General features: G+C 65.7%; 59 protein-coding genes (1 of these 59 running past the window's edge). 33 read left to right on the forward strand and 26 right to left on the reverse strand.

Annotated features, from left to right (window positions below; genetic code table 11):
* On the reverse strand, window positions 1-255 hold a 255-nt coding region (locus tag R2676_RS03690; RefSeq protein ID WP_316887225.1), incomplete at its 3' end, for a transposase.
* 548 nt (window positions 256-803) lie between these two features.
* Here R2676_RS03690 and R2676_RS03695 point away from each other — a divergent pair.
* The 3 genes from R2676_RS03695 to R2676_RS03705 are packed head-to-tail and all read left to right on the forward strand — an operon-like array spanning window position 804 to window position 1,850.
* Window positions 804-1,220, forward strand: coding sequence for a MarR family winged helix-turn-helix transcriptional regulator (locus R2676_RS03695; RefSeq protein WP_027679670.1), 417 nt, complete (start codon window positions 804-806; stop codon window positions 1,218-1,220).
* Between the two features lie 55 nt (window positions 1,221-1,275).
* Complete coding sequence (locus R2676_RS03700) at window positions 1,276-1,668, forward strand: tautomerase family protein (RefSeq protein WP_206273814.1); 393 nt, start codon at window positions 1,276-1,278, stop codon at window positions 1,666-1,668.
* A gap of 47 nt (window positions 1,669-1,715) precedes the next feature.
* On the forward strand, window positions 1,716-1,850 hold the full coding sequence (locus R2676_RS03705; RefSeq protein WP_004632518.1) for a hypothetical protein: 135 nt from the start codon (window positions 1,716-1,718) through the stop codon (window positions 1,848-1,850).
* Between the two features lie 4 nt (window positions 1,851-1,854).
* Here R2676_RS03705 and R2676_RS03710 read toward each other — a convergent pair whose 3' ends face one another.
* The gene (locus R2676_RS03710; RefSeq protein ID WP_206273988.1) at window positions 1,855-2,874 is read right to left on the reverse strand and encodes a GlxA family transcriptional regulator; all 1,020 of its coding nucleotides are present in this window, start codon (window positions 2,872-2,874) and stop codon (window positions 1,855-1,857) included.
* Window positions 2,875-2,962: 88 nt separating this feature from the next.
* On the opposite strand from R2676_RS03710, the gene R2676_RS03715 reads away from it, so the two are divergent.
* From R2676_RS03715 to R2676_RS03730, 4 genes are all read left to right on the forward strand, one after another.
* Window positions 2,963-4,105: an acyl-CoA dehydrogenase family protein gene (locus R2676_RS03715; RefSeq protein ID WP_206273815.1), complete on the forward strand. Its 1,143-nt coding sequence runs from the start codon at window positions 2,963-2,965 to the stop codon at window positions 4,103-4,105.
* A gap of 27 nt (window positions 4,106-4,132) precedes the next feature.
* Complete coding sequence (locus tag R2676_RS03720; RefSeq protein ID WP_206273816.1) at window positions 4,133-5,338, forward strand: acetyl-CoA C-acetyltransferase; 1,206 nt, start codon at window positions 4,133-4,135, stop codon at window positions 5,336-5,338.
* 13 nt (window positions 5,339-5,351) lie between these two features.
* Entirely contained in the window at window positions 5,352-7,478 is a 2,127-nt protein-coding gene (locus R2676_RS03725) for a 3-hydroxyacyl-CoA dehydrogenase NAD-binding domain-containing protein (protein ID WP_206273817.1), read from the forward strand.
* Between the two features lie 258 nt (window positions 7,479-7,736).
* Complete coding sequence (locus tag R2676_RS03730; RefSeq protein ID WP_316856926.1) at window positions 7,737-10,406, forward strand: bifunctional diguanylate cyclase/phosphodiesterase; 2,670 nt, start codon at window positions 7,737-7,739, stop codon at window positions 10,404-10,406.
* 70 nt (window positions 10,407-10,476) lie between these two features.
* On the opposite strand, the gene R2676_RS03735 is transcribed toward R2676_RS03730, so the two are convergent.
* The 9 genes from R2676_RS03735 to R2676_RS03775 all read right to left on the reverse strand — a co-directional run bounded on the left by R2676_RS03735 (window position 10,477) and on the right by R2676_RS03775 (window position 20,971).
* On the reverse strand, window positions 10,477-11,592 hold the full coding sequence (locus R2676_RS03735; RefSeq protein ID WP_316856925.1) for a diguanylate cyclase domain-containing protein: 1,116 nt from the start codon (window positions 11,590-11,592) through the stop codon (window positions 10,477-10,479).
* A gap of 49 nt (window positions 11,593-11,641) precedes the next feature.
* Window positions 11,642-12,646 (reverse strand): chemotaxis response regulator protein-glutamate methylesterase, encoded by a 1,005-nt coding sequence (gene cheB, locus R2676_RS03740; protein ID WP_206273818.1) that lies wholly within the window; start codon window positions 12,644-12,646, stop codon window positions 11,642-11,644.
* Window positions 12,643-14,973, reverse strand: a complete 2,331-nt coding sequence (locus R2676_RS03745; protein WP_206273819.1) for a hybrid sensor histidine kinase/response regulator — start codon at window positions 14,971-14,973, stop codon at window positions 12,643-12,645. Before R2676_RS03745 ends, cheB begins: the two co-directional genes overlap by 4 nt.
* Window positions 14,970-15,671 carry a chemotaxis protein CheW gene (locus R2676_RS03750; protein WP_206273820.1) on the reverse strand — a complete coding sequence of 234 codons (702 nt, stop codon included), beginning with the start codon at window positions 15,669-15,671 and terminating at the stop codon, window positions 14,970-14,972. Before R2676_RS03750 ends, R2676_RS03745 begins: the two co-directional genes overlap by 4 nt.
* Window positions 15,652-17,106, reverse strand: coding sequence for a CheR family methyltransferase (locus R2676_RS03755; RefSeq protein ID WP_206273821.1), 1,455 nt, complete (start codon window positions 17,104-17,106; stop codon window positions 15,652-15,654). The genes R2676_RS03750 and R2676_RS03755 overlap by 20 nt, the downstream gene beginning before the upstream one ends.
* Window positions 17,107-17,111: 5 nt before the next feature.
* Window positions 17,112-17,576, reverse strand: coding sequence for a chemotaxis protein CheW (locus R2676_RS03760; RefSeq protein WP_206273822.1), 465 nt, complete (start codon window positions 17,574-17,576; stop codon window positions 17,112-17,114).
* 48 nt (window positions 17,577-17,624) lie between these two features.
* Window positions 17,625-19,301 (reverse strand): methyl-accepting chemotaxis protein, encoded by a 1,677-nt coding sequence (locus tag R2676_RS03765; protein WP_316856923.1) that lies wholly within the window; start codon window positions 19,299-19,301, stop codon window positions 17,625-17,627.
* 229 nt (window positions 19,302-19,530) lie between these two features.
* A complete protein-coding gene (locus R2676_RS03770) occupies window positions 19,531-20,346 on the reverse strand; it encodes an anti-sigma factor family protein (protein WP_206273824.1) in 816 nt (271 codons plus the stop codon).
* Entirely contained in the window at window positions 20,336-20,971 is a 636-nt protein-coding gene (locus tag R2676_RS03775) for an RNA polymerase sigma factor (RefSeq protein ID WP_206273992.1), read from the reverse strand. The genes R2676_RS03770 and R2676_RS03775 overlap by 11 nt, the downstream gene beginning before the upstream one ends.
* Window positions 20,972-21,191: 220 nt before the next feature.
* Between R2676_RS03775 and R2676_RS03780 the strand changes: the two genes are divergently transcribed.
* Window positions 21,192-22,151, forward strand: a complete 960-nt coding sequence (locus tag R2676_RS03780; RefSeq protein WP_206273825.1) for a metallophosphoesterase family protein — start codon at window positions 21,192-21,194, stop codon at window positions 22,149-22,151.
* A 1-nt stretch (window position 22,152) separates the two neighbouring features.
* A complete protein-coding gene (locus R2676_RS03785) occupies window positions 22,153-22,530 on the forward strand; it encodes a cupredoxin domain-containing protein (protein ID WP_206273826.1) in 378 nt (125 codons plus the stop codon).
* 70 nt (window positions 22,531-22,600) lie between these two features.
* On the opposite strand, the gene R2676_RS03790 is transcribed toward R2676_RS03785, so the two are convergent.
* Both R2676_RS03790 and R2676_RS03795 read right to left on the reverse strand, forming a co-directional pair.
* Window positions 22,601-23,119 (reverse strand): SRPBCC family protein, encoded by a 519-nt coding sequence (locus R2676_RS03790; RefSeq protein ID WP_206273827.1) that lies wholly within the window; start codon window positions 23,117-23,119, stop codon window positions 22,601-22,603.
* A complete protein-coding gene (locus R2676_RS03795; protein WP_104609985.1) occupies window positions 23,109-23,453 on the reverse strand; it encodes an ArsR/SmtB family transcription factor in 345 nt (114 codons plus the stop codon). The genes R2676_RS03790 and R2676_RS03795 overlap by 11 nt, the downstream gene beginning before the upstream one ends.
* Window positions 23,454-23,589: 136 nt before the next feature.
* Here R2676_RS03795 and R2676_RS03800 point away from each other — a divergent pair, with 136 nt between their 5' ends.
* Together R2676_RS03800 and R2676_RS03805 are read left to right on the forward strand one after the other, a co-directional pair.
* A complete protein-coding gene (locus R2676_RS03800; protein WP_206273993.1) occupies window positions 23,590-24,186 on the forward strand; it encodes a J domain-containing protein in 597 nt (198 codons plus the stop codon).
* Between the two features lie 149 nt (window positions 24,187-24,335).
* Complete coding sequence (locus tag R2676_RS03805; RefSeq protein WP_206273828.1) at window positions 24,336-25,214, forward strand: PhzF family phenazine biosynthesis protein; 879 nt, start codon at window positions 24,336-24,338, stop codon at window positions 25,212-25,214.
* Window positions 25,215-25,558: 344 nt separating this feature from the next.
* On the opposite strand, the gene R2676_RS03810 is transcribed toward R2676_RS03805, so the two are convergent.
* A complete protein-coding gene (locus R2676_RS03810; protein ID WP_027679648.1) occupies window positions 25,559-26,464 on the reverse strand; it encodes a LysR substrate-binding domain-containing protein in 906 nt (301 codons plus the stop codon).
* Between the two features lie 165 nt (window positions 26,465-26,629).
* Between R2676_RS03810 and mdcA the strand changes: the two genes are divergently transcribed.
* From mdcA to mdcE, 5 genes are read left to right on the forward strand one after another with little or no spacing between them, the layout of a single operon-like run.
* Complete coding sequence (mdcA, locus tag R2676_RS03815) at window positions 26,630-28,318, forward strand: malonate decarboxylase subunit alpha (RefSeq protein ID WP_045219155.1); 1,689 nt, start codon at window positions 26,630-26,632, stop codon at window positions 28,316-28,318.
* Window positions 28,318-29,247 carry a triphosphoribosyl-dephospho-CoA synthase gene (locus R2676_RS03820; RefSeq protein WP_206273829.1) on the forward strand — a complete coding sequence of 310 codons (930 nt, stop codon included), beginning with the start codon at window positions 28,318-28,320 and terminating at the stop codon, window positions 29,245-29,247. Before mdcA ends, R2676_RS03820 begins: the two co-directional genes overlap by 1 nt.
* Entirely contained in the window at window positions 29,234-29,539 is a 306-nt protein-coding gene (locus R2676_RS03825) for a malonate decarboxylase subunit delta (RefSeq protein WP_206273830.1), read from the forward strand. Before R2676_RS03820 ends, R2676_RS03825 begins: the two co-directional genes overlap by 14 nt.
* Window positions 29,540-29,548: 9 nt before the next feature.
* Window positions 29,549-30,394: a biotin-independent malonate decarboxylase subunit beta gene (locus R2676_RS03830; protein ID WP_206273831.1), complete on the forward strand. Its 846-nt coding sequence runs from the start codon at window positions 29,549-29,551 to the stop codon at window positions 30,392-30,394.
* Window positions 30,391-31,221, forward strand: coding sequence for a biotin-independent malonate decarboxylase subunit gamma (gene mdcE / locus R2676_RS03835; RefSeq protein ID WP_206273832.1), 831 nt, complete (start codon window positions 30,391-30,393; stop codon window positions 31,219-31,221). Before R2676_RS03830 ends, mdcE begins: the two co-directional genes overlap by 4 nt.
* Before the next feature lie 148 nt (window positions 31,222-31,369).
* On the opposite strand, the gene R2676_RS03840 is transcribed toward mdcE, so the two are convergent.
* Window positions 31,370-31,564 (reverse strand): hypothetical protein, encoded by a 195-nt coding sequence (locus R2676_RS03840; protein ID WP_316856919.1) that lies wholly within the window; start codon window positions 31,562-31,564, stop codon window positions 31,370-31,372.
* Window positions 31,565-31,589: 25 nt separating this feature from the next.
* Here R2676_RS03840 and madL point away from each other — a divergent pair, with 25 nt between their 5' ends.
* The 9 genes from madL (at window position 31,590) to R2676_RS03885 (ending at window position 38,710) form a co-directional block, all read left to right on the forward strand.
* Complete coding sequence (gene madL / locus R2676_RS03845) at window positions 31,590-31,997, forward strand: malonate transporter subunit MadL (RefSeq protein ID WP_027679642.1); 408 nt, start codon at window positions 31,590-31,592, stop codon at window positions 31,995-31,997.
* A gap of 11 nt (window positions 31,998-32,008) precedes the next feature.
* Window positions 32,009-32,773: a malonate transporter subunit MadM gene (madM, locus tag R2676_RS03850; RefSeq protein ID WP_009240185.1), complete on the forward strand. Its 765-nt coding sequence runs from the start codon at window positions 32,009-32,011 to the stop codon at window positions 32,771-32,773.
* A complete protein-coding gene (locus R2676_RS03855; RefSeq protein ID WP_316856918.1) occupies window positions 32,770-33,405 on the forward strand; it encodes a malonate decarboxylase holo-ACP synthase in 636 nt (211 codons plus the stop codon). Before madM ends, R2676_RS03855 begins: the two co-directional genes overlap by 4 nt.
* The gene (gene mdcH, locus R2676_RS03860; RefSeq protein ID WP_206273835.1) at window positions 33,402-34,337 is read left to right on the forward strand and encodes a malonate decarboxylase subunit epsilon; all 936 of its coding nucleotides are present in this window, start codon (window positions 33,402-33,404) and stop codon (window positions 34,335-34,337) included. Before R2676_RS03855 ends, mdcH begins: the two co-directional genes overlap by 4 nt.
* 181 nt (window positions 34,338-34,518) lie before the next feature.
* Window positions 34,519-35,265 carry a glutamine ABC transporter substrate-binding protein GlnH gene (gene glnH / locus R2676_RS03865; protein ID WP_206273836.1) on the forward strand — a complete coding sequence of 249 codons (747 nt, stop codon included), beginning with the start codon at window positions 34,519-34,521 and terminating at the stop codon, window positions 35,263-35,265.
* Between the two features lie 33 nt (window positions 35,266-35,298).
* A complete protein-coding gene (glnP, locus tag R2676_RS03870; protein ID WP_206273837.1) occupies window positions 35,299-35,955 on the forward strand; it encodes a glutamine ABC transporter permease GlnP in 657 nt (218 codons plus the stop codon).
* Window positions 35,952-36,692 carry a glutamine ABC transporter ATP-binding protein GlnQ gene (gene glnQ, locus R2676_RS03875; protein ID WP_206273838.1) on the forward strand — a complete coding sequence of 247 codons (741 nt, stop codon included), beginning with the start codon at window positions 35,952-35,954 and terminating at the stop codon, window positions 36,690-36,692. Before glnP ends, glnQ begins: the two co-directional genes overlap by 4 nt.
* 10 nt (window positions 36,693-36,702) lie before the next feature.
* Window positions 36,703-37,776, forward strand: a complete 1,074-nt coding sequence (locus R2676_RS03880; protein WP_206273839.1) for a C45 family autoproteolytic acyltransferase/hydolase — start codon at window positions 36,703-36,705, stop codon at window positions 37,774-37,776.
* A complete protein-coding gene (locus R2676_RS03885) occupies window positions 37,736-38,710 on the forward strand; it encodes a MurR/RpiR family transcriptional regulator (protein WP_206273840.1) in 975 nt (324 codons plus the stop codon). Before R2676_RS03880 ends, R2676_RS03885 begins: the two co-directional genes overlap by 41 nt.
* Window positions 38,711-38,752: 42 nt before the next feature.
* Here the strand turns inward: R2676_RS03885 and R2676_RS03890 are convergent, their stop codons facing one another.
* Window positions 38,753-40,348 carry a peptide chain release factor 3 gene (locus tag R2676_RS03890; protein WP_027679638.1) on the reverse strand — a complete coding sequence of 532 codons (1,596 nt, stop codon included), beginning with the start codon at window positions 40,346-40,348 and terminating at the stop codon, window positions 38,753-38,755.
* Window positions 40,349-40,720: 372 nt separating this feature from the next.
* Here R2676_RS03890 and R2676_RS03895 point away from each other — a divergent pair, with 372 nt between their 5' ends.
* Entirely contained in the window at window positions 40,721-40,948 is a 228-nt protein-coding gene (locus R2676_RS03895) for a hypothetical protein (protein WP_206273841.1), read from the forward strand.
* A 122-nt stretch (window positions 40,949-41,070) separates the two neighbouring features.
* On the forward strand, window positions 41,071-41,394 hold the full coding sequence (locus R2676_RS03900; RefSeq protein ID WP_102065640.1) for a hypothetical protein: 324 nt from the start codon (window positions 41,071-41,073) through the stop codon (window positions 41,392-41,394).
* A gap of 16 nt (window positions 41,395-41,410) precedes the next feature.
* Here the strand turns inward: R2676_RS03900 and R2676_RS03905 are convergent, their stop codons facing one another.
* From R2676_RS03905 to R2676_RS03920, 4 genes are all read right to left on the reverse strand, one after another.
* A complete protein-coding gene (locus tag R2676_RS03905) occupies window positions 41,411-42,424 on the reverse strand; it encodes a YihY/virulence factor BrkB family protein (RefSeq protein ID WP_206273842.1) in 1,014 nt (337 codons plus the stop codon).
* Window positions 42,425-42,544: 120 nt separating this feature from the next.
* Window positions 42,545-42,850 carry a hypothetical protein gene (locus R2676_RS03910; RefSeq protein ID WP_027679634.1) on the reverse strand — a complete coding sequence of 102 codons (306 nt, stop codon included), beginning with the start codon at window positions 42,848-42,850 and terminating at the stop codon, window positions 42,545-42,547.
* A gap of 69 nt (window positions 42,851-42,919) precedes the next feature.
* Entirely contained in the window at window positions 42,920-43,087 is a 168-nt protein-coding gene (locus tag R2676_RS03915) for a DUF1328 domain-containing protein (protein WP_004632450.1), read from the reverse strand.
* Between the two features lie 90 nt (window positions 43,088-43,177).
* The gene (locus tag R2676_RS03920; protein ID WP_206273843.1) at window positions 43,178-44,584 is read right to left on the reverse strand and encodes a sigma-54-dependent transcriptional regulator; all 1,407 of its coding nucleotides are present in this window, start codon (window positions 44,582-44,584) and stop codon (window positions 43,178-43,180) included.
* Window positions 44,585-45,120: 536 nt separating this feature from the next.
* Between R2676_RS03920 and R2676_RS03925 the strand changes: the two genes are divergently transcribed.
* Window positions 45,121-46,224, forward strand: coding sequence for a sigma-54 interaction domain-containing protein (locus R2676_RS03925; protein ID WP_102065644.1), 1,104 nt, complete (start codon window positions 45,121-45,123; stop codon window positions 46,222-46,224).
* Window positions 46,225-46,284: 60 nt separating this feature from the next.
* Here R2676_RS03925 and R2676_RS03930 read toward each other — a convergent pair whose 3' ends face one another.
* Together R2676_RS03930 and R2676_RS03935 are read right to left on the reverse strand one after the other, a co-directional pair.
* Window positions 46,285-46,431, reverse strand: a complete 147-nt coding sequence (locus tag R2676_RS03930; RefSeq protein WP_180815215.1) for a hypothetical protein — start codon at window positions 46,429-46,431, stop codon at window positions 46,285-46,287.
* Window positions 46,432-46,453: 22 nt separating this feature from the next.
* Complete coding sequence (locus R2676_RS03935; RefSeq protein WP_206273844.1) at window positions 46,454-46,852, reverse strand: hypothetical protein; 399 nt, start codon at window positions 46,850-46,852, stop codon at window positions 46,454-46,456.
* A 322-nt stretch (window positions 46,853-47,174) separates the two neighbouring features.
* Here R2676_RS03935 and R2676_RS03940 point away from each other — a divergent pair, with 322 nt between their 5' ends.
* From R2676_RS03940 to R2676_RS03950, 3 genes are read left to right on the forward strand one after another with little or no spacing between them, the layout of a single operon-like run.
* Entirely contained in the window at window positions 47,175-48,677 is a 1,503-nt protein-coding gene (locus tag R2676_RS03940) for an RNA polymerase factor sigma-54 (protein WP_206273845.1), read from the forward strand.
* A 5-nt stretch (window positions 48,678-48,682) separates the two neighbouring features.
* Entirely contained in the window at window positions 48,683-49,897 is a 1,215-nt protein-coding gene (locus R2676_RS03945) for a glycosyltransferase (protein ID WP_206273846.1), read from the forward strand.
* A gap of 20 nt (window positions 49,898-49,917) precedes the next feature.
* Window positions 49,918-50,712, forward strand: coding sequence for a DUF2334 domain-containing protein (locus R2676_RS03950; RefSeq protein WP_206273847.1), 795 nt, complete (start codon window positions 49,918-49,920; stop codon window positions 50,710-50,712).
* Window positions 50,713-50,721: 9 nt separating this feature from the next.
* On the opposite strand, the gene R2676_RS03955 is transcribed toward R2676_RS03950, so the two are convergent.
* Both R2676_RS03955 and R2676_RS03960 read right to left on the reverse strand, forming a co-directional pair.
* A complete protein-coding gene (locus R2676_RS03955; protein WP_027679628.1) occupies window positions 50,722-51,258 on the reverse strand; it encodes a phosphatase PAP2 family protein in 537 nt (178 codons plus the stop codon).
* Complete coding sequence (locus tag R2676_RS03960; RefSeq protein ID WP_206273848.1) at window positions 51,236-52,408, reverse strand: glycosyltransferase family 4 protein; 1,173 nt, start codon at window positions 52,406-52,408, stop codon at window positions 51,236-51,238. The genes R2676_RS03955 and R2676_RS03960 overlap by 23 nt, the downstream gene beginning before the upstream one ends.
* Between R2676_RS03960 and R2676_RS03965 the strand changes: the two genes are divergently transcribed.
* Together R2676_RS03965 and R2676_RS03970 are read left to right on the forward strand one after the other, a co-directional pair.
* Entirely contained in the window at window positions 52,407-52,826 is a 420-nt protein-coding gene (locus tag R2676_RS03965) for a hypothetical protein (RefSeq protein ID WP_316856916.1), read from the forward strand. The genes R2676_RS03960 and R2676_RS03965 overlap by 2 nt on opposite strands.
* A 19-nt stretch (window positions 52,827-52,845) precedes the next feature.
* Window positions 52,846-53,010, forward strand: coding sequence for a hypothetical protein (locus R2676_RS03970; RefSeq protein WP_206273850.1), 165 nt, complete (start codon window positions 52,846-52,848; stop codon window positions 53,008-53,010).
* A gap of 62 nt (window positions 53,011-53,072) precedes the next feature.
* Here the strand turns inward: R2676_RS03970 and R2676_RS03975 are convergent, their stop codons facing one another.
* Both R2676_RS03975 and R2676_RS03980 read right to left on the reverse strand, forming a co-directional pair.
* Window positions 53,073-54,329, reverse strand: coding sequence for an AI-2E family transporter (locus R2676_RS03975; RefSeq protein WP_206273851.1), 1,257 nt, complete (start codon window positions 54,327-54,329; stop codon window positions 53,073-53,075).
* Window positions 54,330-54,382: 53 nt separating this feature from the next.
* Window positions 54,383-54,914, reverse strand: the 3' portion of a protein-coding gene (locus R2676_RS03980; RefSeq protein WP_206273852.1) for a hybrid sensor histidine kinase/response regulator. It continues 1,886 nt past the right edge of the window; 532 of the gene's 2,418 nt are visible here — the last part of the coding sequence; its start codon lies off the right edge, out of view; it ends in the stop codon at window positions 54,383-54,385.

Below are 54,914 nucleotides of genomic sequence, written 5' to 3' on the forward strand. Positions count from 1 at the left end.
GATGTCGTTGTCCTCCTGCAGCCGCCGTACCTGCGCTTCGAGTTCGCGAATGCGTTGCTGCTCGGCCGTCAGCGGCTTACCTATCCCCGGGCCGCCCGCCTGTTCGGCTTCGTACTGCGCAACCCACCGCCTTACCGCTGTCTCGCCAAGGCTCAGGCTGCGGCACACCTCGCTCACCGAGCGGCCCTGGTCCTTGACCATGCGTGCGACTTCCAACTTGAAGCTCGCGTCAAACTGCCGTCTCTCTCTTGCCATTGCTTTTTCCTCGTCGTGGCTCATTGTCCGCCTATCGACTTGTCCGAGGAAATTGGACCACTACAGGCGACCCATTCCTTAAATTTCTGTAACCGTGCGGGGAAGGAGGCAAACTCGCTTCGCTCAGACAAGCCTCCTTCCTTTTTCCGCCCGCTTACAGAAATTCAAGGCGCCATCTAGGGCAGGGAAAGTCAAACGACAACAGCCAAACCGTCGGGGCACAAGCCCAAACGAAAAGGCCAACCTCACGACGGGTTGGCCTTTTTCTTTTGACGTTGAGCCCTAGATGGCGCCTTGGATTTTTGTTGCGGGAAGGATAAAGAGGGGAGGCTTGTCTGAGCGCAGCGAGTTTGCCTCCCCTCCCTTCCCGCGACACAAATCCAAGGGGAAGTCGCCATCTCGGGCGCGCCTTTCTTTTGCCTACTTTTCGTTGGCAAGACAAAGAAAAGTAGGTCGGTCCCGGCATGGAACGAAACAGAGGTGGACCCCCAACACACACAAAAAACAAGTTGCATATCTAACCATCATCCCCTACCATCCACCTCACCATGTTCGACCACTGCCTCTACTTCAACACCACCGCCCTGGCCCGCAAGCTCGACCGCGTCTGGGCAGACGCCTTTGCGCCGTTCGATCTCACGCCGCCGCAAGGCTTCATGCTCCGTGCGATCGTCGACCGCCCGGGCATGCTGCAAAGCGAGTTGTCGGAAGCCATGTCCGTCACGCGCCCCACGGCAACGCGCGCGCTGGATGGCCTGGAAAGCAAGGGCCTGATCGAACGTCGCAAGACGGAAGCCGACGGCCGCGAGACCGCCATTTTCCCGACGCCGGAAGCCGTCAAGATCGGTGCGGCGTTGAACGAGGCCAGCGGCGCCGTCACCGCAAGGTTGAAGCGCGTGCTGGGCAGTACCGAATTCACCGATACCGTGACGAAGATCCGAGGTGTGCGCTCTACCCTGACATGAGCGTCCATTTTTTTTGGCCATGTAGTTGCATTGCTAACTAATAGGAGAAAACATCATGCCCATCCTCAACGTCAAAGTCAGCGCCAAACGTTCTGCAGAAATGACGCAGAAGATCGCCAGCACCTTGCTGGAACTCACCTCCCGCATCCTGGGCAAGGACCCGAAGGTCACGGCCATTGCCATCGACTATGTCGACCCGGAAGACTGGATCGTCGGCGGGCAGACGCTGGCCGCACAAGGCAAGAACAGCGTCTATTTCGACATCAAGGTGACGGACGAAACGAATACCAAGGCGGAGAAGGCGCAGTACATCGCCGAGGCGTTCACGGCCTTTGCCGAGCTGCTCGGCAATCTGCACGAAGAGAGCTATATCTATGTGCAGGAGGTTCGCGCGGCAGCTTACGGCTACGGCGGCAAGACGCAGGAATACCGCTACCAGCACGCGTAAATGTGCCGGCCGCACCGCTCCCAACCCAACAACGATCAGGTGACATCATGAACCGCATGAGCGCTTTCTTCGCGGCCAGTTGGCTGGCCGCCGCGTTGCTGTACTTTGGCCAACATTCGCTGCCGCTGACCGCGCTCTCGGGTGTGGTGTTGCTGGCCGGCTTCGATCTGCTGCGTCCGTGAAGCTTCAGCGGGTGCGGTGCTGCGCCCGGTATTGCAGCGGACTGCAACCGCGGCCGGCAGAAAACGCCCGGCTCAGTGCGCTGACGCTGCCGTAGCCGCATTCATCGGCAATGTGATCGAGCGGCTGGCGGCCTGTTCGCAGCAGAAACGCGGCCAGTTCCAGCCGCAGCGTCGCCACGTAGCGCCGCAGGTTGCTGCCGGTGGCGGCGGCAAAGCGGCGCGTCAAGCTGCGCTCGCTCATCGCTGCCTGGGCCGCCAGCTCCGCCAGCGCTGGGGGCGCTGCCAGTTCCCGTTCGACGATGTCCTGGATGGCGAGCATGGCCGCATCGCCGTGGCGCTTGAACTGCGCCGTCCATACGGCCATGTGTTCGTATGACGGCAGCGATTGCGTGAGCGCCGTGCGCAGCATCCGCCGCGATGCGCCGGCCCCGCGGCAGTGATCGATGACGTACGCGCAGGCGTCCACGGCGGGGTTGATGCCGCTGACGGTGATGATGCGGCCATCCACCGCAAGCGGCCTGTCGGGCGTGTAATGCACGTCGGGAAAATGCCGTGCAAACCAGGCGCGCTCGCTCGCCAGCCCCGTCGCTCTACAACCATCCAGCAACCCAGCCTTGGCGAACAGCGGCGCCGCGTTCATGCCAACGACCAAGGCGCCAGCCTCATAGCGCCTGCGCAGCCACTCGGCGAGGCGCGCTTCTTCCGCATCCAACGTCGCCTCCGGGGCGAACTGTGCGGGCACGATCACGACGTCGTAGGGCACATCGGTCAACGCGGCGGTGGCGGGCACCGGCATATCGCCAAAGCTTCGGACGGCCGCCCCATCGGCCGACAACACATCGATGTCGAAGAGCCGGCTGCCCATCACATCCACGCTGCGCGCCTGCATGGTGCCCGCCACCAGCAACATCTCCTGGGTCAGAAACACGTAACCGGCAAACAGGCGCGGCGGCAGGAGGATGGCAATGTGCGCCCGCGTGTGCAAACCGGCGCGTTTGGAGGCAGCTTTCGGCTGGCGCTTCATATCAAGAAAGTGGCGATCCGGATCAACCGGAATTGTCGCGGCCTTGTTGAAATACGGCAACCCATCCGCCGCCCATTCTGGAGCCGCCATGATTGCCCGTATGCTGTTCGACGCTGAACACGACACCTTCCGTGAATCCGTCCGCCGCTTCATCGACGCCGAAGTCCTGCCCCACCACGAGCGCTGGGAAGACCAGGGCTACGTCGACCGCGCCATCTGGGAAAAGGCGGCTGCCGCCGGCTACCACTGCGCCAGCATGCCCGAGGCCTATGGCGGCGCCGGTGCCGACATCCGCTACAGCACGGTGCTGATTGAAGAGATTGCCCGCGCGGGCGCCACGGGCCTGGGCTTCGGCCTGCATTCGGAAATCGTCGCGCCGTATCTGCTGCACTACGGGAGCGAGGCCCTGAAACAGCACTACCTGCCCAAGCTGGCCAGCGCCGAGATGATCGGCGCGATTGCCATGACCGAACCCGGCGCGGGCTCCGACCTGCAAGGCGTGCGCACCACCGCCACGCGCAGCAGCGACGGCAGCCATTACGTGCTCAACGGATCAAAGATCTTCATCACCAACGGCTGGCACGCGGACGTGGTGATCGTCGTGGCGCGCACCACGCCGGAAGGCGGCGCCAAGGGCACGAGCCTCTTTGTCGTCGACACCAGCATGGACGGCTTCAGCAAGGGCAAGCGGCTGAAGAAGGTCGGCATGAAGGCGCAGGACACCGCCGAGCTGTTCTTCGACAACGTGCGCGTGCCTGCCGCCAACCTGCTCGGCGAGGAGCATCGCGGTTTTGCCTACCTGATGCAGGAACTGCCGTGGGAGCGCCTGCAGATCGCCATCGGCGCCATCGCTTCGGCCGAGGGCGCGCTCGAATGGACGCTGCGCTACGTGCGCGAGCGCCAGGCCTTCGGCAAATCCATCCTCGATTTTCAGACCGCGCGCCACGCGCTGGCAGAACTGAAAACCGAAGTGCAGATCGGCCGTGTGTTCGTCGACCAGTGCATCGCGCTCAAGCTGGCGGGCAAGCTCGATGCCACCACCGCATCGATGGCCAAGTACTGGACCACCGACCTGCAATTCAAGGTGATGGACCGCTGCGTGCAGCTGCACGGCGGCTACGGCTACATGTGGGAATACCCCATCGCCCGCGCGTGGGCCGATTCGCGCGTGCAGCAGATCTACGGCGGCACCAACGAGATCATGAAAGAGCTGATCGCCCGCACCCTTTAACGAGCACGACCTTCAGGACGCAACGCTATGGAAGCCTATATCTACGACGCCGTTCGCACCCCGCGCGGCAAGGGCAAGAAAGACGGCAGCCTGCACGGTGTCACGCCGCTGCGCCTGGCCGCAACCGCACTGCGCGCCATCCGCGATCGCAATCAGCTCGACACGGCATTGGTGGACGACGTCGTGCTCGGCTGTGTGGAACCCGTGGGCGAACAAGGCGCCTGCATCGGCCGCGTGGCGGTCCTGTCCGCCGGCTATGCCGAGACGACGGCCGGCGTGCAGATCAACCGCTTCTGCGCCTCGGGCCTGGAGGCCTGCAACATGGCCGCTGCGCAGGTGATGGCCGGGCAGAGCGACTTCGCCATCGGCGGCGGCGTGGAGAGCATGTCGCGCGTGCCGATGGGTGCCAGCGGCGGCGCATGGCCTGTGGACCCGGCCGCGGCCATCCCGCTGTACTTCGTGCCGCAAGGCGTGTCGGCCGACACCATCGCCACCAAGTGGGGCTACAGCCGCCATGACGTCGACGCCTACGCTGCCGAGAGCCACCGCCGCGCGCATGCGGCGAGCACCGCTGGTTGGTTCACAGGTTCGATCGTGCCGGTGCGCGACCAGAACGGCCTGACCATCCTCGACCGCGACGAGATGATCCGCCCGCAGACCACCGTCGACACACTCGCGCAGCTCAAACCCTCGTTTGCGGAATTGGGCGAGCAATACGGCTTTGACGCCGTGATCCGCCAGCGCTATCCCGAACTCGAACGCATCGAACACGTGCATCACGCGGGCAACAGCTCCGGCATCGTCGATGGCGCCGCAGCCGTGCTGATCGGCAGCCGCGAGGCCGGCAAGCGCGCCGGCCTCAAACCGCGTGCGCGCATCCGCGGCTTTGCGAGCATCGGCTCGGAGCCGTCGATCATGTTGACCGGCCCTTCGTACGCGGCCGAGAAGGCACTCAAGCGCGCCGGCATGTCGGCGGCCGACATCGACCTGTACGAACTGAACGAAGCCTTCGCCTCCGTCGTGCTGCGCTTCATGGAGGTGCTGGCCGTGCCGCATGACCGCATCAACGTCAACGGCGGGGCCATTGCGATGGGCCATCCGCTCGGCGCCACGGGCGCCATGATTCTCGGCACGCTGCTCGACGAGCTGGAACGGCGTGGCGCAAGCACGGGCCTGGCCACGCTGTGCGTCGGCGCCGGCATGGGCACCGCCACCATCATCGAACGCGTTTAAGGAGCGTGCTGACATGATCGACCTCACCATCGACACCGACGGCATCGCCACGCTCACGTGGAACCAGCCGGGCCGTGCACAGAACGTGCTCAACGGCGAAACCTGCGCCGCTTTCTTTGCCGCCATCGACCGCGTATGCGCCGATGCCAGCGTCAAGGGCATTCTCGTCACCTCCGCCAAGGCGGATTTCATTGCCGGCGGCGACCTCGAATGGCTGCAGGCCAGCGACGACGCCGCCACGTTGTTTGAACGCACGTGCGAACTGCACCGCATGCTGCGCAAGCTGGAAACGTGCGGCAAGCCGGTGGCCGCCGCGCTGCCGGGCTCGACGCTGGGCGGCGGGCTGGAGATTGCGCTCGCCTGCCACTACCGCGTGGCCGCCGACAACGCCCGCGCGCGCTTCGGCCTGCCCGAAGTCACGCTCGGCCTTTTGCCGGGCGGCGGCGGCACGCAGCGTCTGCCGCGCTTGATTGGCGTGCAGAAGGCGCTGCCGATGCTGCTTGAAGGCAAGCGCATCAAGGCGGCAGACGCGCTCAAGCTCGGCATTGTGGATGCGGTCGTCAATGCGGGCGACGAGGCCGATGCCGCGCGCACGTGGCTGCTGGGCGAAGGCCAGACCCGCGCGCAGCAACCGTGGGACATCAAGGGCTACAAGGTGCCCGGCGGCGGCATCGCCAGCCCGGCCGTGCAGCAGCTCTTCACGGCGGCCAACGCCATGCTGCGGCAGAAAACCTACGGCAACTATCCGGCCGCGGCGGGCATCCTGTCGTGCGTGTATGAAGGGCTCATCACCGATCTCGATACGGGCCTCCAGACCGAGGCGCGCTACTTCGTGCAGGCGGTGCTGTCGCCGGAGGCACGGGCGATGATCCGGACCCTGTTCTTCAGCCTGAACGCCGCCAACAAACTGGCCGCACGCCCCGCCGATGTGCCTGCGCGGCGCTACGCGAAGATCGGCGTGCTGGGCGCCGGCATGATGGGCGCCGGCATCGCCTACGTCACCGCCAAGGCAGGGTTGCCCGTCGTGCTGCTCGACACCACGCAGGAAGCCGCCGAACGCGGCAAGGACTATTCACGCAAGCTCGTCGAGAAACAGGTACAGCGCGGCCGTCTGCATGCCGACCAGGCCGAAGCGCTGCTCGCGCGCATCCAGCCGACCACGTCCTACGCCGACCTGGACGGCGCGGGGCTCGTCGTTGAAGCCGTGTTCGAGCAGCGCGACATCAAGGCCGACGTTACGCGCCAGGCCGAGGCCGTGCTGTCGCCCGATGCCATCTTCGCGTCCAACACATCGACGCTGCCGATTACCGGTCTGGCAGAAGCGAGCCAGCGCCCAGGCAATTTCATCGGGCTGCATTTCTTCTCGCCGGTCGACAAGATGCCGCTGGTGGAGGTGATCGTTGCCCGGCAGACCACGCGGGCCACGCTTGCGCAGGCGCTCGATTACGTCAAGGCCATCGGCATGACGCCCATCGTCGTCAATGACAGCCGCGGCTTTTATACGAGCCGCGTGTTTTCGACCTACGTGCTCGAAGGCCTGGCGATGCTCGCCGAAGGCGTGGCGCCTGCGCTGATCGAAAACGCCGGGCTGCTGGCCGGCATGCCGGTGGGGCCGCTTGCGTTGATCGACGAGGTTTCGAGCGAACTGATCCACAAGGTCAACCAGCAGACCCGCGCCGACCTGGGCGTTGCCTACATCGAGCGCCCGGGCGAAGCCGTGGCCGAGCGCATGGTCGCGCTGGGCCGCATCGGCCGCAAGGCGGGCCGCGGTTTCTACGACTATCCGGAAGGCGGCAAGAAGATGCTGTGGCCCGGGCTGGCGACCGAATACCCCAAGGCCGCCGCGCAGCCCGACGTGCAGACGCTGGTCGACCGCCTCATTACCGTGCAGGCCGTGGAAACGGCGCGATGCCTGGATGAACGCGTGGTGACCGATCCGCGCGATGCCGATGTGGGCGCGCTGCTCGGCTGGGGGTTTCCGGCATTCCGCGGTGGGCCGGTGTCCCACATCCAGCGGGTGGGCATCAGCGCATTTGTCGAGCAGTGCGATCGCCTGGCTGCACAGCACGGCCGCCGCTTCGCGCCGCCGGCCCTGCTGCGCGACATGGCAGACAAACACGCCGCGTTTTACGAACGCTAACCCCTGGCGCCGGGCGAACGCACGGCGTGCGGCGCAACGCTTTCTGCAGGCGTTGCGCCGCCCAAACAACGACCAAGGGTAAGTCCGGGCTCCGCCACCCCCCAGCAAACGATTGCGCTCCAGTTGACCAGCCTCGTCGGTCGGGTTCAGACACATGTGGTCCGCTCCGATATAGAGTGAGAGGCACATGACACGACCGACACCAGGCATGCCGCGCGCGCGCCTGAGACAACTGGACACGCAAACGCTGGAGTGCGGATGCCCGCAGAGCAATCGAAGGCCTCTTCCGGTAGCACGACCGACACCCCGCCTCGGCAAGGATGGCGGCGCGAACTGTTGTCGCCGCTCAACATCGGTGCCGCGGTGGCCCTGCTGTTCATCTGGTCGTTCACATTCCATCAGCTCACCCAGGAACGCGACCGGCTGACGCGCGATGCCCAGGCGCGCACGCAGGTCGAAGCGCAGGCGTTTGGCGAGTATTCGCTGGGCAGCGCGCGGCGCGTGTCGGAATTCCTGCTCGATCTGCGCGCAAGCTGGCTGGCGGGTCGCGAAGTGTTCGAGCAGGTGATTCACGAGCGGCAAGAAATTGTGCGCGACCTGACGTTCCAGGTGGCCGTGATCGACGAGAACGGGATGCTGCTCTATTCCAGCATCGGCCCCGTGACGGACCGCATCGACCTCAGCCAGCGCGAGCACTTTCGCGTGCACAAGGAATCGGGCGGCCGCGACGTGCTGTTCATCAGCGACCCGGTGCAGGGCAAGGTCTCGAAAAAGTGGTCGATCCAATTCACGCGGCCCATCCTCAAGGCTGGGCAGTTTGCCGGCGTGGTAGTCGTGTCGGTCAGCCCGGAACAGTTCGCCAGCTTTGCCAACACGCTCGCCATCGGCAAGGACGGCGCCGTCACGATCATCCGCGAGTCCGGCCAGGTCCTGGCCCGCGTGCCAAACCCCACCGCGGGCATTGAAAAGCCGCCGCGCCGCCGCCAGTTCAACCAACCGGGCGCGCTGGAAACGGGCAGCTACCGCGTGGTGTCGGGCACCGATGGCGTGGAGCGCATCATCGGCTATCACCATGTGCCCGAAGTGGGGCTGTACTTCCTGGTTGGCGAATCCGTGGCCTCGGTGCTGGCACCTTACGACGGCTATCGACGCACCGCGCTGGTCGAGGCGACTGCGTCCACGTTGCTGCTCGCGCTGCTGTATTTCACGCTCCGCCACCAGGGCGCCGAGCGCAGACGGCACCTTGAAGAGATGCGCCTGGCGTCCTTGGTGTATGCGTCGAGCAGCGAAGCGATGATGGTGACGACGCTCGACGGGCAGGTGGTCGACGTGAACCCGGCCTTTACCGTCACCACGGGCTATACGGCGCAGGAATTCAAGGGCCAATCCAGCGACGCCATCCGCTCCGAATGCAATGAGAGCAGCGTGATCGACGCCATGCGCGAGGGCGTCTCAAGCCGGGGTTCGTGGAGCGGCGAATATCTGATCCGCCGCAAGGACGGCAGCGAGTTCCCCGCGCTGCTCACCGTCGACACCTTTGCCGACAGCGCGCTGGGCGAGCCGCGCCGCGTTGCGCTCATCCACGACATGACGGAGAAGAAGCGCGCCGAAGAGGTCATCTGGCGGCAGGCCAACTTCGACACGCTGACCGAGTTGCCGAACCGGCACATGTTCTACAACCGCCTGCGCCAGGAAATCGCGCGAGCGCGTAACGCGTCGACGCAACTGGCGCTGCTGTTCATTGATCTGGACCGCTTCAAGGAAGTGAACGACACGCTCGGCCACGACCAGGGCGACGTCCTGCTCAAGGAAATCGCGCGACGCATCTCGGCCATCGTGCGCGGCACCGATACGGTCGCGCGGCTGGCGGGCGACGAATTCACCATCATCCTGCCCGACCTGCCCGATGCCGGAGCGGCCACGCCCATCATCCGCGCGCTGCTCGCACGCATTGCAGCGCCGCTGCAGCTGGGTGAAGAAAACGTGGAAGTGTCGGCCAGCATTGGCGTGGCGCTGTACCCGCGCGATGCCGACAGCGCGGAATCGTTGCTCGTGCGCGCAGACCAGGCCATGTTTGCGGCCAAGAGCGCGGGGCGCAATCAATGGGCCGTGTTTACCCCCGCATTGCAGCGCGCCGAACAGGAACGCCTGCGCGTGACCAGCGATTTGCGCGTGGCGCTCACGCAGGGCCAGCTTGCGGTGCACTATCAGCCGATCGTCGATCTGTTGACGGGCAAGGTGCGCAAGGCAGAGGCACTGATCCGCTGGACGCACCCCGTGCGGGGCGAGATCGATCCCGCGGATTTCATTCCGGTGGCCGAAGACAGCGGGCTGATCGTCGACATCGGCAAGTGGGTGCTGAACCAGGCGCTGGACCAGCTCGTGCAGTGGCATGCCACGCTCGACAACACGCTGCAGGTGTCGGTCAACAAATCGCCGCTGGAGTTTCGCGCGCACCAATCGAGCACCGAGTCCTGGCCGAAGGTGGTCGAGCGTCGAGGCCTTCCGCCGCACAGCCTGGTCGTTGAAATTACCGAAGGCTCGTTGATGGCCGACAGCGACGAGGTGGTCGAGCACTTGCACGAGTTCAGGCGCGCGGGTGTCGACATCGCACTCGACGATTTCGGCACGGGCTATTCGTCGCTGTCGTATCTCAAGCGCTTCGACATCAACTACATCAAGATCGACAAGTCCTTCGTCCGCAGCCTCGCACACGACCCGAAGGACATCGCGCTGTGCAGCGCCATCGTCAGCATGGCGCACGCGCTACACATCAAGGTGATTGCGGAGGGCATCGAAACCGAGGAGCAGAAGGCGATCCTGGTGGCGGCAGGTTGCGATTACGGCCAGGGCCACCTCTTCTGCCCGCCGGTGCCGCCCCCTGCGTTTGAAGCGTTTGTGCTCAACGGGCAGCTCGCGGAAACCTGAGCGGCGCGGGGCGGCGCGTTTCGACCATTCGCGGGCCGGCACCCCTCACATTCGCGGTCGTCCAGCACCGCTAGATACCGCGGGCCGCGCCTGCGCCTTCGCCAATCACCGCGCGGTTCTTGCCTTCGTGCTTGGCCTGATACAGCGCCAGGTCTGCGGCTTCGATGAGCGTGGTGGTCGGAACGTCGTGCACCGGCGTCACCACCGCGCCGCCGATACTGACCGTCACGTATCCGCCCGTGGACGAATGCATGTGCGGAACCTGCAGGGTCTCGATCGCGCTGCGGATCTTCTCGGCCAGCAGCGTCAAGCCCTCGGCGCTGTTGCCGGGCAGCACGACGGCAAATTCCTCGCCGCCGAAACGCGCCGCCAGATCCCCGGGTCGGCCCAAACACGCTTCCACCGTGCTGCCGATGCGCTTGAGCACCTCGTCTCCGGCCACGTGGCCGTAGGTGTCGTTATAGAGCTTGAAGTTGTCGACATCGATCATCAGAAACGAGAGCGTTGTGCCCTCGCGTGCGCCGCGCCGCCATTCCGCGCTCAGGTATTCGTCGAGGTAGCGGCGATTGGCAAGCCCTGTCAGGCCATCGGAATTCGTCAGCCGGCGCAACTCGAGATTGGCCTCCAGCAACTGCTGCTGCGACTGGCGCAACGCGCGGTAGGCCTCGTCGCGCTGCAGCAGGTTGACGAACGAGCGCGAGTGATAGCGGATACGCGCCAGCAGTTCGATGCGGTCCGGCAGCTTGACGAGGTAGTCGTTGGCACCGGCGGCAAACGCGGCGCTCTTGATGACCGGCTCTTCCTTGGTCGACAGCACGATGATGGGCACGTCGCGCAGCACGGGATTGGCACGGTAGTCGCGCACCAGCGTCAGGCCGTCGGTGCCGGGCATCACCAGGTCTTGCAGGATGACGGTGGGGCGGGTCTGGATGGCGGCGATCATCGCCTCGTCCGAGCGCGCGCAGTAGTGGAAATCGATGCGCTCTTCACCGGCCAGGGCCTGACGAATGGCCTCGGCCACGATGGCCTGATCGTCCACCAGCAGCACCATCACCGGAACATCGGCGGCGGCCGGCGTACGCAGCAGCGCGCGTGCGGCTTCCAGTGCCGCTTCCGCTGCGGGGATGGGCTTGGTTTCGTCCGGACCGTCCGGATCGTCCGGCATCTCGGTTGGGTGGTTGGTCATGTGATGCTCCCCGTTTCTGGTTATGTATGTGTGATGGCTCACGCGTGCTTCATGCGCGCGCGAGCGTGATGAGTTCGTCGGCGATGCGGCCAAGCGGCAGAATGGCGCGCGCCGCATCCAGCGCGGCCGCTGCCTTGGGCATGCCGTACACCGCGCTGGTCGCCGCGTCCTGCGCGATGGTGTGATAACCCTTGGCGCGCATGGCCTTGAGGCCGATGGCGCCGTCGCGGCCCATGCCCGTAAGCAGCACGCCGATGGCGTTGCCCCGCCAGTGCTCGACCACGCTGTGGAAGAACACATCCACCGACGGCCGATACGGCGTGCCGGCCGGCTCCGGCGTGTAGCCGAAGGTGCCGCCGGGCAGCACATGCATGTGGTCGTTGGTGGCTGCGAGCAGCACCTCGCCCGCACGCGGGCGGTCGCCTTCCGCGGCCACGCGCACCGTGAGCGCAGTCTGGCCGTTCAGCCATTCGGCCATCCCCGCTGCGAACGCCTGGTCAACGTGCTGGATCACGGCAATGCCCGCCGCAAAGTCGGCCGGCAGCTTGCCCAGCACGGTCGCCAGCGCCGTGGGCCCGCCGGCAGAAGCGCCGATGGCCACCAGCGGCACCGCGCCATCGCGCCCCGGTGTGCCCACACGCGGCCGCGGCGCAACGGGCTTTTCCAGCAGGCGGCCGATCTGGTCGATCTTGGTCAGCAACGGGTGGTTGGCATCGGCATCCGGGCCGCCCAGCGTGGGCGTATCCACGGCATCGAGCGCTCCAGCGCCCATCGCCTCGTACACGCGCCACGCGTTGGCGCCCACGCTGCTGGTCACCACCAGGATCGCGCACGGGTTGCGCGACGCCATGATGCGGCGCGTCGCTTCCACGCCGTCAAAGCGCGGCATGATCAGGTCCATCAGCACCACGTCAGGCGGTTGGGCGGCGCAAAACTCCACCGCCTGCGCCCCGTCGGTCGCTACCCACAGCACGCGGTGCTCGGGCCTGCGCGCGATCGTCCGACGCATGGCTTCCACCGCCAGCGGCATATCGTTGACGATGCCGATATTCATGTCCGCGCTTCTCCAATCAGGTCGCGCACTGCGTCGAGCAGCGCTTCATCGTGGAAACTGCCTTTGGCGAGGTAGTAATCCGCGCCGGCATCCAGGCCACGGCGGCGGTCTTCCTCGCGGTCCTTGTACGACACCACCATCACCGGCAGCGTTTTGAGCGCAGCGTCGCGCTTGATGAGCGTGACCAGCTCGATGCCGTCCATGCGCGGCATGTCGATGTCGGTGACGACAAGGTCGAAGTCGGCGCCGCGCAAGGCGTTCCAACCGTCCATGCCATCCACCGCCACGGTGACGGCATAGCCGCGCTTTTCCAGCAGCTTGCGCTCCAGCTCGCGCACCGTCAGCGAATCATCCACCACCAGCACGTGCTTGCGCTGCTGCACGGACACGCCCTGCGCGCGTTGCACCTTGTCGAGCTGGCCTCCGCGGACGAGCTTGTCGACCGAACGCAGCAGATCGTCCACATCGACGATCAGCACCGCGTCGCCGTTCTCCATCAATGCACCGGCGGCGATGTCGCGCACCTTGCCCAGCCGCGCATCCAGCGGCTGGACCACCAGCATGCGTTCACCCAGGAAGCGATCGACGGCAATGCCGTAGGTTTCGGCGCCTTCGCCGATGACCACCACCGGCACGCTGTCGCGCGCTTCGCCGGGCGGCTGCGTGCCGAGCAACTGATGCGCCGTCACCAGACCCACCGGGCGGCCTTCGAAGCTGAAATGCTGCTGCCCTTCGAGCATGTCGATCTCGGAGCGGGCCAGCTCGAGCGTGCGTCGCACGTAGGCCAGCGGAAACGCATAGGCCTCGCCGCCCACGTCCACCAGCAGGCTGCGGATGACGGACAGCGTGAGCGGCAACTGCAGCATGAAGCGCGTGCCGCGCCCCGGCTCGTTGTGGATGCGAACGGTGCCGCGTACCGCCTTGACCATCTCGTGCACGGCATCGAGCCCGACGCCGCGGCCGGACACATCCGTCACCTGCTCACGCATCGAGAAGCCGGGCAGCAGGAGGAAATCCAGCAACTCGTGATCCGACAGGCGGCTTGCGGTATCGGCATCGGACAGGCCGCGCCGCACCACGGCTGCACGCACCGCTTCCAGGTCGATGCCGGCGCCATCATCCGCCACGGTAATCAGCAGCTTGCCGGCGCTGTGCCGCGCTTCCAGCGTAATGGCGGCTTCCGCCGGCTTGCCCTGCGCCTCCCGGGCCTGCGGCGCTTCCACGCCATGGTCGACGGCGTTGCGCAGCAGGTGGCCCAGTGGGGCGTCGAGCATGTCGAGGATGTCGCGGTCGACCTGCGTGGCCTCGCCCACGATGTTGAAGCGCACCTGCTTGCCCAATGAGCGCGCGAGGTCGCGCACCACACGCGGATAGGCGTGCGTGGCATCTCCGAAGGGCCGCATCCGGCATTGCAGGGCCTCGTCGTACAACTGCTGCGCAAGATGCGTGCTGCGCCGGTCGAACCGATCCAGATCGTCGATATGCTCGGCGAGCGTCTGCTGCATGTCGCCGAGCATCTGGCGCACGTCGTTGAGTGCCGCATGCGTGTCGGCGTCGGCATGCCGGTCGAGCCGTTCGACCAGCGTTTCGTAGAGCGCATCGAGCGCCAGCGCGGCCGCGCGGTGGCTGCGTTTGACGCGCAGCATCGACTCACCGAACGGTTTGAGCCAGCGGGATTCGACCAGCGATTCGCCCGACAGGCTGAGCAGACGGTCGAGGTTGTCGGCACGCACGCGCAGCATGCGGTGCGGATCGCGCGTGGTGCCGATGGGCGCACGATGCGGTGCGGGCGCGACGGGCTCGGGCGCTGGCCCGGGCGGAGCCGACAAGGCGGCCACCTCGGCGTTCAACAACGCCATCGCAGCCTTCATCGTGGCGTCTTCTGCGGCCGCGTCAGGGTCGGCAAACGTTGTAGCGGCGGGCGCAGCGGCGGCACGCTCCGGCGCGGAAAACGCAGCCAGCACAGCCTCCACTTCGGCGCGCGGCAGCTGGCCTGCGATACCGGGCTGCCCGACGCGCAGCAACAGATCCGTGCCGCGCAACAGCACGTCGATATGCGCGGCGGTCAGCACGAGCGTGGCGCGCTGTGCTGCCACGAACCACTCCTCCATGCGGTGCGCCACGTCCACACCGTCCTGCAGGCCAACGATGCGCGCGGCGCCCTTGAGCGAATGTGCGGCGCGCATGCAGGCTTCCAGCGCCGCGGCATCGGTGGGCGCGCGCTCCAGCGTCAGCAGGCCGGTGGAAAGCACACGCGTCTGCGTCTGTGCCTCCTCGTGGAACAGAGCCAGCAGCGATTGGCGTCCCAGATCGTCATCCACGCTCATCGCAGGCTCCGGGCAATCGAATCGAACACGCGGTCGGTGTCGAGCAGGCCAATGGTGACATCGCGCCACGCCAGCACGCCGCGTGCGTGGGCCGTCGTGGCGTGCGTGAGTGTGGACGGCACCGGCAGCAGCGCAGTGGCCGGAAAGCGCAGCACGCCCTCCACCTCGTCCACAGGAAAGACGGCGGGCTCGTCGTTGTGCGCAGCCACGAGCAGCCGCGCATAGCCATTGCGCCCGGCGTACTTGCTGCCCGTGCGATCCAGCCCCAGCAGCTCGCCCAGCGACACCGCCACCGTGAGCGCCCCACGGATATTGACCAGCCCCAGCACCACCCGGTTACGCCGATGCGGCAACGTGTGGATGGCGCGCGGCGTATCGATCTGCCGCAGCGCCGCGGCCGGCAGCGCGAGCCATTCGTCTGCGATGCGGAAAACAAGCACGGCCAGCTCCGCGCCCGCGTACTCCAGCGCACGCAGCGGCACGGCCGTGCGATGCGCCTGTGCGGCAGCTTCCAGATCGGCGTCGCTCAGTGCGCGATCGAGCAGCGCCGCGGCCCCTTCTTCAAAGATGGGGCAATTCAGGCAGCGCGAATACTCGGCCAGGCGCGGGCAGGATTGATCGCCGCGCGTGCCGATGCGGTTCCAGCAGTCATCAACGAGCGTGGTGACGCCCGCGTGGTCATGGACGGCGTGCGCCATGCGTTCCTCGTGTGTGCTCCGGTGTTCCGGATTCGGATGATGCGGCAGGTGTCTTGCCCTGACGCGCCAGCGCGCGCTCCGCACGCAGCATCAGCTGGCGTGCAGCCACGGTATCGCCGGCCACGTCGAGCAGCGCGGCAAGATGGGTCAGCGCTTCGTAGTGGGCAGGTTCCAGGTACAGCGCCTTGCGGTAGAAATCGCCGGCATCAGCATGGCGGCCGCGCGCATCGGCAATCAGGCCGAGCAGGTAGAACGTATCGGCTTCGGGGGCGCGCAGGTTGGCGATCTCCAATGCCACGCGCTCGGCTTCGTCAAGATTGCCGGCGTCAGCCAACCGCCGCGCTTGCGCCACCGTGGGGGGCTCACCCAGCACGGCTTCAATCTCGGGAATGGTGGGCAGTACGGGGCGTGCCAACGGGTGCGCCACCGGGCCTGCCGCGAGGCTTGGCGCCGGCCTGGGTCGGGATGGGGCGGGCACGCGCGCCGCCACGGGCCGCACCGGCACCGACGGCAACGCCACGCCGGGCAGCCCGACCGCAGAAGCGGCGGGCTCTGGCGGCAATGGCAAACGGAACGGCAGCGGCGCCCGCGCGCCGGTCTCTCCCGCTGCGGTGCGCTGAAACGCAAACGCCAACGGAATCCGCGCTGAAGTCATGGCATGGCGCATCATCAGGCCGGTTTCAGCGGGGCCGACGAAGATCATGCCGTCCTCCGCCAGTTGCGAATCGAGCCGGCGAATCGCCTGGTCCTGCGCATCGCGGTGGAAGTAGATCAGCACGTTGCGGCAGAAGATGAAGTCGTAGCGCGTGTCGTCGGCCGGCGCGTCAGACAGATTGCCTTGCGCAAATCGCACCAGCCCACGCACGGTGTCGCTCAATTGCCAGCCGCCGGCGGCTTCAGTGAAATGCCGGTCGCGGAAGGTCAGCGGATGCCCACGGAAGGCATTGCGCCCGTACACCGCACGCCGGGCCTGTTCGATGGCGCGCGTGCTGATGTCGATCGCGTCGATGGTGAAGCGGGCGGGGTCGATGCCGGCATCGAGCAACGCCATCGCTGCGGAATACGGCTCTTCGCCGGTCGAGCATGGCGCGCTCAGGATGCGCAGGACGCGCATCGGCTCGCGCGCAAGTTTTTCGCCCACCACGCGGGCCAGCGTGACAAAGGCCTCGCGGTCTCGGAAGAACCACGTCTCGGGCACCACCAGCGCCTCGATCAGGGCCTGCCGTTCGTCGGGCGCGGTGTTCAAGCGCAGCCAGTACGCGTCGAGCGCTGCAGCGTCCACCGCGTCCACCGTGTGGGGCATGCCGCGCGCGGCCAGCATGGCGCGCGTGCGGTCCAGCACGGCGCGCTCCAGCGTGTTCGGGCCGAGGGACGGCGCGTCAATGCCGGTCTCATGTGAGAGCCAGGCTTCAAAGCGGGGGTCGACGGCCACCATGATGCTCAGCCGACGGCTGCCGGAAACAGCAGCGCACGCACGTGCGCGTCCAGCATCGCCTCGGTATCCACGCGTTGCACGAGACCATCGTCCAGGCTTGCCACGGGGCCGAGCCAGCGTGCGTTGGGCGTCGCGACACCGCTGTCGGCAAAGCGCGCATCGTCGATGCGGCGCGTGTGCGTTGCATGCTCGAGCATCAGGCCGAGGAGCGGTGCGTCGTCACCCCGGACCTCGGCTTCATAGCGCACCAGCGCCAGACGCGTGGAGCGCAGCGGCCGTGCCGCCCGGCCCAACGCAAGCTGCGGCAAGTCGATCACCGGCACAGGCGAGCCATGCCGCTCGATCACGCCCGCCACCCACGCAGGCGCACCGGGAATCGACTTGGTGGCGGCCAGCGGCAGCACTTCAGCAATCTGCGCCACATTCAGCGCATAGCGGTCGCCATCGAGTTGGAACAGGAGGTAAAGCATGGCGATTCTCGCTACGGCAAAAACACCTCAATGCGCACGCGCTTCCGATCAGGCTTCGATCTTGAAGCGCGACACGCCGGTACGAAGCTGGTTGGCCACCAGCGTCAGGTCGTCAATGGCCTGCGACGACTGGCGCAGCGATTCCGCCGTCTGCTGCGCGGCTTCCGACAGCTGCGACAGCGCCTGCGTAATCTGCTCGGCGCCGGTGGCCTGCGTCTGCATGCCTTCGTTCACCATCTGGAAGCGCGGTGCCAGCGTCTGCACTTCGGTAATGATCTGCGAGAGCTGCGTGCCGACCTGCTGCACGTCGCGCATGCCGCGCCGCACCTCTTCCGAGAACTTGTCCATGCCCATCACGCCGGCGGATACGGCCGATTGGATTTCCTTGACCGTCTGTTCGATGTCGTACGTGGCCACCGCCGTCTGGTCGGCCAGCCGGCGGATTTCCGTGGCGACCACCGCAAAGCCTCGGCCGTACTCGCCGGCCTTCTCGGCCTCGATGGCGGCGTTGAGCGACAGCAGGTTGGTTTGGTCGGCCACCTTGGTGATGGTGGAGACCACCTGGTTAATGTTGGTCGCTTTCTCGTTGAGGATGGCCAGCTTGGCGTTGACCGAACCGGCGGCCTCCATCACCCCGCGCATGGTGTCTTCCATGCGGGTCAGGCCGCTCTGGCTGGCGCCGGCCAGGCTGGCCGACTGCTCGGCCACGCTCGACACTTCGTTCATGGTGCGCAGCAGGTCGCGGGAGGTGGCAAAGATCTCGCGCGACGTGGCGCCGATCTCGGTGGTGGTCGCGGCTGTTTCGGCGGCGGTAGCCTGCTGCTCCTTGGAGGTGGCGGCAATCTCGGCCACGGACGTCGTCACCTGCAGCGAAGACTTCTGCGCTTGCGATACCAGGCTCGCCAGCTCTTCGGCCATGCGGTTGAAGCCTTCTTCCAGCGTGCCGAATTCATCGTTGCGGCGCAGGTCGAGCCGGCCAGACAGGTTGCCGGTGCGCATGTCGTCGTGCGCATCCACCACACGCGCCATCGGCACCGTGATGGCCTTGAACAGCGCATAGCCCAACACCAGCGCAGCAAGCAGCACCACGCCCAGCGCCACGGCCAGTGTGATCTCGGTGCTTTGCACGGACGCACGGATCTGGCGGGCCGACTCATCGGCCACGGCCCGGTTGTCGGCAACGAGCTTGTCGGCCAGCGCCGTGGCTTCCTCCCAGACCGGTACGGCGCGTCGGGCGACGGCCTGCGCTGCCGGCTTGGACGTACGGGCGAGCTGCATGGCCTCGTTAAACATCGGCAGGTACTGGTCGACGGCTGCCCGGTAGGCGCGGAAGCGCTGGCGGTCGTCGTCGCGGTAGATGGTGCTTTCGTAGTCGGTCGAATGCTTGTCGAGGTCACGCACGAGTTGTGCGGCGCGCTCGAAATCGCGATTGGCAAGCTCCGGGTCGACATCCACGAACAGCGCGCGCTCCAGCGTCGCGTGGCTGTTGCGCGTGGTCGCCCGCAGCGAGGTCGACAGATACAGCCCAGGCACGGAATCGCGCTCGAGGCTCAAGGCTTCCTGGTCGATTGCGCGCAGGCGGTTGTAGGAAACCACGGCCATGATCACCATCAGCACGAACAGCACGCCGAAGCTGAAGACGATGCGGTTGCCGAGGGAGAACCGGCCGCCGCGAAGCATGCCTGACAGGGTTGCGTTGCTGATGCGGGGCGTCGCAGAGACCATGTTTGAAACCTACAAGAAGCCAAAAGAGAAAACCGGGGGCGAGAAAGGCGCGGAAGCGGCGCAGAGCCGCCACACAGAACTGTCTGGAATGGTAAAGGAACGTATCGGTCACCGGAACCGAAACCTTTGTGATTTGGCGCGAATACGAGGGTAAGCCCGTGCCTCGTCAATATCAACGCGCGGCCCGTTGAGCACTGGCGCGCACCCTAAAGCCGTCCGGTGTCCAGACTCAGCCGCCGCGCACGGCCCGCGCAAACGCTTGCGCCACATCGGCAGACGCATCGGTGATGGCCCAGTAGCCCATGCCTGCGCTGCGCCAGACGACAAGCTGATAGCCGCGTTCGGTACGCACCGCCGGCTCGGTGTCGCTGCCGGCCTCGGGGCGTACATACAAGTCGACGGGATGCTGCGACGCGCGGTAGACCAGCACCGCTACGGGACGCCCGTCGATGTAATCGAGCCGTCCGCCGATCAGCGGGAAACCGCGTGCGGCAAGGTCGGTGACCGGCGGCGCGTAATCGATACGGCCGTTGAACCACGGCTTGACGGTATGACGATCCGATGACAGGACATCAGTCTCCCGCGCACCCAGCAGCGCCCGCACATGGCTGGCCGTGATGTCGTGCGCGGTGACCACCGCCGTATCTGGCCGCCCGACAAGGACGCCCACCCCAAGCGCCACCGCCGCCAGCGCGCCCGCCCCCAGGCCAAGCCCACGGGAGGGCGTGACCAGCCAGTGGGCCAGCCGCTGCCATGGCGAATCCGCCCTGTGCGGCGCGCGCGCGGCAGCGGGTTCGGGCCGCGCACCGGCTTCGGCCTGCACGGCGCGCAACACCCGCTCGTTCAAACCCGCGGGCGCCTTCATGTACAGCGCATGCGCACGCAGCCCCTGGCGCAGCGCACGCACCACGCCATCGTGGCGCGCCGCGATGTCGGTGCAAGCGGCACACGTGCCCAGATGCGTTTCCATGCGCAGGCTGTCGGCCGCACCGAGTTCGCCATCGGCGCGGGCGGCCAGCAGCGCGCGGATGTCGTCACAGTTCATGGCGGGCCTCCTTGGTGCTGTTTCCCATGCCGCCCGATGCGCGGATGGGTGTCACATTGGTGCGCGGTGGTGCGGTGTCTTCCGTCAATAGGCGTGCGAGCTGCTGCCGCGCACGTGCCAGCCGCGACATGACCGTGCCGATGGGCGCATCGACCACGGCGGCAATGTCGCGGTACGACAGGTCTTCCAGTTCGCGCAGCACAAGCACCTCGCGATACGGCACCGGCAATTGCGCCAGCGCGACATGGACGCGGCGCACATCGTCGATGCGGGCGAGCAGCGCGGCGGGGTCGACGCCGTAGCTGGCGCTGTCGTCGTGCGCCTGTCCTGCTGCTGCATCGTCGTCCCACGGCTGGGCTGGGGCCTGCTTGCGGCGCGCGCACTCCGAGAACCACGTGTTGCGCACGATGGCCAGCAGCCACGGGCGGCCATCGCCGCCGCGAAACCCGCCGAACAGCCGGAATGCGCGCAGGCAGGCTTCCTGGACGATGTCGTCGGCGTCTTGCGCGTCGCCCGAAAGCCAGCGCGCCAGGTTGTAGGCGGCATCGACATGCGGCAACACCGCCTGCGCAAAGCGCTGCGCATCGGTGGGCAGATCGGCCGTGGGGTCCGGCAAGTCGGGCAGGTCGGGCATGGCGGCCTGGAGGCGGTTGACCTCCGTATACCTGGGTGCAATCCAGTTTATTCCCGCCCCGAAGAAATTTTGTGAAAACGCGAATCTCGTGGAATACGCCGGCACGCCGGCCGGTATGACAGGCAGGACCGGCGCTTCCTCCATTTCCATTTCCAATTCCATCGCGCCGGGCCCGCTTCCCAAACTGAGCCTTCTATTGCAGGGGACACCCATGAGCAAGCAACCCGGACGACGCCAATTCCTGCAACTGGCCGCGGTCGGCGGTCTGGTGTACGCATCCGGCCTGCCCGGCTGGCAGGCGATGGCGGCCACCACGCGCGCCGCCGGCGCCAAGCCAGACGATTTCTATTTCGTGCAGTTATCCGACACGCACTGGGGCTTCAAGGGCGCGCCGAACCCGGATTCGCGAGGCACGCTGCCCAAGGCGATTGCGGCGGTGAATGCGCTGTCGCCAGCGCCGGATTTCGTTATCTTCACGGGCGACCTCAGCCACATCAGCGACGACCCTGCCGAGCGCCGCAAGCGGCTGGCCGAGTTTCGCGACATTGCCGCGCAGATCAAGGTGCCCGTGGTGCATTACATGCCGGGCGAGCACGACGCCTCGCTCGACAACGGCGAGGCCTATATCGAACTCTTCGGCCGCACGCATTATTCGTTCGATCACAAGGGTGTGCACTTCATCGCCATCGACAACGTGTCGGACCCGTCCGCGCGCGTGGGCGATGCACAGCTCGCGTGGCTGGCGGCTGATGTGCGCTCCGTGCCGGCGCACACGCCCATCGTCGTGTTCACGCACCGGCCGCTGTTCGATCTGTACCCGCAATGGGACTGGGCCACGCGCGATGGCCAGCAGGTCATCGACTTGCTGATGCCGCATCCCAACGTGACGGTGTTCTACGGCCACATCCACCAGGAGCATCACCACATGACCGGGCACATCGCGCACCACTCGGCGCGCTCGCTGATGTTCCCGCTGCCCGCACCGCCCGCGCCGGGCTCGCAGGCCAAACGCAACCCGATCCCTTGGGATGCCGCCGCACCGTATCGCGGCCTGGGCTGGCGCAGCATCGCGGAGCACGGCAAGCAGGACGCCGCCACCTGGGCGCTGGCCGAGCAGCCGATCCAACCCGCCAGCGAAGCCACTGCCACCAAGACCCCGGAGACCACCTGACATGCGCGCCCTCATCGCACACAACCCCAAGCGCCGCCTGGCGCTGCGTCAGTTCACCGTGCTCGCGGCCGGCGCGGCGCTCGCGTGCATTGCGCACGGCGAGGGCCCCGCGGTCATCCGCGTGCACGCGCGCAAGTTCACGTTCACGCCAGACAAGATCACGCTCAAGCGCGGCGTGCCGGTCGTGTTCGAACTGACCGGGCAGGACATCCTGATGGGTTTTTCGATTCCGGATTTCAACGTACGGGCCGATGTGGTGCCGGGGCAGACTGTGCGGCTGGCGCTCACACCCGACAAGACGGGCACGTTTGATTTCCTGTGCGACATCTTCTGCGGCTCGGGCCACGAGACGATGAATGGAACGCTGACCGTCACCTGAAGCGCAGCGCCGCATACTCAACGCAAAACGCCCCGAACAGGTCGGGGCGTTTTCATCTGCGAGCGCGGTCTTAGGCCAGCGCGTCGCGGTCGGCCAAGGTCAGCAGCAGTTCGTCGAGTCGCTCCAGGGTGGAGGTCATGCCGTCCTTCAACCCCATGTCGATGACCTTCTGCACGTCCTCCGGCGAGTTGTACAACACCACGGTCGTCACGAGGGTGCGTTCGTTTGCATCGGCAAAGGTGACATCCCAGCGGGCGCGAGGCAGATCAGGATTCACCGTGCCGGCTTCATCGGAAAAAGCATCAAGTGCCGCATAGCCGTCGATCGGATTGATCTTCTGATAGTCCAGGCGGCTCCAGAACGACTGTCCATCGGGGGTGATCATGGCGTAGTGCCAGTAGCCGCCCTCTTTGAATTCCATGTGCTTGGTCTTGGTGGTCAGCGGCTTGGGCGCAAACCACTGATCGAGCAGTTCGCGCTTCGTATGGCAATCCCACACAAGCTGGCGCTTCGCCGCGAACTCTCGCCTCACCGTGAGGCTGCTCTTTTGCATGTCGACCACGAAATCAAACCGAAGATCAGCCTTCATTGCCTTCTCCTTGGAGTTTCTCTAAGAGGTTGTCCAGATTGCGGTACCTGCTCGCCCAGATCGCGTGCTGTTGCTCAAACCAGCGCTCGGCGGCAGCCAGCTTCTTGCGCTCGAGCATGCACGTCCGGATTCGCCCGCTCTTTTCCGAGCGGACCAGCCCGACGCCTTCCAGCACCCGCATGTGCTTCATGAACGACGGCAGCGCCATGTCGAATGGCCCTGCCAGTTCACTGACCGTCGCGGGCCCTTCGCCGAGCCGTTGAATAACCGCCCTGCGCGTTGGGTCCGAAAGCGCGTGAAATACCGCGTCTAGCGCAATTCCATTGTTATCCATTTGGCTAACTATACGCTTGAGAATCCGTCGATGCAAGCGCGCTCAACGACGCGTGCCGATGCGCGACATTGGTCCGCAAAAGTGTCCACATACCCATGCTAGGATGACTTTCCCCCCGGCAGCCGCCACACCGCACATGACGACCATCTACGCGACCCTCGGCGTGCAGCCGGACGCGACCCTGGACGAAATCAAGCGCGCTTACCGCCGCGCCGCAATGAAGTGGCACCCCGATCGCAACCCCGGCCGCGAAGCCGAGGCCTATGCGGCGTTCCAGGAGATCCGCGAGGCCTACGCCATCCTCTCCGACGCTGAGCAGCGGCGCGTCTACGACGAGGTCTTTGCGCAGGAAATGCAGCGCTGGCAAGCGGAGCGTGATGCGCAGGAAGCACAGGAGCGCGAAGCGCAACGCGAGCGCGAACGCCTCGCGCAGGAACACTACGAAAAAATGGTGGCGATCGCGATGCGCTTTGCCGACGCCGGCCACAATCGCGACGTCCTGTTCGGCGTGCTGCTCGGCAGGGATTGCGATGCAGAACTCGCCGCGCGCATTGCCGACAGCGTGTGGGCCTTGCAGGAAGCACGGCGCTCACCCGAACCTGCAACGGAGGTGTCCGACGCGCAGCCAGCGCCGGCACCTGAAGACGCACCCGCTTCCAAACTCGACGAGTCTGCATCGCCGCGGCGTGCGTTCGAGTCGTTCTGGCAGGGGTTGTTTGGTCTGCGGCAATAGTTGTCGACGTTCCAGAGGGCAGGTAGAGAAAGCGATGCCGCGATGGTGCCGATCAATCGCCATGGAGGCTCGACGCCCGCGGCCAGATCGTTGAAAATCCGCGCCACCATTCAGGCTGTTGTTACGTGCCGTTGGCATGTGGAGAATCAATGCAAATCGATGTGCAGATCGTTAGCTCGTTGACTGACGGAGAAAGCGGAGGAAATCCGGCGGGTGTTGTGATTGACGCGGATGCGCTTGAAGTCGACCAGAAGCTGGAGGTTGCTCGGCAAGTCGGACTATCAGAAACAGCCTTCGTGTCGCAGTCCAGCATAGCGACGATCAAACTGGAGTTTTTCACGCCAACACGCCAGATTGCTCACTGCGGACACGCAACGATTGCCACCTTCTCGCTGCTGAGGAAGCTCGGTAGGGTCGCCGATGGGAAACTGTCAAAAGAAACGATCGATGGTTGTCGGACCATTCTTGTCGACTGCGACGTCATTTTGATGGGGCAGCAGGCTCCGGTGTATTACCCGATCCGGCGGGATTCCGATCTCGCTGCAAAAATCTCAAAATCGATTGGGATGCAACCGGCCCATATCTATGGCACGGCAGAGCCAACAGTCGTCAATACGGGCAATGGCTTCCTTATCGTTGCGTTACCCGACGAAGACTCGGTCGCCGCCGTCCGCCCAGATCAACGAGCTATCGAAGCAATTAGCGACGAACTCGACGTGATCGGCTATTACCTCTTTTCGACATCGACACGGACTGCTGGACGTCAGGCGGCAACACGAATGTTCGCGCCAAGATTCGGGATTGACGAAGAGTCTGCAACGGGAACAGCAGCAGGTCCTTTGGCGTGCTTTCTATACGAGAAGATGGGCATCAAGGACGAGGTGATGACCATAGAACAGGGACAACTGATGCAGCCGCCATCTCCGAGTGCGATCAAAGTCCTTCTCGATATTCAGGAAGGCAGGGTCGCTGGATTAATGGCAGGAGGGACTGCGAAAGTGGAGCGGTCTATGAGCGTGCATGTGTGACTGACAGCGCCGGTGACCGCCCGCCTTTGATTCCAACTTTGCAAGGCGTGAAGGGCCACTCACCGGACGTAGGCCAATTCTGACTTATAGTTTCGCCCCTGCTCAGACGAAGCAGCCATCGGTACACTCTGCGCCATCGTTTTCCGTGCCATAGAGAAAACGATCGAGGCTTGGAACCCTCGGACATAGCGGGCAAGCGCCGAGCATAGGTGCTTGTCCTCGACCGCTATGGCTTGGCTTCGTCTTCCTCATTGGGCGAGCCAGGCTTGTACGGCTTCGGCCGTGCCGATCGTTATGTCTCGGTGTTCCAAACCTGCCTGTGCTCGCCCGCCCCTACACCCGCGCTATCTCGCCCCCAACAACCGACACTCCGCCGACAACGCCAACAGATTCGGATCGCGCTCCCGATTGCGCTGCATCACCAGCACGATGTGCTGGCTGATCGCATAGCGCGCGGCCAGCGGAATCAATTGCACCTTGGGGCTGAAATCGGCCACGCGGCGCGGCAGCAGCGCATACCCGATACCGCCGCTCACAAGGTTCATGAGCGAGAAGATGTCGCCCACGCGCAGCGCGATCTGCGGGGCAAAGCCGGCCTTGTCGAAGGCGGCCATGAAGTCGTGGTACGTCGCAAAGTCATCGCCGAGTGCGACGAACTTTTCACGGCGCACGGTTTGCAAGTCGATTTCGGCCGATGCTGCGTACGGCGAGGCGAGCGGTGCGGCAAACAGAATCTCATCGTCGAACATCGGCACGGTCAGCAGATCGGGATTGCGCAGCGGCTCGCCCAGCGCGATGACGATGGCGTCGAGTTGCCCGTCTTCCAGCTTGGCAAGCAGGCTGCGGTTCGAGCCGAGTGTGAGTTCGATGTCGAGTGCGGAGCGGCGCGTTTTCAGGCCCGCAAAGATGCGCGGCAGCGTGCCGACCGTCATCGAATAGAGCCCGCCAATCTTCAGCGTCGTTGACGAAAAGCCTGCAGCTTCGCGCGTGCGGCGCACGCCCGCTTCGCACTCGGCCAGGATGCGCTCCACGTGCTCGGCAAACACGTAGGCGGTGGACAGCGGAATCAGCTTGCGCCCATCGCGTTTGAACAGCGGACAGCGCAAACCTTCTTCCAGCGAATGCAGCGCGCGGTGCACGCTCACCGTGCTTTGCCCCAGCGCCTCCGACACGCGGGCCATGTTGCCCAGCGTCATGAACGACTGGAAGACTTCGAGCTTCTTCAGGGTGATGTCTTCATCGATTGCCATGGCAGGGGCTCCTCCGGGCGCGTTCTACGGGCGCGCTGCTATCAGAATCGGCCATTGTTTCATTAACTTCAAGTTAATGAAACCGCGCCTAGGTTGATTGAAGTGCATCTTTTTACAGCCTACGGTACAGGGCATCAAATCAATCAAGGCTGGAGACGCCACCCAATGCAACCGATGCCCAACCAATCGGCAAACGGGATCAACGCACCCATCCCGCCGCAATGGCGCCGGCGGCGCGACGAAAAAGAACGCCGCCTGACTGCAGCGCGCCGCATTGCCAACGGCAAGGTCATTCCCACCGGCGACATCGTCGCCGCACTCGAAGCGCTGCTCGCCCCGGGCGACCGCGTCGTGCTGGAAGGCAACAACCAGAAACAGGCGGATTTCCTCTCGCGCTCACTCGCCAAGGTGAACCCGGAGCGCCTGCACGATCTGCACATGATCATGCCGAGCGTGAGCCGCGCCGAACACCTCGACATTTTCGAAGCTGGCATCGCGCACAAACTCGACTTCTCGTTTGCGGGGCCGCAGAGCCTGCGCATCAGCCAGTTGCTGGCCGACGGCCTGCTGGAAGTCGGCGCCATCCATACCTACATCGAGCTGTATGCACGGCTGGTGGTGGACCTGATTCCGAATGTGTCGCTGGTGGCCGGTTTCAAGGCCGACCGCGACGGCAACATCTACACTGGCCCCAGCACGGAAGACACGCCCGCACTGGTCGAGCCCACGGCGTTTTCCGACGGCATCGTGATCGTGCAGGTCAACGAGATCGTCGATGACCCGGCCGACCTGCCGCGCGTCGACATTCCCGGCTCGTGGGTCGACTTCATCGTGCAGGCCGACAAGCCGTTCTACATCGAGCCGCTCTTCACGCGCGACCCGCGCCTCATCAAGCCCGTGCACGTGCTGATGGCGATGATGGCGATTCGCGGCATCTACCAGCGGCACAACGTGCAGTCGCTCAACCACGGCATCGGCTTCAACACAGCCGCCATCGAGCTGATCCTGCCAACGTACGGCGAGCGCCTGGGCCTCAAGGGCAAGATCTGCCGCAACTGGACGCTGAATCCGCATCCGACGCTGATTCCCGCCATCGAATCCGGCTGGGTGGAAAGCGTGCACTGCTTCGGCACCGAACTCGGCATGGAGCGCTACGTGGCCGCGCGCCCCGATGTGTTCTTCACCGGGCGTGACGGCTCGCTGCGCTCGAACCGCATGCTGTGCCAGCTCGCCGGCCAATATGCGGTGGACCTCTTCATTGGCGCGACGCTGCAGGTGGATGGCGACGGGCATTCGTCCACCGTCACGCGCGGGCGGCTGGCCGGCTTTGGCGGCGCGCCCAACATGGGCCACGACCCGCGCGGCCGCCGTCACGCCACGCCCGCGTGGCTCGACATGACCGAACCGGTGACGATGCTCGAGCGCGGCAAGAAGCTCGTCGTACAGATGGTCGAAACGTTCCAGGAAGGCGGCAAGCCCACCTTTGTCGACACGCTGGATGCCGTGGCCGTGGCGAAGCAAAGCGGCATGCCGCTCGCGCCCATCATGATCTACGGCGACGACGTCACCCACCTGCTGACCGAAGACGGCATTGCGTATCTCTACAAGGCTCGTTCGCTGGAAGAGCGGCGCGCCATGATTGCCGCGGTGGCGGGTGTCACGTCGATCGGCCTGCGGCATGACCCATCCAAGACCGAACAGATGCGCCGCGACGGCCTGATCGCGCTGCCCGAAGACCTCGACGTGCGCCGCAGCGATGCCAGCCGCGAGCTGCTCGCCGCCAAGAGCATCGCCGACCTCGTCGAATGGTCCGGCGGTCTGTACGACCCGCCTGCGCGCTTCCGGAGCTGGTAATGGAAAAGACATTGCAACGGCCCCTGCCCGCCAGCCCGAAAGCGCGCGCGAAGCGATTGGCCGCATTGGTCGAATCTGCCCTCGTCGACGAGGTGACGCTGTCGCCCAAGCCCGGCCTGGTGGATGTACGTGGCAACGGCGCGCATCACGATCTGGACTGGACGCTGATGGTGCATTCCGCGCAGACGCTGCGTCCGGCGTTTGAAGCCATGGCGCTGGCCGGCGCGCAAATCGAAATGCAGGCCGGTGCACAACTCGCCCTGCGCGAGCGCATCGGCCGCCTGGGGCGCGAAGGCGAAGCGGCCATGCTCGAGGCTACCGGCGGCGTCAACACGCACCGCGGCGCCATCTGGGCACTTGGTCTGCTGGTCACGGCGGCGAGCCAGGCGCCGCATGCATTGAGCGCGGCCGCCGTTGCGGGCCGCGCCGCGCGCCTGGCAAACATTCCCGACCGCTTTGCCCCCGTCTCGACTGGCCACAAAGGCGAGCGCGCCTGCAATGACTACGGCGTCGGCGGTGCCAAGGGCCAGGCCTGCGCCGGCTTCCCGCACGTGATCAAGGTGGCACTGCCTGCGCTGCGCGAAGCGCGTGCGGCCGGCATCCGTGAAGACCACGCCCGCGTGGATGCATTGCTCGCCGTCATGGCCGCGCTGGACGACACCTGCGTGCTCGCACGCGGCGGTGCCCAAGCACTGCGCGTTGTGCAAGCGGGCGCGGCCGCCGTGCGTGCAGAAGGCGGCCTTGCAACACCGCAGGGCCGACGCGCATTCCGCTCGCTCGAACACGACATGCTGGCGCTGCACGTGTCACCCGGCGGCGCCGCCGACTTGCTGGCCGCCGCCCTCTTCCTCGACCGCCTGCCCGCAAGCGCGCCCGCAGTGTCCGACACCGAATCCGCTCATCAGGAAACCGAACATGGAGCATCTTGATTTTCAGTTCACCGGCGGCGCACCCGCTGGGCGCCGTGCATACGCCGGCGTGGTCGGCTCGGGCGACCTTGAAGTGTTGTTGACGCCGGGCAACGCCGGCCAGATCGACGTGGCCATCACCACGTCCGTCAATGGCATGAGTGCGACGTGGCAGGCGCAGCTTGCGCGTGTGTTCGGCTCGCACGCGTGGCCGGCGGCCAAGATCATCATCAACGACTTCGGCGCGACACCGGCCGTGGTGCGGTTGCGGCTTGAGCAGGCGCTTGAATCGCTTAACGCGCTCGGGTCATAAGGAGAAGCCATGTCACGCAACCCGATTGAACGCGACAGCTTTATCGAACGCGATGCGCGCCGACGCGCCATTGCGCTGCTCGACCCCGGCACCTTCCGAGAGCTGCTGGACCCGTTCGAACAATTGACGTCGCCGTGGCTGCCGCGTCAGGGCATCGTCACGCAGGCCGATGATGGCGTCGTCGTGGCGCGCGGCACGCTGGGCGGGCAGCCCGCGGTGGTGCTCGCCATTGAGGGCGCCTTCCAGGGCGGCAGCATGGGCGAAGTGTCCGGCGCCAAGATTGCCGGCGCGCTGGAGCTGGCGGTGGAAGACAACCGCAACGGCATTCCCACACGCGCCGTGATCGTCTTCGAAACCGGCGGCGTGCGGCTGCAGGAAGCCAACCTGGGCCTTGCCGCCATTGCTGAAATCCATGCAGGCATCCGTGCGCTGCGCGAGTACGGGCCGGTGATCGGCATCACCGCAGGCGTGGTCGGCTGCTTTGGCGGCATGAGCATCGCCGCGGGCCTGTGCAGCTATCTGCTGATGACGCGCGAGGCGCGCCTCGGCCTGAACGGCCCGCAGGTGATCGAACAGGAAGCCGGCATCGACGAATACGACTCCCGCGATCGCCCCTTCATCTGGAGCCTCACCGGAGGCGAACAACGCGCCGCCACCGGCCTGGCCGATGTCTGCATCGAAGACGATTCCGTCACGATCCGCGCGCAGGTGATCGAGTGGCTACGTGCCGGCGCACCCGCGCGCCAGCGCAGCGAGCAGATCGACCACTACCTCGCACAACTCGCCGCTGTCGACACGTCGCGCCAAGCCACGGCAGAAGATGTACGCGCGCACTACGCAAAGGACGTCGCATGAGCCAGAACGAACTTTCCACGCGCGGCGCGACCTGGATGCGCGCGCTCGCCGTCGGCACACCGGTGCCGGGTTACGGCAGCACACTGCAAGTCGTCGATGCCGCGCTCGCTGGCCAGCCCGCGCGCTACATCGCCGTCGTGCCCGATGCCGAGAACCGCTTCCCTCGCGCACGCAACGGTGAAGTCGGCCTCGTCGAAGGCTGGCAGCTCGCGCGCGCCGTGCGCGATGTCATGACTGCAGATGCCGCGCAGGAAAAGAAGCGCGCCATCGTCGCCGTCATCGATGTGGCAAGCCAGGCCTACGGCCGCCGCGAGGAGGCCTACGGCATCCACCTCGCGCTGGCTGCAGCGGCGGACGCCTACGCCGCCGCACGCCTGGCCGGCCACCCCGTCATCGGCCTGATCGTGGGCCGCGCCATGTCGGGCGCGTTGCTCGCGCACGGCTACCAGGCCAATCGCCTGCTCGCACTCGACGACGCCGACGTGATGGTGCACGCGATGGGCAAGGCCGCAGCCGCGCGCGTAACCCTGCGCTCCGTCGCCGACCTGGAACGCCTCGCACAAGAGATTCCGCCCATGGCATACGACATCGCCAGCTTCGCGTCGCTCGGGTTGCTGTGGAAACTGCTGAAGGTGCAATCCGCCGACGCACCCGACGCCAGCGACGTCGACACCGTGCAGACCGCACTCGCCGCAGCACTGGCCGACATCACAGCCGACCCATCCCGCGGCCTGGAAAGCCGCCTGGGCGCACCGCTGCGCAACGCATCGTCAGAAGTCCGCAAACGCCTGCGCGAACAATGGAACGCCCAGCCAGAAGGCGCGTAGCGGCAGAGCCCGTCGGGGCGCGAGACGCCAGGCACCCAGACGGTGTGGCCGTACCTTGCCCTATGCGGCGCCTTGAATTTTTGTGAGCGGGCGGAAAAAGGAAGGAGGCCTGTCTGAGCGCAGCGAGTTTGCCTCCTTCCCCGCACGGTCACGGAAATTCAAGGGGAAGTCGCCGCATCGGGCGCGCCTTTCTTTGCTTACTTTCTTTGGCAAGACAAAGAAAGTAAGTCAGCCCCGGCAGGGGATGAAACAAGGGATGCACCACCAACGCAATCAACGCAATCAACGCCAAACAACCAGTCTTCAACCCTCGATCACCCAAACACCACAACAGGCGACCCATCGCCGTTCCTTCAGGAGACAAAGACGTGATCATCTACGGTACAACCCTGCTGGCGCTCTGTCATATCGCCGGCCTCTTCCTGGGCGACCTGCTCGGCCAGGCCATCGGCGTGAAGGCCAATGTCGGCGGCGTGGGCATCGCCATGCTGCTGCTCATCTTCGCGCGGCTCTACCTGCACAAGCGCGGCCTGATGCCCGCCGCCACCGAGGCGGGCGTCTCGTTCTGGGGCGCGATGTACATCCCCGTGGTGGTGGCCATGGCAGCCACGCAGAACGTGGTCACCGCATTGCGCGGTGGCCCCGTTGCGTTGCTCGGTGCCATCGGCGCGGTGATCGTGTGCGGTGCGTGCATCGCGGTCATCAACCGCACAGGCAAGGCAGAAAACCGACAACCCCTGCCGCCACTGCCTGAATCCGAACAAGCCCGCGCCTAAGGAGCCGCACCATGCTGTCAATGCTAGAGAAAGTTCTGCAGCACAACGGGCTGGTCGCGGCCTTCGCGCTGGTCGGTATCGTCATGGGTCTGTCGATGTGGGTGTCCAAGAAGCTGACGTTCGGGCGCGTGCACGGCTCGGCCATCGCCATCATGATCGGGCTGGTGCTCGCCTATTGGGGCGGCATGCAGACCGGCGGCGAGCGTGGCCTGGCCGACCTGAAACTGTTCGGCGGGATCGGCCTGATGGGCGGGGCCATGCTGCGCGATTTCGCCATCGTGGCGACGGCCTTTGAAGTGCAGGTGACCGAGGCACGCAAGGCCGGCATGATCGGCGCCATCTCGCTACTGCTGGGAACGGTGCTGCCGTTCATCGTCGGCGCCTGCGTTGCCTACGCCTTCGGTTACACCGATCCGGTGAGCGTCACCACCATCGGCGCGGGTGCCGTCACGTACATCGTCGGACCGGTGACCGGCGCGGCGCTGGGCGCAACCTCCGATGTGATGGCGCTGTCGATTGCGACGGGCCTCGTCAAGGCGATCCTGGTGATGGTCGGCACGCCGTTCGCGGCCAAGGCGCTCGGCCTGAACAACCCGCGCGCGGCCATGGTGTTCGGCGGATTGGCGGGTACGGTCAGCGGGGTGTCGGCGGGCCTGGCCGCCACGGATCGGCGGCTGGTGCCGTACGGCTCGCTCGTGGCGACGTTCCATACGGGCCTCGGCTGCCTGCTCGGACCGTCGATCCTGTTCCTGGCCACACAAGCGCTGCTGCGATGACACCCACGCCGCTGCGCGCGCACGACCTGCTGTGGCTGTCTGAAACACCTACAGCGACGGATGGCGCGCCCTTGCCGGACTGGGCCATTGCGGCCTGCCGGCAAGGCGCGCCAGTCGTGGTGCGACGCGCACCGCGCGGCACCGATGGCTCCGTGCCGGTCGGCCTGCGCGGTGGCGCACGGCATGAACGCTGCGCGGCGACGGCAGCTGCCAACAGCATCACGCGTGTCGTCTCGCCCGAGGCGCTGGCAACCCAAGCGGCCGCCATCGCACACGACGCGCCATTCGCGGCGCTGCGCACCTTGCGCGCGCTGGCGCCAGGACTCAACGCACTCGGCTGGGCGTGGGGACCGACGGGCGGCGCCGGCTTTGCGCTCGCCAGCGGGCTGCCTGTGCTGCATGCGGAGAGCGATCTCGACCTCGTTGTGCGCATGCCGCATGCGCCGTCGACTGCGCAACGCGATCAGCTCGTCTGCCTGTTGGGCGATACCGAGTGCCGCGTCGATTTGCAGATCGACACCGGCTGCGGCGGCTTCGCGTTACGCGACTGGCTGGCGTCGCCGCATCAAACGTTGCTCAAGACCGACCACGGCCCCCGGCTCGTCGCAGACCCATGGAGCGACGCGGCATGAGCTTCCTGTTCATGTTTCCCGGCCAGGGCAGCCAGCGCGCGGGCATGCTGCATGCGCTGCCTGATGACCCCGCTGTTGCGCAGACGTTGACCGAAGCCGGCGACGTGCTCGGCGTCGATCCGCTCACGCTCGATACCGCAGAGGCGTTGCGGTCGACGGTGGCCGTACAGCTTTGTCTCTTGATTGCCGGCGTGGCCGTGGCTCGCACACTGACTCGACAGGACGCAGGACCGGACATGGTGGCGGGCCTGTCCATTGGCGCGTGGCCTGCGGCAGTTGTCGCCGGCGTGCTGGAGTTCAGCGATGCGCTGCGCCTGGTGCGCCTGCGGGCTCAGCTCATGGAAGACGCTTACCCAAGCGGTTACGGCATGGTCGCCATCATCGGCCTCGCCGAACCGGAGGTCAGCGGCATCGTTGCGCAAGTCAGCACCACCGCCACGCCGGCCTATGTCGCGAACGTGAATGCGGAACGGCAGATCGTCGTGGCCGGCAACGACGCAGCGCTCGCGCGGGTCGCCGAGCGTGCGCTGTCCCACGGCGCATCGAAGGCGACGCGGTTGTGCATGGCGGTGCCGTCTCACTGCCCGTTGCTGGACGCGCAAGCCGCCGAGCTTGCGGCCGCCGCGGCAAAGGCCACCGCCCACGCGCCACAGGTCACCTACGTCAGCAGCAGCCGCGCGCGTGCGCTGTTTCGCGCCAATCTCATCGTCGAAGATCTCGCCTGGAACATGGCGCGGCCGGTGTTGTGGCACGACACGCTGCGGCATGCGCTGGAACGCGGCGCAAACATGGCGGTGGAGGTGCCGGGCGGCGGCGCTCTGGCGCGCCTGGCGCAAGGTGTGTTTGCCGCAGAGGCCGTGTTGGATGCGGGCGCCGGGCTGGATGCGGTGCGGGTGCGGATACGGCGCTGGGGGCGTGGCGACGGTAGATAACACCGTCCGGTCGTTCACAAGACGGGGCCTCAGTGCCCCGTTTTTTTATTCCGAGGCGGGTATACCCGATGTTGCAACCTGATTTGCGCACGCCGATACTTCGCAAACAGATTTGCATATTCATTCCAAGCGCAAATCTGCTTGCACAAAACCGGTGCATCCACTCTTCAAGGGGTCGCTCATGAAATTCGCTGCAAAACTGGTCGCGGCCGTGCTCGTCGCTGCATCCTTTGCTGGTCAGGCCGCGCGCGCTGAAACGCTGCTCGTCGCGTGCGATACGGCATTCGTGCCATTCGAGTTCAAGCAAGGCGATCAGTATGTCGGGTTCGACATCGACCTCTGGAAAGAGATCGCCAAGGACGCCAAGCTCGAATACAAGCTGCAGCCGATGGACTTCAACGGCATCCTTCCTGCGCTGCAGACACGCAATGTTGACGTTGCGCTGGCCGGCATCACCATCAAGGAAGAGCGCAAGAAGATCGTCGACTTTTCCGACGGCTACTACGACAGCGGCTTCACGCTCATGGTGCCGGTGGCCAGCACCATCAAGGGCCCCGAAGACCTGAAGGGCAAGTCGCTGGCCATCAAGACCGGCACGTCTGCTGCCGACTACGCCAAGGCAAACTTTGCCGGCACCGAGTTGCGCCAGTTCCCGAACATCGACAACGCCTACATGGAGTTGGCCACCGGCCGCGTGGACGCCGCCATGCACGACACGCCCAACGTGCTGTACTACATCCACACCGCCGGCAAGGGCCGTGTGAAGGCCGTGGGCCAGCAGATGATGGCGCAGCAATACGGCATCGCGTTCCCCAAGGGAAGCCCGCTGGTGCCCAAGGTCAATGCCGCGATTGCGAAGATCAAGGCCGACGGCCGTTACGCCGCGATCTACAAGAAGTGGTTCGGCACCGAGCCGGCCAAGCTTTGATGCGCGCGATGCAACCGGGGCTGGAGATCGTTCATGGAGTTTGATCTGTCGGTGGTCATCGATGCGCTGCCCGCGCTGATGCAGGGCGCGCGTCTGACGGTGTGGATCACGGTCATTGGCCTGATCGGCGGCGTGCTCACCGGGCTGCTGTTCGGCCTGATGCGCGCCTATGGCAACGCGCTGTGCCAGAAGATTGCCTTTGCCTACGTCGAATTCGTGCGCGGCACGCCCATCGTCGTGCAGGTGATGTTCATCTACTTTGCACTGCCGGTGCTGCTGCACATTCGTGTCGACGCGATGACTGCCGCAGTGGCGTCGATCATCGTCAACTCGGGTGCCTACATTGCCGAGATCGTGCGCGGTGCGTTCCTCTCGGTGCCGCGCGGGCTGAAGGAAGCGGGCTTGGCCCTCGGCATGCCGGCGTGGCGGGTGCTCGCCTTCGTGATCGGGCCGGTGGCGTTGCGGCGCATGACACCGTCACTGGGCAACCAGTTCATCGTCAGCCTGAAAGACACATCGCTGTTCATCGTGATCGGCGTGGGAGAACTCACCCGGCAAGGTCAGGAAATCATGGCGTCCAACTTCCGCGCGGTGGAAATCTGGACGGCCGTCGCCATCATCTACCTGTGCATGATCGGCACGCTCACCTTCGGGCTGCGCACGATGGAAAAGAGGATGCGGATGCTATGAGCACCAACAACCCGATCGTCCAATTCAAGCGCGTTACCAAGCGCTTCGGCCAGACCACCGTGCTCGATGGGGTGGACCTGAACATCGACACCGGAGAGGTTGTCGTACTGATCGGCCCCTCCGGTTCGGGCAAATCGACGCTCCTTCGCTGCATCAACGCGCTGGAGCAGATCGATGGCGGCGACCTGATCGTCGACGGCATCAGCGTGCTGGGCGGCGCCAAGAAGGTTCGCGAAATCCGCCAGGAAGCCGGCATGGTCTTCCAGCAGTTCAACCTGTTTCCGCAATTGACGGCACTGGAGAACGTGGCATTCGGCCCGCGGCAGGTGCGCGGCATGAGCAAGCCGGCGGCCGAAGCGCTGGCGCGCGAACTGCTCGCCAAGGTCGGACTGGCGGCGCGCGCCGGTCACTACCCGAGCGAATTGTCCGGCGGGCAGCAGCAGCGCGTGGCCATTGCGCGCGCGTTGGCCGTCAAACCCAAGCTGATGCTGTTTGACGAGCCAACGTCTGCGCTCGACCCCGAACTGCGGCAAGAGGTGCTGCGCGTGATGCAATCGCTTGCCGAAGAAGGCATGACGATGGTCGTCGTCACCCATGAGATGGCCTTTGCGCGCAAGGTCGGCACGCGTCTGATCTTCATGGAGCATGGGCACATTGCCGTCGACGGTCCGGCCGTGAACGTGCTAGACGCGCCGCCCAACCAGCGCCTGCGCGATTTTCTTCAACACGTCGAATGATTCCTGGCACATGCCGTCCTTAGCTTTTGTCGAGATTTCCGGCTCGCCCTTTGAAGCGGGCCAACAACTGGGCCGCTTTGGCGCCCCCGCCGTACACCAACACCTGCTGCAGACCGAAGCCTGGCAAAGCGTGATGCGCTGGCGCGGCAGCGCCATGGCCGATGCGATGGCCGCACGGGTGCGTGAGCGTTTTCCGCGCATCTGGGCAGAACTGCAAGGCCTGGCCGACGGCCTGCAACTGCCCTTCGACGATGTCTTCCTGTGGAACTGCCGCGGCGACGTCTGGGCGGCCACCAACGACGGCTGCACCACTGTGCAAATCCCCGGTGCGAGCCAACGGCAGATCGCGCATAACGAAGACGGCGACCCCGGGTTCGCCGGGCATTGCGCGATCGCCCAGTGCCGGATCGAGGGCAGCCCTGGATTTGCGGCCTTCGTCTATCCAGGCTCGTTGCCTGGGCACACCTTCGCCGTCACCGACGCTGGTCTGGCCATGACGGTCAACAACCTCCGCATGCGTGATGTGGAAACCGGGGCCGTGGCCGGCGTACCCCGCATGGTGCTGACGCGTGCGGTGCTCGATTGCACCGAGATCGACGACGCCATCGCACTGCTGAACCAGTCTCCGCGCGCAGGCGGCTTCCATCTCACGCTGGGCGCATGCAGGCATGCAGCACTCGTGAGTGTCGAGTTTGGCGCGCGCGGCTGCTCGGTACGCGAGATCACCGCGCCGTCGCTGCACGCCAACCATGCGATCCATCCGTCGATGCACGATGCGCCGCAGATCATCACCGGCTCCTCCGGACACCGTCAGGCGCGTGGCGATGCGTTGCTCGCACAGGCACGTACCGGCGGCCAGGCGATCGACCCGCTGGCCATCCTGGCCGATCAGGGCGATGCGGCACTCCCGATCTACCGCGCCGACCCAAACGATCCCGATAACGAGAACACGCTGGCCACGGCGCACATCACCATCCTGCCGGCTCACATAGAATGGGCGGTTTATGAACATCCCGGGAGCGCGCCCCGGTTTCGGATGGTCAATGGACACCAGCAAACAGAGGTCACGCCCGTCTCCCAGTAAGGCGGAGCAAGCGCAGGCCGCGCCGCCCCGCACCGTCGATGGCCTGCGCGAACTGCTGCTGCGCATCGGCCGCGACGAAGCCGACCTGTCGCTCGGCAGTAAGGCGCACACCGTACTGGCAAAGCTGATCGAGCGCCCGGAAGAAGTTGCCGTGCGCACCATCACCGACCTGGCGACATCGCTCGACATCAACGCGTCTACCTTGACGCGCTTGTCCACCAAGCTCGGCTACGCAGGGTTCGCCGATTTTCAGAACGTGTTCCGTGACAGCGTCGCGCAGCGCCATCGCCACTTCTACAGCCAGCAGGCTGAACGACTGGTGGCCGGCAAAAAGACGCGGGCGCAGACAAACACCTCACCCGAAGTCGAGACGGTTGCGCAGCTCGCGCATGAGTCCATCACGAACATCGAGCGTTGCCTGGCGCAGCTTTCTTCGACGGACTTGCACGAAGCCGCACACCTGCTGGCCAGCGGCCGGCGCGTGCGCATTCACGGCTTGCGGCAATTCAGTGCGTTGGCCAGCTTCCTCTGCTACGGCCTCGGGATGATCCGCGCAGATGTCGCGCTGCTCGATACGCAAGGCCTTGGCGTGGCGGAAGGCCTGGCGCAGTTGCAGCCCGGCGACGTGCTCGTCGTCACCAGCGTGGCGCCCTATACGCGCAGCGTTGCCGAAGCCGCTGCTGCGGCCAAACAGGCGGGCCTGGCGGTGATTGCGTTGACCGACACCCTCGCCTCGCCGTTGGTACCGCCCGCCGATCACGCCTTCCTGATCCCACACGACAGCAGCTTCTTCAGCAACAGCATGGGCGCCTATGTCGTGTTCTGCGAAGGGCTGCTGAATCTGGTCGCGACTCGGCTGGGCAAACGCTCGCTGCAAGCGCTGGAGCGGCGCGAGCGGTGGATTACGGCGCTCGGCATCGAAACGTCGCAATAAAAAACGGGGCACATGGCCCCGTTTCTTTTTGCCCATCGCCGCTTAGACGATTTCCCGCGTTTCCATGAACTGGATGTCCGGAAAGCGCTCCTGCGTCAGGCGCAGGTTTACCTGGCTCGGCGCCAGGTACACGTAGTCGCCGGCACCGTCCAGCGCCACGTTGTGGCCGGCCTTGTCGATCAGCTTGTCGATATCTTCCTGCTTGCCGCGCAGCCACCGGGCGGTGGAGCATTCGTGCGGTTCGAAGATGGCATCGACGCCGTATTCGTGCTCCAGGCGGTGCGCAACCACGTCGAACTGCAGGATACCCACGGCGCCCAGCACCAGGTCGTTCGATGCCAGCGGGCGGAACATCTGCGTGGCGCCTTCTTCGGCCAGCTGCTGCAAACCCTTCTGCAGTTGCTTCAGGCGCAGCGGGTTGTTCAGGCGCGCGCGACGGAAGAATTCCGGCGCAAACGACGGGATACCCGTGAACTTGAGCGCCTCGCCTTCCGTGAAGGCATCGCCCAAGCGGATCGTGCCGTGGTTGGGCACGCCGATGATGTCGCCGGCGAAGGCCTCTTCCGTGGTGTTGCGGTCCTGCGCCATGAAGGTGATGGCGTTGTTGATGGCAACCGTCTTGCCGGTCGACACCTGCAGCAGCTTCATGCCGCGCTCGAAGCGGCCCGAGCACACGCGCACAAACGCGATGCGGTCACGGTGCTTCGGGTCCATGTTGGCCTGGATCTTGAAGACGAAGCCGGTGAACTTCTCTTCCATCGGCTTGACTTCGCGCGTTTCGGTGGGGCGCGCCAGCGGCTCGGGCGACTGGTCGACCAGTGCATCGAGCAGCGACTGCACGCCGAAGTTGTTCACTGCCGAACCGAAATACACCGGGCACTGCTTGCCGGCCAGGAACGCCTCTTTGTCGAACGTGTGCGATGCACCGCGCACGAGTTCGATGTCGATGCGCAGTTCTTCCGCCTGCGAGCCCAGCACGCGATCCAGCTCCGGGTTGTCCAGACCTTGGATCAGGCCGGCGGTGGCGCCCTTCTCGCTGTCGGCGTTCGGGTCGAACAGCTGCACCGTGTCGTTGACCAGGTGATACACGCCCTTGAACGACTTGCCCATGCCGATGGGCCACGTCATCGGGGCGCACTGGATCTGCAGCACGCTTTCGATTTCATCGAGCAGCTCGATGGGCGCACGTCCTTCGCGGTCGAGCTTGTTGATGAACGTGAGGATGGGCGTGCTGCGCAGCCGGCAGACGTTGAGCAGCTTGATGGTCTGCGCTTCCACGCCGTTGACGGAGTCGATCACCATCACGGCGGAGTCGACGGCCGTGAGCGTGCGGTACGTGTCTTCCGAGAAGTCTTCGTGGCCCGGGGTGTCGAGCAGGTTGACGATGTAGTCGCCGCCATCGTTCCGGTACGGGAATTGCATCACCGAGGACGTGACGGAGATGCCGCGCTGCTTTTCCATCTCCATCCAGTCAGAGGTGGCGTGGCGGTTGGCTTTACGTGCGCGCACGGCGCCGGCCATCTGGATGGCGCCGCCGAACCACAGCAGTTTCTCGGTCAGCGTGGTTTTACCCGCATCCGGGTGGGCAATGATGGCGAACGTCCGGCGGCGCCGGATCTCCTGCTGCAGCGTACTCACGGGCAAAAAACCGAAAGGGAAGGAGTGAAAAATGCGGAGGGTTGCGCACGTGGCAAGTGCGCTGGCTGGCGGGTCATCCCGGCGGCCGATGGACTGCCCGAACGGCGTTGTCAATCCGGGGCAGCCGAGATTGTACGCGATCGGCGCCCTTGCTTAGGATCAACTGATCCGGGCGGCAAGCGCGGGAAACTCCCTAGGAACCGTCCCCCGGACGGAGGAGACCAACCCGTTGTGGGAATGCACTGACAACCCTTTCGGAGCAGGTGTTATCGAAGTTGTCATGAAGCTCCCGTATTGTGGAGTCCGTCGCGAAACCCGCCTTTGGGTACGCCGCGACATTGAAAGAAGCAAAGAAGCAAGGAGTCCAACATCGTGCGTAGTCGAATCCCTGTCGATCCGGCAGTGCAACGCATCCTCGAGACCACCCGCAAGGCGTGGCAACTCGACGAGCAAAGCGTGCGCGCGGCGCGTCAGCAGCGTGCCACCAATCGCCGCAAACGGATCAAGGCCCTGCCGCAGCAAAGCCTGCAGGCACTCGCCGCACTCGCCCTGCAAGCTGAAATCTGGGCCGTGCGCAAGACCGTGGTGACGGTCGGCTAGCCGCGCAGTTCCTCACCGTGTCGAGGGCCACAGTCGTGGCCCTTTTCTTTTGGCAGCGCGCAACGTTGGGGCATGGCGGTTGCTTGTCACGAGGGTGACGTTACCCAGCTCAGGAGGCCCACATGACCGAACTGAACCCGAAGTCGCCCGGCAGCAATGGCACGAACGGCGCGAACGGCACCAACGGTGCCACCGTCACCACGCTGCATCCGCAGATCGACCACACCGCACAGCGCGTGAAAGACGCGACCGCCGAGGGCATCGACCGGCTCGCGAGCGTCCTTTCAACCGCGCTCACGCAGTTCGACAAACGCACCGAGCAGTTGAAGAACTTGCACGCGAATGTCTCGGAGCAGGCGAGCGGCTCCGTGCGTCAGCATCCGGTCATTACGGTCGGCCTCGCCTTCGTCGCGGGGATGCTGCTGGAGCAGTTGACGCGGGATTGACCGACCTTACGCCGCCCTAGCGCCCGTCGCGCGGGGCGCTGGCGGTGCTGCCCGTCGTCGTCGCTCCATTGGACAGCGTGGCCGCCAGCGCCGGGTTGAGCAACGCCGCCTGCGCGGCGGCATGGGCCCGGCCCGCCGCTTCGTACTGACGGCTGCCGAACTGCAGCGCATATTGCCGCGTGACCAGCGCGCCAAAGAAGAAGATCTGCGCCGAGTAGTAAATCCACAGCATCAGCGCCACAACCGAGCCTGCCGCCCCGTAAGACGATGCCACCGCGCTGTTGCCGAGATACAGGCCGATGAGGTGCTTGCCCAGCGTGAAGAGCAGCGCCGTCACGACAGCACCGAGGGCGACGTCGCGCCACGCCACCCGCGTCTCCGGCAGCATTTTGAAGATGGTGCCGAACAGCAGCGCCACGACGGCAAACGAAAACGCCGACGACACCACCTGGGCCACCAGTAGCGCAATGCCCGAAGTGGAGCCCGACCACAAGGCGCCCCAGAAGCGCTCCACCACCGCCAGCGCCGCGTTGATGGTGAGCGACACCAGCAGCAGAAACGCCAGCACGAGGATCAGGCTGAATGACAGCAGTCGCGAGCGCAGCAAACCCCAGAGCCCCGGTTGCTGGCGTGGCGGAACGTCCCAAAGTTCATCGAGGCTGTCCTTGAGTTCGGAGAACGCCGTGGTGGCGCCCACCAACAACAGCACGACGGCAGTGACAGCCGCGAACAGGCCGTTGCCCGAGCGCCGGGTTGCAGCGAGCACAGCTTCCACGGCTGAGGCGCCCTGCGCGCCGACCAGTCCTTCGATCTGCCCAAAGATTTCGCCGCGCGCGGCCTGTTCGCCGAAGAACAAGCCCGCAATGGAGATCACGAGCACCAGCACCGGTGCCATCGAGAACAACGTGTAGAACGACAACGCCGCGCCCTTGCTCGCGGCGCGATGCGCAGACCACTGCTGCACTGCCCCGATCAGTACCTGGGCAGATCGCTTGAGCAGGGCGCGGTCGAAGCAGGCAGCCAGGCGCATGGAGGTTCCTTGCAAAGCGATGCGGCCAGCGCAATGCCGGCCTGGACCTTGAGCCTAGTCAGCGCACGGCGCGCGCGCAAGCGCGCGACCGTGGCCGCCGTCAAAGGGAGGCGTTGGCCCTCAGTCGTTACCGCCGCCCAGCAGCCGGCTGATGAGAAAGCCCGCGCCGAACGCCAGGCCAATCGTCGCAAGCGGATGCGAGCGCATGCATTCGGCCGCATCGCTCATGAGCCGCTGCTGTGAAGCGCGCAGTTGCTCGCGCTTGGCAGCCGCCTCGTCGAGCGCGGTGGCCGCAGCGTCGGCAGTGCGGTCGATGGCCTGTGCGGTGGTCGCCTTCACACGCTCGGCGGCTTGCGCCACGTCGCCGCGAATGAGGTTGCCGTTGGCATCGGATTTGGGAAAGGGATTGGTTTGAGACGGTTCCATCAGTCAGCGCTCCTGGAGTTGCATGGCATCGTGAGAGCCGGGTTGAAAGCTGTGCGCATCATCCCGGCGTCATCCTCTGCCCGCGACCAGACCCCAGATGAGGCTGACCACAAACAGCACCACGAAGATCATGAACAGAATCTTGGCGATGCTCGCTGCGCCGGCAGCGATGCCGCCAAACCCGAGCACGGCCGCAATCAGGGCGATGATGAAAAAGACGACTGCATAACGCAGCATGGTGACCTCCTGTGCAGTTGAGTGAGCTTGCCGCCATGGGGCGGATACCCCACGGGATCAGCAAGCCGCGTACCGCACCAGGAGGCCGGGCTATGCCTCGGTGGCATGCGCGCGGCCGGAACCAGCGCTGTTGCCCTCGCCGCCGTCCTCGCCGCTGCTGTTGCCGTATTCCTCAAGCCGGTTGTAAAGCGTCTTCAGGCTGATACCGAGCAGCTCGGCCGCACGCTTTTTCACACCCCCGCATTGCTCGAGCGTGGCAAGAATGAGCTTCTTGTCGGCGCTCGCCAGCGATGTGCCGACCGAAATCGTCAGCGTGGAACCCGACGTGGTCTGCGTGCTCGACACCTGCAGCGGCACGTTGGCGGTATCGATGCCGGCGTCGTCTGACAGGATGTATGCGCGCTGCACGTAGTTGCGCAGTTCGCGCACATTGCCCGGCCAGTGGTAGCTGCGCAGCGTCTCCATGGCGGGCGGCAGGAATGCCTTCTTGGTATTGCTCTGCGCGTTGAGCTGGTCGAGGAAATGCTGGGCCAGCAGCTCGACATCCTTGCCGCGCTCGCGCAGCGGCGGCAATTGCAGCGGAAACACGTTCAGGCGGTGATACAGGTCGGCGCGCAGCTTGCCGTCTGCCACGGCCTCTTCGGGGTCGCGGTTGGTGGCGGCAATCACGCGCACGTCGGAGTCGATCTCGCGGTTGGTGCCCACGCGCATGAATACGCCGGTTTCCAGCACGCGCAGCAGCTTCACCTGCAGCTCGATCGGCATCTCGGTAATTTCATCGAGGAACAGCGTGCCGCCGTTGGCGCGTTCGAAGTAGCCCTTGTGCTGGCGATCCGCGCCCGTGAAGCTGCCGCGCTCGTGGCCGAACATTTCCGACTCGATCAGGTTGGGCGAAATGGCGCCGCAGTTGACCGGCAGGAACGGCTGCTTGCGACGCAGGCTGAGGTCGTGAATGGTCTGCGCGGCCAGTTCCTTGCCGGTGCCCGACTCGCCGATGAGCAGCACAGTCGCCTCGGTGGGCGCCACGCGGCTGACCTGGTCGTACAGCGTCTGCATCGCTGTCGAGTTGCCGAGCATCTGGCCGAAGAGGCCCAGGCGCCGCAACTCGCCCCGCAGATTGCCGATCTCGGCTTTGAGATCGCCGGGGCGCGGAATGCGTGCCAGGACCGATTTCAAACGTTGGAAGTTGACCGGCTTGACGAGGTAGTCGGCCGCGCCCATGCGCAGCGCCTCGACGGCGGTTTCCACGCTGGCGTGGCCCGTCATGACGATGATCTCGGTGCCGGAGTGCGGCGCGATGTCTTCCATCAGATCCATGCCGTTGCCGTCAGGCAGGACAAGATCGATCAGCACGGCATCGGGGCTGTGACGCGACATCTGAATGCGCGCATCGCGCAGCGACCCGGCCAGCGCGGTGGTGAAGCCCTCGGCACCCACCAGCTCACCCAGAGCGGCGCGCGCGTTGGCATCGTCTTCGACAATCAGGATATGTGGCATCTCAATGTGGTTGGATGAGCCGGCATGTGCCGGCGGTCATGCATGGCGCGACGGTGCGCCTGGCTGCAGAACCGGCGGCAGGTGCAAAAAGTATTCCATCCAATACAACCTACGCAATCGCGCTTCAAAACCCGCATCGGCGCGGGGCGTCGGTAATTTTTACACGGGACCGTGCAAGAAATGGATCGAATACATCACTCCGGCGTCCGTCGCGGAAGGACATCGCAATCAGCATAGTTGAGATGGTCGGGCCGGCGCCACCCTCGGGCCGAAATGGACACTTCTCGCCGCATGAAAATGTGAAAGCCGCGCGGCATCTGCGTCTCAGGCCCGTTTCTTGTCAGCGTTTGGCCGACAGGATGGAAGAAACGTCAGCGCACGCCCGACATACAACGCGCTTCGGCGGCCCTGATAATGGCTCAACTTTTCAACACAATGTGACGGGATGACGACGTACCCAGCCTTCCGGAGACTGCATCGCTGAAGATGCAGCCGCTCGCCAGGACGTCCCCGTCGCGATCAACCACGAGGGAGCCATGTCCTTGAGCGAAGCCTTCGCCGACGAACGTGCCGTGACCGCCGGGCGCCTGAGCTATCCCCCTGCCCTGGCCGACTTTGACGACGCCGAGCGCGTAGCGCCCGACGTTGAAACGCCTCCTGCCCAACCTGTTGCCGAGCCGGATTTCGGCCACCTCTACGGCCGCTCGCCGGTCATGCGCGCGCTGTACGACCAGATCGGCAAGGTGTCCGGCACGCTGGCCACCGTGCTCATCATGGGCGAGTCGGGTACCGGCAAGGAGTTGATCGCGCGCACGGTGCACGACATGAGCCCGCGCGCCGACCAAGCCTTCATCGCCGTGAACTGCGGCGCCATCTCGCCCAACCTGATCGAATCGGAACTGTTCGGCCACGAAAAGGGCAGCTTTACCGGGGCTGCCCAGCGCCATATCGGTTACTTTGAACACGCCTGCGGCGGCACGATCTTCCTGGATGAAATCACCGAGATGCCGGTCGAGATGCAGGTGAAGCTGCTGCGCGTGCTCGAAACCGGCGTGTTCATGCGGGTGGGCGGCACCGAGCCGATCCAGACGCGCGCGCGCATCATCGCTGCCACCAACCGCAACCTGCTTGAGGCGGTCAGCGAAGGGGCCTTCCGCGAAGATCTGATGTACCGCCTGGCGGTGGTGCCGCTGCATGTGCCGCCGCTGCGCGATCGCGGCGACGACATCGAAGAACTGGCCCTGCACTTTCTCGCCCAGTTCAATGCCGCGCACCAGACCGACAAGGTGTTCTCGCGTCAGGCGCTGACGGCCCTGCGCAGCCAGACCTGGCCCGGCAATGTGCGTGAACTGCGCAACGCCGTGCAGCGCGGCTACATCCTCGGCGAGAAAACCGTCGAGCTTGCCACGCCGCTCGCTCCGGCGCGCGGCCCGGCGCGTCCGACGGTCAAGGAAGGTGTGCTGAGCCTGTCGGTGGGCGTGACACTGGCGGACGCGCAGCGGGCGATGATCCTCGCGACGCTGGAGCATTTTCACGGCGACAAGCGCCAGGCTGCCAAGACGCTCGGCGTGAGCCTGAAAACGCTGTACAACCGTCTCGACCTCTATCAAAGCACCGCAGCCGCCGCCATGGCGGCCTGACTGCGGCGCTTCTCCAAGCCTCAACCTGGTAACGCCGTACCCGTGCATCCGCGCTGAGGTTTAGCGCGGATGCGCGTGCGCGCGCTCGCCGGGATGCTCGTGGCGTCGGCGCTCCTGCGGTTCGGGCGCGGGCCGGCGCGGTGCCGGTTCGGTTTCCGCGCGGGCGCGCGGGCCCGTGCGGACGGCGGTGGTGAGTGTCATCGGCATGGCGAGCCCTTTTCTTTCAACGTTACTGACCTTGCTTTGAACTGCCGGGGTAGGAATTACCGGTCGTCGTGGCCGCGTCATTGCCGCCGGCCTGCACGCCCGAGTGCGACATGTCTCCCGCGCTGTTCGTGCCGCCCGGCACGGTGGACCCGGACTTCTTGTGGTGGCGATGCTTCTTGTGCGCCGGCTTGCTGGTATCGCTGCCGCCCGCCGCCGGTGCCGCTTCGCTGCCGGCCATCGGTGTATTGGCCGTGCGATCGGCCGTCGACGACGGCGGGTCGGTGCGCTTGCCCGGCGCCTTGGTCGGATTGCTGGATTCCTGGTTGTCGACCGGGGCGGCCGTCGTCTGGGCCATAGTGGTACCCATACCAAGGCTGAAGATTGCGCTGGCAAGCGCAGCGCTCAGGAAACGTGTTCGCATGTGGTTTCTCCTGGGATGTGATGCTCGATAAGAAGGCAATGGAAGCGCACGGCGGCGCGTCTCCCGCCTCCTACCGCAGCAACGCATGTACCCGCGCTGCCACCCGTCTGCCTGGGCCAGCGCACTACCTGCCCGGGCCCGCCCTGTCATGTGCCGGCAACACTGCGCATATAAAAACGACATGACCATGTAGAAACCGGCGTGCCCGCCGCCCGTAAAGCCTTGTGGCGACTGGGTTTGCTGACATGGCATACCCTTTGCATCGATGCGGTGACCTGTCGACGGCAATGTCGACGCCCACTCACCAAAGGAGGCAAGGCGAATGGTCAAGGCCGCTCTGGAAATGCGTGCGAAGCAGCATCTCGCGCTAACGCCGCGGCTGCAGCAGTCCGTCAAGCTGCTGCAGTTGTCTGCAACCGAATTTGCGCAGGAAATGCAAGAAGCGCTCGCAAGCAATCCGTTCCTGGAAGAAGTCGAGCAAGAAGCAGGTGCGCAACCTGATGTCGCGCGCACCGGCGACATTGCCACTCCTGCCGATCTGGACGGCGCCGCGGCCGACCACGCGCCTGTCGACGATGCCCCGCTGGAAACCACCACCAGCGCCATCGAGACCGACGCGACGCTGGCCGCATCGGAAGACTTTCCCACCGACTTCAGCACCTACTACAGCCACGGCGGCGCCCACCATGGCGACGGTGATGACAGCGACATCGGCGAATGGGTGCACTCCACGCCGAGCCTGCGCGAGCATCTGCATCAGGAGCTGCGCAGCTATCGCCTGTCTGAGCGCGACTGCCTGGTCGCACAGACGCTGATCGAAGCGCTGGACGACGACGGCTACCTGCGCCAGCTGCTTTCCGAACTGATCCCGCTGGCGCCGGTGGAACCGCCGCCGACCGAGAAGGAAATGCAGATTGCGCTGGCGCTCGTCCAGAGCCTGGATCCGCCGGGCGTGGCCGCGCGCGACCTTGCCGAATGCCTGCGCCTGCAGATCGAAGCGCGCCCCGCCGACACCGAAGCCGAAGAGCGCATCCAGGAAATCGCGCAGGACATCGTGCGCAGCCACCTGCCGCGTCTGGCCAAGCGCGAATTCACGCAGATGCGCCGTGCGCTCGGGTGTACGGAAGACGAGCTGCGCGAGGCCTGCGCACTGATCCGCATGCTGGACCCGCGCCCGGGGCTGCGCTTCTCGCAGGCGCATGCCGGCTACATCGTGCCGGACGTGATCGTCACCAAGATCAAGGGCAAATGGATTGCGCTGACGAACCCGGCGGTGGCGCCATGCGCGCGCATCAACAAGGTGTACGCCGAGCTGTTTGCGCAGACGCGCGGTCACCATCGCACGCCGCTGGCGCATCAGCTGCAGGAGGCGCGCTGGCTGATCCGCAACGCGCAGCAGCGCTTTGCCACCATCCAGCGCGTGGCCGAGGCGATCGTCGCGCATCAGAAGCACTTCCTCGAATACGGCGAGGTCGCCATGAAGCCGCTGGTGCTGCGTGACGTGGCCGAAGAACTCGGCCTGCACGAATCGACCATCTCGCGCGCCACAGGCAACAAGTACATGGCCACGCCGCGCGGCATCTTCGAATTCAAGTACTTCTTCTCGCGCCAGCTGGCGACCGACACGGGCGGCGCATGCTCGGCGGCCTCGGTGCGGGCGCTGCTCAAGGAGATGATCGAAGCCGAAGACGCGGACGCACCGCTCTCGGATGTGTCGCTCGCGAAGATGCTGGCCGAGCAGGGCGTGATCGTTGCGCGACGCACCGTCGCCAAGTATCGCGGGCTCATGCGCATTGCGCCGGCGGAAATGCGGCGCCAGGTCTGACCACCGTGCGCAAGCTGCCCACCGATCACTACCCGCATCGCCACGACGGCGATGCCACGGCCGCCTCGTTGCATCTGGCGGACGTGACGATGTTCTGGGCGGCGGAAAGCGGTGGCGTCAAACGCTACCTGCGCGCCAAGCACGACTTTCTGCGCTCCACGCACTGGCGGCACACGCTGGTTGTGCCGGGCACGGCGGACGACGCCAGCAACGAGGTCGCCGTGGTGCCGGGTGTGCCGCTGCCGCTCTCGCACGGCTATCGCATTCCGCTGCGCACGGGGCCTGCCATACGTGCACTGTGTGCGTTATCGCCGGACCTGATCGAAGCCGGCGACCCATATCGGTTGTCGTGGGCGGCGGTACATGCAGGCGCGCGGCTGCAGGTGCCCGTGGCGGCGTTCTATCACTCCGATCTGCCCGCCTTCTTCCGCCGGCTGGGTGGTCCGCCGGCCGAGCTGGCCGCAGCGGCGTATGCCCGCAAGCTGTATCCCCACTTCGATACGGTGTTCGTGCCCAGCCGCTACATCGCGCAGAAGGTGGCGGACCTGGGCGTGCAACGCATTGAACTGCAGCCGCTGGGCGTGGACACGCGCCTGTTCCACCCCGCACGGCGCTCGCTGCGCTGGCGCGAACAGCTCGACCTGCCGCGCGATGCGCGCGTGCTGCTCTACGTTGGCCGCTATGCGCCGGAGAAAAACCTGCACGTACTCTGCGACGCGGTGGACAAGCTCGACGACGGCAGCGTGCTCGTCACCATCGGCTCGGGCCCGACACCTCCGCGCGGCAAGAACGTGCGCGCGCTCGCTTATGAAGGCGATGCGCAGCACCTGGCCGCCGCCATGGCCAGTGCCGATGCCTTTGTGCATGCGGGCGATCAGGAGACCTTCGGCCTCGTCGCGTTGGAAGCGATGGCCAGCGGCGTGCCCGTCGTCACGTGCGCAGCCGGCGGCTTGAGCGAGCTCGTGGACGAGCACGTCGGCTATGCCGTGCCACGCTGCGTCGCTGACGATTTTGCGCAGGCGCTCCAGGCGCTGCGCCAACGAGACCCCGTGACGCTCGCGCACGCCGCGCGCCGCCATGCCATGCAATACGACTGGCGGGCCGTGTTGCCGCAGCTGCTGCACCGTTATCTCGCCCTACTCGGCCGCCAGACTGGCACCGCCGCTGAAACAACACTCCCGCCGGCTCGCGAACGCGTGCGTGCATCGCGCGGCCGGTAGTCCACACCGATCTGTCCATCATGTCGCGCTATCTCATCCTCGCCATGCACGATGTCACGCCGGCCACCTGGCCTGCGTGCAAGGTGTTGCTCTCCGCATTGGACGAGGTGGCGCGCGTACCCAAATCGCTGCTCGTCATTCCGAACTTCTATCGCGGCCCGACCGCCCGCAACAGCGAGCGCTTTTGCCGCGTTATGAGCGAATGCCTGGCGGAGGGCGATGAACTTGTACTGCACGGCTATGCGCATCTGGACGACCAACCTCCCGGGGGCCTGATCGACCAACTGATCCGCACGCGCTACACGGCCGGTGAAGGCGAGTTCTCTGCGATTCCGCTGGCAGCCGCGCGTGCGCGCATCGAAGCCGGCGCAGCATGGTTTGCCGCCAACGGCTGGCCGCTGCATGGCTTTGTCGCGCCGGCATGGCTGATGAACCCGGCCACGTGGGAAGCGCTCGACGGGCTGCCACTGCGCTACACGACCACGCTGCAGCGCTTTTACTTGCTGCACCCGCGCCGCCCGCTCAAGGCACCGTGCCTGACGTATAGCGTTCGCTCGCCGGCGCGCCGGCTGGTGTCTCGGTATTACCTGCGCTGGCTGGCACAGCGGCATGCCGACGCACCGCTGCTGCGCCTGGGATTGCATCCGGCCGACGCGGCCCATCCCGATGTCATTCGCCATTGGCAGGAGTTGCTTGCGGCATGCCTGGAGACGCGCACGCCCGTCACCAAGAATGGCTTTGCGCAGGTGTTGGCGCAGGCCTGGATGGGCGGCCCGGAGACCACCGTCACCGGGCAGGCGCAAACATCGTACTGAGCGCGGGCCTTAGAACAGCCACACCGACAATCCGCCGATCAGCATCCCAAGCCCGGCACCCGCGAGCACGTCGCTCGGGTAATGCAGGCCGAGCACGACGCGAGAAAGGGCGACCATGAGCGTGAATGGCACGAGCGCCAGCGCCATGCGCGGGTAATACGCCGCCATCACGATGCTGAACGACACCGCATGCAGCGTGTGGCCCGATGGAAAACTGAACTGATCGAGCACGCGCCCGCACAGGTGGATTTCTTCGCAGGAAAGATACGGGCGCGGGCGGCATACACCGCGCTTGAGCACGATGTAGATGATGAGCGAGAGCAGCCCCGTCAGGCCCATCTGCTTGGCGCATTCCCAGCCCGCTTCACCGCCCACCACGGGCAACGCCGCCATCAACGCATACCAGAGCATTCCGTCGCCGAGGCGGCTGACACCGCGATAGAAGCGCATCGCCGACGCATTGCCCGCCACATGATTGAGCGCCACGGCGAGCTGCCGATCACGCTCCCGCCAGCGCTTCCAGTCAGGCCAGGCGTGGGTCGCCATGGTAGGCCTCCCCGTTGGTGGCTGCATCGTGCACGGCGATGAGCGCGTCTTCAAAGCGCTCGAGCACGCGCGGCCAATCGAGCGTCTGCGCCGTCACGCGGGCTGCCTGACCCAAGCGTTGCCGCAAGCCAGCGTCCGTGGCAAGGGTGACGGCATGCCGCGTAAAGGACGCCGCATCACCAACGCGCGCGAGCAAGCCGTTTTCGCTGCTGCGCACGTGCATGCCCGCCGCAGCGGTGTCGAAGGCCACCACGGGCAAGCCACCCGCCATGGCTTCGACCACCACGTTGCCGAAGGTCTCCGTCACGCTCGGAAAGAGAAACAGGTCCGCCGATGCGTAGTGCGCCGCCAGTGCTTCGCCATGCTGGGTGCCGGCAAAGATGGCATCGGGGCAGCGCCTGCGCAGTGCGTTGCGCTGCGGACCATCGCCCACCATGACGAGGCGAGCCTGCGGCACGCGTTCGCGCACAGCATCAAACGCATCGAGCGCGACACCCAGGTTCTTTTCCAACGCCAAACGCCCGACCGTCAGCACGACCGGCGTATCGGCCGAGACGCCCCACTGCGTGCGCAATGCATCGCTGCGGGCCTGCGGTGTAAAGCGGTATGCATCGACGCCGCGGGTGCTGACGGTCAGGCGTTCGAAATCGAGTTCGCTCAACTGCCGCTGCAATTCGCGCGTGGGAACGAAGGTGCGGTCGGTGCGATTGTGAAAGGCGCGGAGATACGCGCGCACCAACGTCACGGCGCCCTCCCACGCGTAGTGGCGGCCGTACTCGTCAAAGCGCGTTCTGAAATCTGACGTGACCGGCACGCCGAGTTGCCGCGCGGCCCGAATGGCAGACCAGCCGAGCGGCCCTTCGGTGGCCACATGCACCAGCTCGGGCCCGTAGGTGCTCCAGGCGCGGAGCAACCGCCGGCGTGCGGGCAAGCCCATGCGCAAATCCGGATACAACGGAATCGGCACGCCGGGCACGCGCAACGTGTCGTCCGCAAGTGCAGGCTTGCCGGCGTCGATGGCGCTTTGGCGTGGACGCACCAGCATCACGTCGTGCCCGCGCGTCTGCAGGAACGCCACGGTGCGTGCGGCCGTGAGCGACACGCCGTTCAATTCCGGCGGCCAGGTTTCGGTCACATAAGCAATGCGCATGGATCGATCAACCTTTGTTTTCGTCGCGGCGGTGCGAGGGGGCGCCCGTCTGCCCTCGCTTGTGCGCGAGGTCGTCTGCGCTGCGATGCGCGACCTGGCGATCGCCATCGTCGCGGTTGGCCGCATGGCGGTCGCGCACGACGCGCTCGACGCCGGGGGTGTCGTGCAGATCGGTATCGAGCTGCCCGCTTTCGATGTCGCGTGCGGCCTGTTTGGCACTGCTGCGCGGTTCGGAACGCTGCTCTTCAAGATCCTGGTCGCGCTCGTGCGGCAGCCGCTTGGCCGCGCTCGACGCCGGCTCGTCGTGCTCGGCGTCGCCATGCATCTTGTCGATGCTTTGGATGTTTTGGCCCGCGCCGGCCGCACGCGGCGGGGTCGTGCCCGCCGGACGTTCGCCGCGCTGATGGGGGCCGCATAAGGCGGGGCGGAGTCGGTTCATGGCGCCCTCCTGCGGACGTGATCTGAATGCCTTGCGCACCGCAACCGACGTGCCCGCAACGCATCTGTACGCCGCGCCGCGGACGAGACCGGCATCACCGCTACACAACGGCGCGATGAAGACGCTGCAGCGCACCGACGTGTTCGCTTGCGTCGTGGCGTGATGGTTGCGTAAGGGTTACATGCGCGCTTGTAACGCTTGCTGCGCAAGGTGATCCAGAAGGAATCAGCGCACGCGCGGCGAGCGTCGCGTATGGCGGCCTCGCAGTCGATCGAGCAGCCGCTGCGATACGCCGGCCGGCGCGTCGGTCGTGCCCAGCAGCGTACCCAGCGGCCGCAGCCGGTCGACGTGATCGCATACGACCTTGATCATCGCCGTGATGGACGTTCCGAGCAGCAAGCCCCACAGGCCCCAGAGCCAGCCCCACAGCAGCAGGCCGATGTAGACGACGCACGGATCGAGCTTGGACGCCCGGCTCTGCAGCCACGTCACGAGCAGCGTGCCGACCAGCGTGGCCAGCAGCAGCGTGACGCCCGCCACCATCAGCGCATCCGACCATGCACCCATCTGCAGGTACGCGCCAATGCCACTGGCCACGGCAATCACCACCGAACCTAGGTACGGCACGAAGTGCAGCACGGCGGTCGCCAGGCCCCAGACCGCCGCGTCCTCCATGCCCAGCAGCACAAAGGCCACCGTGGTGAGGATGCCCAGCACGATGTTGGTCGCAAACAGCACCAGCAGCGAATACTGGATCTGCGTGCCGATAACCGCCATCATGCGCACCGCCCGCTTCTTCTCGCTCAATGTATTGCCCACCGCGCGCACCCATTTGCGCTTGAGCGCCTGGCCGGAAGCGAGCAGGAAGTAGACGAGAAACGAGACGACGACCAGTTGCCCCGCCAGCGCAAACAGATTGGCGGAGCCGGTCCATAGAAACTCGCGCAGCGGCAGCACGGGCTGCGTCGTGGGCGGCTCGGCCGGTGCCGCTGCCGGTGAACGCCTGGCGGGCGCGGGTGCCGGTTTTCCTTGCACGCCTTCGGCGGCATGCTCGAGCGCGACCGTGGCCTCGCGCACCTTGTCGAACGCGCCGCCCATGTGGCCACGCATACCGTCCACCGCCTGCGCCATGCGCTCAACCGCAACGGGAAGCCGGGCTGCCATGGCGGATACCCCGTCTTGCATCCCAAAGACGAGCACCGCACCACCGATCCACAGGCCCAGTACCACGATACCTGCAGCGATGGGGCGCGGCACATGGCAGCGCCGCAACCACACCACCACCGGATTCAACGCAAACGCGAGCACCACGCCCAAAGTGAACGGCACCAGAAACGCGCGCGCCCATTGCAGAAACACCAGCGTGCCGCCAATGGCGACGAGCACCATCGCCACGCGCCATGCAGGCTGCCGCAGCCCATCAAGCAGGCCGGCGTGCAGCGGTTCGGACGTAACGGAGGGGGGCGTCGGGTCGGCTGGCATGGCAGAGAAAGTGGTTCACCGTTCTCTGCGCAAAAGTTGTGCCCCGGGGCCGACTACGACGCCGTCGAAACCGGCATCGCCAGGGTGCGCAGCGTACGCACGAGGTCGTACGGCGATACGGGCTTGATGAGGTGTTCCTGGAACCCGGTGGCCAGCGCCCGGGCGCGGTCATGCGGCTGTGCAAAGGCGGTCAGCGCGATGGCCACCATCGGCGCTGCGCCCGCGGGCAGATGCTCGTGTTCCCAGGCGCGGATTCTCTGCAGGATCGCGTAGCCGTCTTCATCGGGCAGCGCGATGTCGCACACCACCACCTGCGGACGCCCTGCCTCACCGCGTGCAGCCCAGACATCGAGCAGCGCCATCGTCTCGTGGCCGGAACCCACGCTGCCGACTTCCGCGCCGACCTGCGTAAGCAGTGTGGCCAGCGCGTCGCGGGCGTCTTGCTGATCGTCGACCAGCAGCACACGCAGGCCCGCCAGTGACGGCAGCGGCCCCGTGCGCTCGGGGTCTTCGGCCAGCGGCGTAATGAGATCCGCGCCGGCATGCAGCGGCAGGTACACGGTAAATGTCGCGCCATGCTGGTCG

Source organism: Ralstonia flatus, assembly GCF_958439105.1.
In the GTDB taxonomy this organism is placed as follows: Bacteria; Pseudomonadota; Gammaproteobacteria; order Burkholderiales; family Burkholderiaceae; genus Ralstonia; species Ralstonia flatus.

What these genes read in the sequence shown, in the direction of transcription:
- R2676_RS03695 (WP_027679670.1), top strand. Translation starts at nt 804, where the DNA reads ATGTTCGACCACTGCCTCTACTTCAACACCACCGCCCTGGCCCGCAAG.
- R2676_RS03700 (WP_206273814.1), top strand. Translation starts at nt 1,276, where the DNA reads ATGCCCATCCTCAACGTCAAAGTCAGCGCCAAACGTTCTGCAGAAATG.
- R2676_RS03705 (WP_004632518.1), top strand. Translation starts at nt 1,716, where the DNA reads ATGAACCGCATGAGCGCTTTCTTCGCGGCCAGTTGGCTGGCCGCCGCG.
- R2676_RS03710 (WP_206273988.1), bottom strand. Translation starts at nt 2,874, where the DNA reads ATGAAGCGCCAGCCGAAAGCTGCCTCCAAACGCGCCGGTTTGCACACG.
- R2676_RS03715 (WP_206273815.1), top strand. Translation starts at nt 2,963, where the DNA reads ATGATTGCCCGTATGCTGTTCGACGCTGAACACGACACCTTCCGTGAA.
- R2676_RS03720 (WP_206273816.1), top strand. Translation starts at nt 4,133, where the DNA reads ATGGAAGCCTATATCTACGACGCCGTTCGCACCCCGCGCGGCAAGGGC.
- R2676_RS03725 (WP_206273817.1), top strand. Translation starts at nt 5,352, where the DNA reads ATGATCGACCTCACCATCGACACCGACGGCATCGCCACGCTCACGTGG.
- R2676_RS03730 (WP_316856926.1), top strand. Translation starts at nt 7,737, where the DNA reads ATGCCCGCAGAGCAATCGAAGGCCTCTTCCGGTAGCACGACCGACACC.
- R2676_RS03735 (WP_316856925.1), bottom strand. Translation starts at nt 11,592, where the DNA reads ATGACCAACCACCCAACCGAGATGCCGGACGATCCGGACGGTCCGGAC.
- cheB (WP_206273818.1), bottom strand. Translation starts at nt 12,646, where the DNA reads ATGAATATCGGCATCGTCAACGATATGCCGCTGGCGGTGGAAGCCATG.
- R2676_RS03745 (WP_206273819.1), bottom strand. Translation starts at nt 14,973, where the DNA reads ATGAGCGTGGATGACGATCTGGGACGCCAATCGCTGCTGGCTCTGTTC.
- R2676_RS03750 (WP_206273820.1), bottom strand. Translation starts at nt 15,671, where the DNA reads ATGGCGCACGCCGTCCATGACCACGCGGGCGTCACCACGCTCGTTGAT.
- R2676_RS03755 (WP_206273821.1), bottom strand. Translation starts at nt 17,106, where the DNA reads ATGGTGGCCGTCGACCCCCGCTTTGAAGCCTGGCTCTCACATGAGACC.
- R2676_RS03760 (WP_206273822.1), bottom strand. Translation starts at nt 17,576, where the DNA reads ATGCTTTACCTCCTGTTCCAACTCGATGGCGACCGCTATGCGCTGAAT.
- R2676_RS03765 (WP_316856923.1), bottom strand. Translation starts at nt 19,301, where the DNA reads ATGGTCTCTGCGACGCCCCGCATCAGCAACGCAACCCTGTCAGGCATG.
- R2676_RS03770 (WP_206273824.1), bottom strand. Translation starts at nt 20,346, where the DNA reads ATGAACTGTGACGACATCCGCGCGCTGCTGGCCGCCCGCGCCGATGGC.
- R2676_RS03780 (WP_206273825.1), top strand. Translation starts at nt 21,192, where the DNA reads ATGAGCAAGCAACCCGGACGACGCCAATTCCTGCAACTGGCCGCGGTC.
- R2676_RS03785 (WP_206273826.1), top strand. Translation starts at nt 22,153, where the DNA reads ATGCGCGCCCTCATCGCACACAACCCCAAGCGCCGCCTGGCGCTGCGT.
- R2676_RS03790 (WP_206273827.1), bottom strand. Translation starts at nt 23,119, where the DNA reads ATGAAGGCTGATCTTCGGTTTGATTTCGTGGTCGACATGCAAAAGAGC.
- R2676_RS03795 (WP_104609985.1), bottom strand. Translation starts at nt 23,453, where the DNA reads ATGGATAACAATGGAATTGCGCTAGACGCGGTATTTCACGCGCTTTCG.
- R2676_RS03800 (WP_206273993.1), top strand. Translation starts at nt 23,590, where the DNA reads ATGACGACCATCTACGCGACCCTCGGCGTGCAGCCGGACGCGACCCTG.
- R2676_RS03805 (WP_206273828.1), top strand. Translation starts at nt 24,336, where the DNA reads ATGCAAATCGATGTGCAGATCGTTAGCTCGTTGACTGACGGAGAAAGC.
- R2676_RS03810 (WP_027679648.1), bottom strand. Translation starts at nt 26,464, where the DNA reads ATGGCAATCGATGAAGACATCACCCTGAAGAAGCTCGAAGTCTTCCAG.
- mdcA (WP_045219155.1), top strand. Translation starts at nt 26,630, where the DNA reads ATGCAACCGATGCCCAACCAATCGGCAAACGGGATCAACGCACCCATC.
- R2676_RS03820 (WP_206273829.1), top strand. Translation starts at nt 28,318, where the DNA reads ATGGAAAAGACATTGCAACGGCCCCTGCCCGCCAGCCCGAAAGCGCGC.
- R2676_RS03825 (WP_206273830.1), top strand. Translation starts at nt 29,234, where the DNA reads ATGGAGCATCTTGATTTTCAGTTCACCGGCGGCGCACCCGCTGGGCGC.
- R2676_RS03830 (WP_206273831.1), top strand. Translation starts at nt 29,549, where the DNA reads ATGTCACGCAACCCGATTGAACGCGACAGCTTTATCGAACGCGATGCG.
- mdcE (WP_206273832.1), top strand. Translation starts at nt 30,391, where the DNA reads ATGAGCCAGAACGAACTTTCCACGCGCGGCGCGACCTGGATGCGCGCG.
- R2676_RS03840 (WP_316856919.1), bottom strand. Translation starts at nt 31,564, where the DNA reads ATGGGTCGCCTGTTGTGGTGTTTGGGTGATCGAGGGTTGAAGACTGGT.
- madM (WP_009240185.1), top strand. Translation starts at nt 32,009, where the DNA reads ATGCTGTCAATGCTAGAGAAAGTTCTGCAGCACAACGGGCTGGTCGCG.
- R2676_RS03855 (WP_316856918.1), top strand. Translation starts at nt 32,770, where the DNA reads ATGACACCCACGCCGCTGCGCGCGCACGACCTGCTGTGGCTGTCTGAA.
- mdcH (WP_206273835.1), top strand. Translation starts at nt 33,402, where the DNA reads ATGAGCTTCCTGTTCATGTTTCCCGGCCAGGGCAGCCAGCGCGCGGGC.
- glnH (WP_206273836.1), top strand. Translation starts at nt 34,519, where the DNA reads ATGAAATTCGCTGCAAAACTGGTCGCGGCCGTGCTCGTCGCTGCATCC.
- glnP (WP_206273837.1), top strand. Translation starts at nt 35,299, where the DNA reads ATGGAGTTTGATCTGTCGGTGGTCATCGATGCGCTGCCCGCGCTGATG.
- glnQ (WP_206273838.1), top strand. Translation starts at nt 35,952, where the DNA reads ATGAGCACCAACAACCCGATCGTCCAATTCAAGCGCGTTACCAAGCGC.
- R2676_RS03880 (WP_206273839.1), top strand. Translation starts at nt 36,703, where the DNA reads ATGCCGTCCTTAGCTTTTGTCGAGATTTCCGGCTCGCCCTTTGAAGCG.
- R2676_RS03885 (WP_206273840.1), top strand. Translation starts at nt 37,736, where the DNA reads ATGGACACCAGCAAACAGAGGTCACGCCCGTCTCCCAGTAAGGCGGAG.
- R2676_RS03900 (WP_102065640.1), top strand. Translation starts at nt 41,071, where the DNA reads ATGACCGAACTGAACCCGAAGTCGCCCGGCAGCAATGGCACGAACGGC.
- R2676_RS03905 (WP_206273842.1), bottom strand. Translation starts at nt 42,424, where the DNA reads ATGCGCCTGGCTGCCTGCTTCGACCGCGCCCTGCTCAAGCGATCTGCC.
- R2676_RS03910 (WP_027679634.1), bottom strand. Translation starts at nt 42,850, where the DNA reads ATGGAACCGTCTCAAACCAATCCCTTTCCCAAATCCGATGCCAACGGC.
- R2676_RS03915 (WP_004632450.1), bottom strand. Translation starts at nt 43,087, where the DNA reads ATGCTGCGTTATGCAGTCGTCTTTTTCATCATCGCCCTGATTGCGGCC.
- R2676_RS03920 (WP_206273843.1), bottom strand. Translation starts at nt 44,584, where the DNA reads ATGCCACATATCCTGATTGTCGAAGACGATGCCAACGCGCGCGCCGCT.
- R2676_RS03925 (WP_102065644.1), top strand. Translation starts at nt 45,121, where the DNA reads ATGTCCTTGAGCGAAGCCTTCGCCGACGAACGTGCCGTGACCGCCGGG.
- R2676_RS03930 (WP_180815215.1), bottom strand. Translation starts at nt 46,431, where the DNA reads ATGCCGATGACACTCACCACCGCCGTCCGCACGGGCCCGCGCGCCCGC.
- R2676_RS03935 (WP_206273844.1), bottom strand. Translation starts at nt 46,852, where the DNA reads ATGCGAACACGTTTCCTGAGCGCTGCGCTTGCCAGCGCAATCTTCAGC.
- R2676_RS03940 (WP_206273845.1), top strand. Translation starts at nt 47,175, where the DNA reads ATGGTCAAGGCCGCTCTGGAAATGCGTGCGAAGCAGCATCTCGCGCTA.
- R2676_RS03950 (WP_206273847.1), top strand. Translation starts at nt 49,918, where the DNA reads ATGTCGCGCTATCTCATCCTCGCCATGCACGATGTCACGCCGGCCACC.
- R2676_RS03955 (WP_027679628.1), bottom strand. Translation starts at nt 51,258, where the DNA reads ATGGCGACCCACGCCTGGCCTGACTGGAAGCGCTGGCGGGAGCGTGAT.
- R2676_RS03965 (WP_316856916.1), top strand. Translation starts at nt 52,407, where the DNA reads ATGGATCGATCAACCTTTGTTTTCGTCGCGGCGGTGCGAGGGGGCGCC.
- R2676_RS03960 (WP_206273848.1), bottom strand. Translation starts at nt 52,408, where the DNA reads ATGCGCATTGCTTATGTGACCGAAACCTGGCCGCCGGAATTGAACGGC.
- R2676_RS03970 (WP_206273850.1), top strand. Translation starts at nt 52,846, where the DNA reads ATGGCGCCCTCCTGCGGACGTGATCTGAATGCCTTGCGCACCGCAACC.
- R2676_RS03975 (WP_206273851.1), bottom strand. Translation starts at nt 54,329, where the DNA reads ATGCCAGCCGACCCGACGCCCCCCTCCGTTACGTCCGAACCGCTGCAC.